The following is a 57462-nucleotide window of genomic DNA, read 5'->3' on the forward strand; positions in this document are numbered from 1 at the left end:
TGAGGGATGAAATCGTTAATGTGTCTTTCTTCCGAAATGAACTGATGCGCTCAAAAAAACCCGGAGCCAAGCCGTCAGGATCATGGAGTACAATCGGGTTATTCCTGACCATTCTAAATAGATTCAGCCCATCTATCGTACCCGCCGGATCGGCACTCAGCCAGCGGCCAGCCCACGGCTGATAGTAGCGGAAACCGTAGTAATACAACCCCGTGGCGTCCCGTTCCTTGCCTGAATAGCCATAGGCTTTATCACTCGCTTCTCGTTGACTGCGCGCCATCCACACGGCAGTACCACCATAGGGGTAATATTCCTCCTGACTGATCAATTGCCCGGTTCCATCCACCTCTAACCCACTGCTGCCAATCAGATTATCGTAACTGTAACGCAGTTCGTCGTTAGCCACTTCAGTAGGTTGCCCAAGCTCCCAGTGCATTGCCTGTACCTGCGCCCGGCCAGCTTCGCCAATTTTCACCACCAGTAACGTTTCAAACAACGTATTACCTTGATGAATTGTTCTTCGTTCCAGACCTGCCAGATAGAGCACTCGCCGAGTTTGGGTATTGTTATTGGACTGCTGAATAGCCATTTTGCTAACGCGCTGACTATTAGCATCATAACGGTATGTTTCACTGTCAGATTCCTGCCCATCGCGCGCAACCGGCGTGACCTTCGCCAGTTCACCGCGAGCATTCCAGCTTAACGTTTGACCAGGCAATAGTTGGTTCTGCCGTCCCGCGGCGTCAAAGAACGCCTCCACTTTATCGACATCGTCGGTTAGTGAGCTTAATACCGCACGATTGCTGTATTTTGAAACAGTTATATTGGTGGTGTAACTATTATTGGCTGCGGCCGATGTATGGCGAATTTGCATCAAATTACCAGCAGAATCATAGTGATAATTGCGGATGTAATTGGTATATGCATTGTTATCAATCGGAGACAGTGTGGGAAGTTGGCTACTCTGTTGCGGAATGTTTGCCATTTCGCGCCCGTTGGCGCTGACTAATTGGTACAAAGTGTCGTAGATGTAGGTATTTTCTGGCACCACTTTCTGATTACGCCAGAAACGAGTCGCTTCCGCGTCATTGGTAATACGCAGCACGTTACCTACGGGATCGTAGGTATAACGCAGATCCTGAAACACTCTGGCTCCCGATAAATGCCCCGCTGGACGCTCGGTTCTGATACCGATTAAACGCTGAGTTTCCGCCTCATAGCTATAAGTGGTGAGCACACCGTTACCGTGCTCTTCTTGCAGCTTTTGTCCGGCGGCCGAATAGGTCAACGATTTGACTATGATCTGCTCTTGCCCGCCCTTTAAACTCAGCCAGCTGCTTTTAAGAAAACCGGCTACATCGTAGGCCAACCGTTGGATATTCCCCATGGCGTCCGTTTGTACCAAGGTTTCCCCATTGGCGTCGGCGCGGTTGTAAGTGGTGAAAATTTCCGGCGTCAATAATTCCAGCCACGCCGATTCATTCGTCCCCTGCCATTCCGGCTCTGCGCTCTCCAGCAGTGGCTGAAAGCACGCCGATATCGGCGTGCCAGTGAGCGCAATACTCAGCGTTTGATTCAGCCCGGCGCTGTTATAATGGCGTAAGCATTGCCCCGCCAGATTGTTCGCTTTTTGCGATGCATCACTGCCAGCCCAGTAAAAGCGCTCAATAATTCGCTCTTCTCGATCTTTCTCCCTTTCACTGCGACTGAGTACCCGCCCCGGCCGATTTTCACCTTCATATTGCCAGGTATGTGACACGCCGGTGGCGGAAATGCTAATGGCAGGACGAGCGGCAATATCATTCAGGGAAAAGATTGTGCCTGCATCAACGCCGTCAGTACGCAAAACTTCGCCGCTAAGGGCCGTAAAGTAAGACAAATTCGGCTTAACCGAACTATCCTGCTTTCGTCTTTCCGCCAGACGCGGATCGATACTTTGAGAAATAAACCCATAACTATCATATTGATGAAAAGCTATACGCTCAGCAATTTCCTGCGGTGTATCTGGATGGCGATAATACCGTAACTCCCGTATAACGTGGCCACGATTATCCAGCACGCTAACCCCCGGCGTGCCCTGATGGAGCGCAGAATCAAACTGGTTCATCTCGGTTATCCTTTTGATAGGGAATGGCTTTCAACACCATATTTCCTCGTTTTCATCCGCCCCACGACAATGTAGGGCGAATTTTCTTATGGGAACTAAATCGCCAGATTTGCTGCCGTATCGTTCTCATCCTGATTCACCACAAACCACGGGGTATACTGGCGTTCACGCCGGTAACCTTTCGCGGTAATGACCTGATATTCGCGCCCTAAAGGATCGTAAATATGCGTGTCGGCAAACAGGTCAGTGCGTGCACTGTCATCGCTGAGATAACGCCAATCATCCAGAAAATAAGGCTGGTAAACGCGTATTCCTTGCCCTTTCCCGTCGTATTCCGTACGTCCGGAAACCGCCCAACGATTATCCGTCACCACTAAGGCTGGTGTGCCGGAAACATTGACCACCAGCGAGGAGTCTTCGCTGCGTTGCCAGCTCTCACCGGCTTCAACACGCTGAGCGCTTTGTAGCAGGCGGCCAAAACCATCACTGAATAGAATACGTTGCCGTAATTGTTGTTGGTCATCGCTATCGTAGCGATCGGTAGTAATAGTAAGGGAATGAGGCGGCGTACGCGGAATCTCGGCCAGTAGCGTCAACATCAGCACCGATAAACCATGGCGCGCCATCCAGCGCCGCCGACCCAGCGCGCAGACATAACCATCTTCGGTGACAAAACGCGCCTGCAGCAATGCGTTCCAAAGAGTACCGTTATCCGCCATTCGTTCGGAAACATCGTGCTGCGTCAGTTTTTGCATCCAGCTTTCAGGTTCAAAAATGGCGCAGTGAGCCACCGGAATTCCGGGGCTTAACGCCAGTGCTGCCTCAATCGTGGCAGGTACCACAAAAGGTTTGGCTTGAGGAGTGCTGTATCCCGCGTCTTTACCCGCTTCCGTTCCCCAAAACCGGCTGGCAATCACCTCCCCAAACGGATTCAAAACCACGTAGTGCTGGTTATCATTGGCATCCGTCAGGCTATATGGGGTAAGGAATCGGTAATCGTAGCGCGCCTGTGTCACCAGTTGAGCCGCATCCTGGGTTTCTATCACTACGCAATAATGCTTATCCCACTTCAACGTAGTTTTCCCTGTTAACAACGTACTACGCTGGCTGAGAGGACGCCAAAATTGCGAATAGTCACCGAATTCGCTGTAACCCTGACGGGCAACCCAAACATCCGGCTCTGACTCAACCCTAAACAAGCGCGGAGCCAACTGATAACCGGCGGAAAACAGCAATTCATCGCGCGTTTTGCTGTCCAGCACGCCGACAAAGGCCTGTAGGGTTTTCTCGTCCAGAATAGCGGTTTCGCCGTAGGCCACCAGCGCCTGCAAAGACGGTTGTTCATCCACACCGCCCTGATAAGCCACCCGACTTTGGCCCAAATAGGTAAACGGCTGATTCGAACCGATCAGGCTATTGGACGCGATGAGCGTTTCTAGCGTAAATCCGTTAGCCGGAGCGCGTTCCTGATCGTACTGATAGCCATCGTTTCGTTGCTCTTTTGGCAGCCCTAACAGCCAGTTATCGTCATTGGTCAAATGAAAATAATTTTGCTGTTGTTTGGTCAGATGCAGTTGCTGCTGCTGCGTGTCGTAGCTGCTATCAAACAGCGTTTCCGGTAAATCATCAGGATAGGGCGACTTTTCCGGTTTTTTACGTCGCGGGTAATTGATTGCCACACTTAATAATGGCGAACCATAGCGATCCGCTTTTATGACTACTTGTTGGCTACATTGAGGATCAGCGGCCACCCGTTGGTATTGATAACTTCGGGTTTCAATGGTGGAACACCATGCCGAAGGTACTGTGGCGTCGGTTGTGGGCAACGCCCGCACCTGATGACGCATTTCTGTGACCGAATAAGGAATCTCGGCTTCGGGAGTGCCATCATCACCATACAGTTCGCTGCGCAAAAGTTGCCCTTTCATCGCGCGATTCAGCCAAAAGGCATCATGCTCTGAAGGTATAAAAGCAACATCGGAACCAGCCTCTGAATCGTTTTCCCAACGAGTAAACCGAGGTGAGAAAGGGCTGAATGCCTGATCATCTCCGCGCCAAAACTCTGCGGATAGCGTAGTGTCAATCTCAGGGATTCCCGTAGCAAACCAGCTAACAGTTCGGGAAGGATGAGTAGGAATGTCGACCGTTCCCTGGGCAAAACCATCCGTATCGCGCTGAATCAACCGGCCAAAGCCACGAAATTCCCGCTCTTGGCCATCCCAGGAACCGTGGGCATATTCTTGTTCTTGAGTGAGACGGTTACCTGTAATCTCATCAAAAATCTCGCTACGCCAGTGTAAATGCATAGGAAATGGCAAATGACATTCAGGTTGCTGCCCCGCCGCCTCAACCAACTGTTTTTCATCCAGCCAGAATTGAGCCGAACTGCGGTAAAACAAGCAGGTTTCCGCCCCCCGATTATTATTCATCACATTCAATAACCAAGGCTTATTCAACGCCAGATCGCAGCGCCAATGAGTCGGTGACATATGCGGCACCGTCATCACCAAACTGGCGATGCCTAATCCTTGAATATCAGCTGCTTGCAGTTGACAGGTGTTATCAAAATTCACACCGTCCGGCAGTAATAAAGAGATTGGTTTACTAAAGCGATTACCGCTTTCGTTTAGGTAGATCTCTAGACATTCCGAATGAGCATAAATAATGTCGTTAGTGCCAGAACCATCAATATCAGCCAGAAACACCCGATCGGGGTTGAAACTGGTCTGCGGCTGACTAAATCCTTCCAAAGTCAAAGGTTGGCCAAAACGGCCGTGTCCCATATTTGGCCAGCATTTCACGCTATCTGCCGTGATCTCGACCAGATGCTGCTGACCCGAACCTAACATATCGGCAAAAGCGACTAATTGACGGGAATCGATTCCAATGACCGGTAAGCTGACGTTTTCTGCCTGCGTGACATCCTGCGCCGGAGCCCAGTTCCCCTGCTGATTGGCATACAACCGCACGCTTTTAGGCCCGATAAGCACCAAATCAGATAATCCCGCGCCAACCAGATCTGCTAATTGTGCCTTCGGGTGAAAATACTCGGTGGGTAAGGTGTTCAATGGTGTAAAATGTGTCCATTCACCTGTCGAATGAATGCTATGAAAACCTCGTACTCCCGCTGAAGTGATCACCCAATCCAAACGACCGTCACCGTTGATATCCATCAGCGTCGCTCCCTCTTGCAAGCGAGGGATTTTGGGCAACGCTTTCATTGCCCCATAGGTCACGGCATTAGAATCGCCCCCAATTTGGCGTTGCGGCGATTTGTACCACCAGGCACCCGGCGTTTCCTGATACAGAATGCCTGGTGTACCTTCACCATACAGATCAATCATTTGGTATGGTTGATAGCCGTTAAAAGCCTCAAGCTGCGGCATTTCCTGCCAGCCGGGAATACTCCCTGTATCAAAACGCTGATAGTCGAATTCTAACGGCGGCTGAGTGATTGGGCTGCCGTCCGTTTCATACGCCACCTGACGGACAGCTACCAAGGTGCTGACGCTGTTATTCAGGTCGTAATCTAGCGTGAGTCGATTCACCAAAACGGGAATTTCGTCAGTCACATCTCGATCATTCAAGGCCTCCAGCCGATGGAACCCCAATACCTGGTGGCATAAGCGGCGATTTCGAATTTCAATTCCAAAGTCGTAGCGGCTAAACATATCTGGCCGGGCTAACCAACCGGTGGCTCCTCCCTCGAAAGTAGGAATTTTATTAATAGAGATATCTCGCTCGCCGTAATCAAACACTAAATGGAATAACCACTGGGTGAGATTAGGTAGTTCTTCATCTAAAACAAATAAACTGGCTTGAGGGGAAATATTACCGTAGTCAATCCGCGCTAAATAACGCTGGGCACTATCCTGTGGATGAAGCGCTATTTCCGCATCAGTACAATTGACTTGATTCTCGCCGCTATATTGATAGTAAATATGCTCGCCGGTAGGCGTAACCGTTTCTTCCAACAGCCAGCTAGCAATCTGCGATGGGTTTTCAGCATTAGCCACCCGACTATGGGAATTTTTCCCCAGAATATGCGTTTGTCCATCGGGAGAATAAATTATCCAGAATGGCGTGCCATCAGTTTGTTTAACGGGTTGCCAATATTCTATTTTGATGAAGTCTTGAATAAGGCGCGGCTGGTAACGAGTGACCTTATAGCTGAAAGGTAATGGGATACCTTGTAGACGGTTAGCCGTTCTCACATCTTCAAAACCACTATCATTTAAAGCGATAGCCATCACTTCCCCGGAAGGGCTAAGAAACTCGTCATCTTCGTTATATTGGGGAACCCCTTTTTGAGTACGACGGCTAATACTCATCGCACTACATTGCCATCCCATACCAAAAGGGCCATTCCCTGCACCGCTGCTATAACTCAACGAAAGCGCCGGGGCTACGCCACGACCTGCGGAGAAGGGTAATGGTATGGAAAAGGTCACCATTCCATCAGGCCCTGCTTGACCCACTGATTCGCCCATCCCATTAATTGCCCCTCCGCCCTTCGGCAATGAAAGGGTCGTGATAGCCATTTCCTGTGAATTTTGCATAAAGACTCCTGTCAGCTATTAATCAATAGCCGAACATTGCCAGACCGTGACAGGTTATAAATAACGCCATTTTAAATAAGCAATAAAACAACCCGCCACGTTCCGCTATCTGATTTTTCAATTAATTTAAATTAATAGGCTAGATAATTAATAGAAATCAATCGCGATTAAATAACAATTGGCGCTGTAAAACGCTTACTTGCTCTTAATTTCAGAAATTGATTTTAAGTAAATCTCTTTGCCTGGATTATACAGCGGCCCCATATCAATCGTTTCCTGATTAGAATCGGCAACGTAACCCAGTCCCTCTCTGGCTGCATTGGCTAATAACCCGCAATCCTGATCGCCAGACCAGGAAAATACGCCGCCTAATTTATTTTTCGCGGCATATTCACCTTTTTGTTTTACCGTTCTAGGGGTATCTAATGAAATAAAGTGGCCTTTAGCCTCGCTAAACAGAAAATCAGCATCGGCATTCGTGTCAGTCATCAGCACAAAACCATTTTTACCCATACTTAAGCTGTGCTCGGCATCCATATAGTTTTTAACGATATCGAAGAATTCCGGAGCACCATTTTCCATCGTGCCTAACGCTGGGCCATCTTTGGTATACTGACGGGTTGTCAGATCCCCCCCTACCGCTGAGCGCCCGTAGTTAGCGTACCCCAAATGAATTTTCTCCATCGGAACACCAAGTTCATTATGCAAATAATCAATCGCTGCTTCGGCCGATAAATCAAATAACTCTTGTTCGCCGGGATCTTTTGGTGAATACAGGTTTGTATGATGACCAATATAATCGGCCCAGATGGTGCCAAAGAAGTCGTAGCTCATCAGATAAATATTATCTAGACCATTAGCAACCAACTGATCAATATTGGATTTCTTTAATTTCGCTTTGACGCCGCTACAAGCGATTGAGATCTCTTTTCTGTTACTGTAACCAAAACGGCTATCCAATGCGCTGCGTAGCTCTTTAATCAGCAATACATAGTTTTCGCCATCTTTATCACTGCTGATATTTCCCTCATCGCCACCGCCACCGGGGTATTCCCAGTCGATATCCACGCAGCTGAACATTGGGAAACGCACAAAGAAATCAACCACGCTGGCAACAAAAACGCGGCGCTCATCCGGGTTCTCCGCTAAAGCGGAGAAATAGCTGGATAAACTCCAACCACCAATACTGAAGGCCAGATCGAGTTTATGGCCCATCGCATGAGCTTTCTTTTGCAGTTCACGCAATCCACCCAATAGGCCAGCAGCACGGTTTTGCTGGTAATAAGGTAAAAATGTGCCAGATTCAATACTGGTATCGGCGCTTTCAAGCGGCAACCCCACGTTACGAGCAGTGCCTAAATCACCATAGGGATCCAACGGAACAATATGCCCTTTACCAATCTGAGGTAAACCTAAACTCGGTGCCTGAGCATTCCATCCGTCCCAGACTTCCTGCACTTTTTTACTTTTACTGCCGATATCACCGCAAATACCGAGGAAACTGAAAATCAGTCGATCATAGGTAGCGGGATTTTGCATCAACGTCGCTAAATCAAAACCACGCCCACGTTCTTCTTCTTTACTACCACCGCCGTCTAGACGAGCATCATATTGGCACCAGTCGGTAATATAAGCCGACAGCTTCGGTTTTGTTTTATCACCAACATAATGATTGTACATCGGGGCGCAAACTCGGGTTGCAGTGTAAGAAAGGTTCCCTTGCGAGCCATCTTCTTTAAAATTTACGTCAGGGCGAGAATACGTTTCCTCGGTATATTTATCTTCGACCAATATCGGTGAAGGAATATTTTCCGTCGGTTTAACATCTGCTGTGGTTGGATTCCCTATTTTATTTATTTCGTCTGCCGTTGCCGCCCGTACAAATTTCCAGGCATTGTGAGGGTTACCATCAGAACTACCAATACCGGGAACCTGCCAGCGTTCAACCCAATAGGTATTGGTATAAACTTTACCATCAAATATAACGTTAAATACCCGCCCACCGACCTGACTATCCCATGCAGCTAAAGGTTCACCAATAACATCACTAATATCAGACATTGCTTTAGATGAGGTGTAAGTATATTTATTGACCATAACCGAACTCCACTATTTTTGTTGGCTCCTTTGATTAAAAAGGAGCCAAGTGAGATAAATATGATTGAAAAAATAAATAGCTGATCAAAAACAGCAGTTATTCATCGTTGTTTATATTGGCCAATATTTTCCTTACGCCCTGACTGAAAGTTGATGAGCCAATCGCGGCTGTATACTTCACATGTAGAATGACATCGTTGAGGCTATCCAAATTCTGTTTCAAATTGGTGAATTGCAAACGCCAGCTTGAATCAACGCCAGAACCTTCAAATGGCAAGAAACGCTCATCATCAAAATTAAGCATAAACAGCCCACTATCATTCACCCCAGTCGATAAAGAAATCTGCTGATTGGGTTGAATACTACGAACCAAGTGCGGCGTATCGGCAAACGTTCTTTTAGTCAGCATATTTTCTACCGTCTTGAGGTCTGCCCGGGTGCTATAACTACTGGAGGTCTGAGTCAACTGCGCACACACGTCTTCATAAGGCCCAACTAACATCGGCAAACTGACCGAAACCGACTTAATTCTGCGCTGATACAGCTCTTGATAGTCCTCAACAAAAATCTGTTCTTCCAGATTAAAGTTAATTGGCGTTTTTTGTTTTAGCTTATTCAGCTCCGCAGGCCAGCTTTCACCGAGCAGTGCTTTCAACGAGATCGTTTTGGTAATTTCCTGACGACGAGAGTTTTGCTCAACATAAACCCGCTCCATTCTCATTAACGCCAATTTCAGTGTTTCACCGGCCATCAATCCTTGATACAGATCGTTCCAACCGCCACCACCGACGAAACTCTGCTCGCCCAAATTCAGCTCATATAGCAAAGAAGCTTCTGCAGATAAACAAAGTGAAAGCACCGCATCGTACGCTTGTAAATATAAACTGGAGAGTTGACTGATCAGCCAGGTATATAAACTTTCGTTTGTAAAGCGTTCGGAGAAATAATCCAGTAGAGCCATTGCCTGCTGTTGTTGAGCTTCAACCTGTTCCAGACGTTTATTAGCTGCTTTAATTTGCATATTCTGCAAATTGATCTGCTGCTCAACAGAATTAACTTCCCATTCAGCCTGTTTATACTGCAACTCCCATTCCTGACGGCGACGACGATAGGATTCAGAAACACTCAAGCTTTCAGATTTACTGCTGTCCGCCTGATACTTAATCATAATAATTTCAGCCGCAGCATTCAGCGGTGCGCCCCAGTGAGAGCCACCAACGGCCAAACCATAGATATTCGGAATCACATCTAAAGCGGCGGCAGCCGTTCTCATTCCCTGAGCCATCAACAACGAATTGGCAGCCTGTGACTGTAACTCAATAACTTTTTGTTCCGTCGAAGAGATATTCTCGTCATACAGTTCTTTAAAGTGATCATAACGATCCTGAGCAGACTGTTTGCTTACCTGTAATGCTTCCAGACTGGCTTTATTAATATCAATATCCTGCTGCTGCAAATCAATCGAGAAGCGATAAAGGTCGCCACTCTGAATCATTTGGTAAGCGTCAAAACTCAAACTATCTTTGCGTTCTAACAGGCTCAATAAAGTACTGCCGAATTGAATAAGAGTCTCAACACCCGATTTTGACCGGTTTAACATCGGCTCAAAACGATAGTTAGGGACTTTGAAGTTCATCTTACTGGCGTTTCTAGCGGTAACGACCCGCTGATAACGTTGCTTCATCAAACCACGTGGAGAAATACTTGAATCATAAAGATCCATATTGATTTCTTTTCCATCCAACGTCAGGTTATGGCGCAAATTGTAAATACGGTTTTCAATCCGATCCCACAACCCCCTCAATTCGTTATTCATTGGATACATAAAGATATCATTATCCACGGCGCTCATGGTTTGGTCATGCACGACAGGCTCAAATGTTAATGGCTGACTTTGCATTTCAATAGCACGAATTTCACTGTCCGTTTTATAGGACGCATCCTCAAGAGTGAGCGGTTGCCAGAAACTAGTCAGCTGCACGTCAGGACGACGCCCTAATAATGAACTGGCCGTTGAATAACTCAGACGCGCCAGCGTTCTGGCCGACGGCTGCAATTTGCGATATTCCATATCGCCTTGATCAATAATATTCTTGGTCAGGAAATTAAAGACCGCTTTACGGTAATGAATAGGATCGCTGGCAGCAATGGCATCGGGATCGCTAGGTTGCGTTAAGCTATAACCCTTAAATGGTTCATCCACTAACGGACGACTATTCCAATACGGCGGTTTGCCTAGCAACAATGCCGGTTCATCTTCACACTCAAACGGATTAAACAAATATTTAACCCAACGGTTCGCATCTTCATACCGCTGTTCCACATTAAAGCGCCAGGACACCATAAATGGCATATGGAAAAATAGCTCCCAGAAATAAATGCCGTTTGCGCCATCTAAATCGATAAGTTCAGCCGCGCCACCTAAAATAGCTTCTTCTAAACGACTATTCTGCGTTTCCCAACTTAAAACCAAATCCAGACTTCGGCTTGCCTTACCTATAAGTTCTTTAGCAAACAGCGTATTTAACCTAATCTGCTTTCCGATATACCAAACGTCAGCACTGGACGCCTCAGGGAACTGCAAATACTGAGTTTGGCTAAATTGTTTAATCTGGAATTTATCCCGGAGTTTTTTACCAACCCGAAGAGTAACTTTTATTTTTCCGCCTGCATCAACACCGCCATTAGGCAAACTGAATCCAGTAATGATATTGACGTCACCTTTGTCACACATTACCAACGTAGCATTAATTTGCGGCTCGTAATCTTCTGGCGTTAAAAGTTTATAGTTAAGCCAGCAGCGATTATTATTTGCATCTTCCTTCCAGATGCCATAAATAATATTTTTACTTTTAGAAAAGTCATATTTATAGGTGGACGAAGATTGCAAATACAGGCTTAATTCATCGCCAGTATAATTAGAATTCAGCGTGAAATCATCGACAGTGCCAAAGTCTCCCTGATGAGTTTTATCCAATTCAATTGGCCAATCCCGGTTAATAATAACCGGATAGAGAATTAACTGCTTGTACTCCGCTTTGCCTCCATTGGCAGTCTCATGTAAATAGAACCAAACCAGATTAGCACCGTAATCATCCAGATCAGACAATCCTTTATCACCGTCTCCTGGTTTTGGCGGATGAGTGGTAGTCGGTAAATTACTGGATTCAATCAGCATACTATCGCAGATATAGCTAAATACGACGTCCCAACTTTCACTCATTTCTTTAAATGCAACCAGTGCTAGACGAGGCTCATCTTCCATGCGATCGACCACCGCGATCATTTCTTCCATCTGGTCAGCCAGCACTTCTTCTCTTAACGTTGTTCCCGAACTCCAAACACCGTCAAATCCTAAGTGAGCCAGACGAATTTTAGTGCGATAACGTCCCGATACAATAATATTGCCGTCGCTATCCGTCTCCTTTTCTTCCGCCACCTCAAACCAACTAATATAAAGGCGGTTATCCATCATAATCGGCCGAACAATCCCGTTAGCAACGTTTTCCAATGGTACGGATATCGCCTTCCATTCACTCCATGCCGTTGGATACAACTCTTGGGAATTAGCATTACGCTGACTGGCATCCAGAGATCGCCAGAAATAACGGTAGGGTTGCATTCGGGTTCGGGCAACGAAATAGGTTTTATCGTTCTCAATATCGATGCCGTCCTGATAACCAGCAATAATTTCCAGATTACTGACTTCTTCAAAATTATTCAGATAACCTAATACGGCTTTTTGCGCGACATCATCGGTTAATTTCCCTTGGTTCAAGGCACTTTCTAATTGAAAGAAGAACTCTGTCTTAGTCAGACGTAAAGTAGGATCAACATAAATCTCCGGGAACATTCTTAGTTGCTGGTTAGCGGCCCAATACCCATAACGGTTGGCAAACTCTTCCCAGTCAGTGGCTTCCTGCTGGTTAATAGACAAACCAGGCTCAAGATTAAGTGCAATTCGATTGATATATTGCTGTACCGACTGCGTCACCAGAGATAAACGTGAAGTAATGACCTTAGCCGACACTTGCGTATCCAGTAACAAATGATCATATAAATCATCAACGTTCTTAATGGTGCTCCTCAGATTGGTGAAATCTTTACTATTAGGAACAATTTGTCCCAGATAATAATCCACCAAGGCATCGCGTAGATCTTCCTGTAGTTTCGCTTCAATAGAATTAGACATTATCGCTATCTCCTTGTGCCTTTAACGCGGCCATAACTGCTTCACCAACGCCTTCCTTCAGAGAAAACTCAGAATTCTCCGTTAAATCGCCCATTTGCCATAAATACTCGGTTGAAATCATCGTTTTCTCGGATAATGTCTGTAGTCGTCTAATCCAATCGATTTCGAAAACATTCGTCGCCTGAGGTGGATTTAATCCAAGTAGAGAGGCCGCTTTTAATATTTCACCGGCATCCCAGGCTAATATTTCCGCCAACAGTTCTGCACATTTTTCACTATTATCAACGAGAGTTTTTTCAGCTTCAGTTTTCTTAATATTTGCAAATTCAAGGTATTCATGAATGCTGTCTTCATTTTTATTTGCATTAACCACCCAGTCCTGATAACAGGTAATGAGATATATTTCAGGTAGGGATAATTGAGTTGATAATTTGGGCTGTGCTAAACCAAGCCAGTTTGGTTGCGTCAGACGCAGGAATATGAATTCTTTATTGAGTTTTAACGAATTTATCAACTGAGTATAAATTAATAAGCTATAAGTCAATTCACTCAACTTCGGATCTATACTAGATATATCAGTAGGCGTATTATTTAATACCTGATTCAAAACGCTATAAACATTACTACCTAACCAACGTAATTGAAGCGGCACCACACTGCGCTCTACTCCATACTCAGCAGAAATGGTTTGCGATAACAGATTCTCTTGAGCGTTTTTGGCTTGAATCAAAATTTGCACGATAATACTCAGCGTATTGTTGTCGTTGCTTACACCAATACTTTGTATTTTTTCCATGAGCATTTCTTCATCCGACTTACCCCAGACTGGATGAATATCAAGCACGAGTCCCCTATCATCAATGACTTGATTCGTTGATAGAAGTGTCCACCAATCAGCTCCTTCTAACTCTTGGCGCTGGAAATCATCCGTTGTCAGGCACACATTCTCTGATAAACCGTTCGCAATACCTTTAAAGAACGTCACCATATTATTGGTCGGCACCACCGCTAATCGGGTAACACCTAAAAGTAATGCCAGGCTGGCCGGCGTTAAGTTGTTCTTTGTTAGCCAAGCACTTAAGGCTTCCATTTTCAAAATGATACTAAGGAAGTCTTTATCCTGCGTTTGTTTATCGTCAAAGGCAGGTTGTTTCGCCAGATATCCCATCTCATCGGTCAGGATATTCATTAAAATTAATCCGTCTTCCGTCGATAAACCGAATGTCTGCGGAATACTGACCAGGCGATAAAGGCTAGACACAACCTCAAAACTGCGAACCAACGTCCCAGCTTCCAACCCTAATGCACTTTGTACCAACGGAGCAATAAACTGGAAAGTGACCGCAGATATATTCAAACCAGCACATAATTGTTTCACCGATTTAGCATCTGAGCCTTTAGCATCCAGATAGGTAAAGCTACCACCATCTAAAATAAAGGGTTGATCAAATAGCTGTTCACGATTAAATATGCGATCAAAGAATGCGATTTCACCGCTAACGGCAAAAGGCGTTAATTGATATAACCAAGACGAAAATATTTCCGGCGTGATTTTATACTGTAAATTTAAGTGCCTGAATAAACCGAGAGACTTTAGCACAGGCTCAGTAATTTCCTGTTGCGAATTATCAGCATCTGCCTGCATTACCGATGTTAATAGCAGGTCAAGTTGATGGGAGGGCAAATCCAGCCAGCGCTGTAAGCGAATGAAACGATTTAACCGCTCCAGTCGGAAGTTAGAGAGTGACTGAATTTCTCTTCCGCCCTCCGCCCTTATAATCGTCATTGCATTTCGTTGATGGGCATTAATATAAACGCCACCGAAGTGGTAAGGAGCCGGGAAAGGCTCATCGTTGAAATAACTGCCAAAAATAGGATTAGCAAAGATGACATTAGGTGAAACAATAGGTAAGTTTTCTCCACAGCTCAATAAACTTTCAATCTCTTCAGCTTTGGAACCGGTTTGATCGCCAAAAGCAACGAGTTTGACTAACTGGCTGCTGTCTTCTGCGCTCAAGCCAAAATTATTGATGAAGAACGCGTCAGCTTCAGGCTGCAATTCCTCCAACGAAGCCCCTGCTTTAGCAATAGCGATACGGTAAGTCATGGTTAGGAAAGGTCGGCTTACCATTGTTTCGCTACTGACATTTTCCCTCACCCATTCGGCGGCATAAATATCCATATTGGCGAAATATGGGCCTTTGTCTAGGTTGCCTAGGGAAGGATTATCTTCAGCAACAAAAGTCAGTTTCAATTGTCGACTAAAAGGGGAAGAATTATCAAAAGGCACCATACGCGCTTTGGTACGCTGATAAGTAATAATATTCTCACCGCGTAATTTAACGGTAATAGTTTCTTTAGCCTGATTGGTACATGTCAACTCAATTACGTCATAAGAGGCGTCACTATGCTCAACTAACTGAGTAGGCCCCTTTATATTGTCCGCAGCTTTTACAATATAGCCGTGGCGAGAAAGATCTTTTTCCGCCAAGATTTCCGTGGTACTGGCGCTTAAATAGCCGGCGGAGAGTTCAGTCTGGGTTAAAAAATTTTGGGTAAACACATCAGGCAAACTCAGCAAAGCAATTTGTTCACTGCTTAATTGGGTATATGCCAATAAAACCTGATTATATTTTTCTTGAGTCGTATTCCAGGAGAACTGAGGGTCAACACGTTGAATTACCGTTCCTAGTTCAATATTACTAGCGCCGAGTCCTTTATTTATCTGTTGGGTGGGCAAGCTATAAGGTAGTGTAAAGGGAAAATGCGTATCCCCTAGGATTTGATTAACCGCTTTATCTGCCTGACCTGACTGGTCAATATATTCCCTGGCGCTGCCTGACAGTACATCATTGACAATTGATAACGCAGTAACTTCTTTATACAGTGCATCATTGTCCAAAGATAACTTAGGAATATCGGCACGACGCGTTTCTAACTTTCTTGCCTGATTTGAACCATCCAACTCTACGCTTTGAATAAACTTATACAGATCCAATAAATAACTTGCTGGGCTATCCAATGCTTCAATAGCGCCCGGGCGACAGAAGTTATCCCAAGGTTCAGGGAATAGTTGATTGTATTCAGGTAGCTTGTTCGTCTGCGATTCGCTAGATGCATCAGTCGATGAAGACGTTTGCGGCACTAATGGGCTATTACTCTTTTCAAGCCGATTCTTGCGATATTTTTGTAAGACCTGATTAGCCATGCTAACGGCCTTATCAAAAATAACGGCCCCATTTCCCAATAAAGACTCATCATGCCGTTTAATAAAGCGCTGTCTGGAAACCTTAGCAATATCAAAAATAGAGCGATAACCTAACCCTAATAAAGTGTCTGCCAAAGACTGGCTATATTGAGAACGGTTACTTTTAGATGCACTTGATAGTACTGTTATTTCTGGTTCAATTTTTGCTGCAGCAGCGAGCAAAGGAGAAATACTCGATTTGTTTTTTATTACATTAGAATAATTATTATATTTATCCATTTCATTATTCCATCTTGTTTTGAATGTAACAGGCCATTACGAATCATTTCATGATTCGTTAATAGTATTAATTATCTGAGGCTATTTATTTGATATTACATGCTTCGCACTGTGGCTCAGCCGGTTCTGTGTAGGTAGGTAATTCTTCATCGGAATCAAGATAAAATGGCGTCATGTCAATCACCTTATTTTTGATTCGTCGCTTCAACCCTTCATGCGCGGCATTGGTCAATATTCCGTTATCCTGATCGCCTGACCATATAAATAATCCGCCCAGACCTTTATCTTTTACATATCTTCCTTTATCTCTAACCGAGCGTGGCGTATCCAGAGAAATAAACACCTTAGTTGCTTCACTGTAGAGATAATCCGCTTTCGCTACTTTATCGTGTACAAGCTTATAGCCGTTGCGTCCTTCCCCTTTTTCAAAGTCCATATAGTGGCAAATAATATCTGTCCACTCGAGGACAGAATACTCAAAGCTGCCTAGCGTTTGGTTAGCATCAGTATAGGTGCCCTTTAAGGCTTCTTCTGACGGTATACTTGTTGTTATCGTGGCATTTTTTGCATTTCGCGTGTAGCCCGCATAGCCAATAAAAATGGCTTTAGGATCAACCTTTTTCTCATCAATTAAATGAGTCACTGCATCATCAATTGAATACTTCGAATAGACGTCACCAGGATCCCGATAAATATTAGTATGATGAGATAATTTACCATCACCTAAAGTGAAGAAATCATAGGTCATCAGGTTAATACCGGTCACACCCGCGTCCATTAGCGCCGGAATATTTGCTGCATCAATTTTTGCCGGATCCGCAGAAGACGCAATGCTAATCCCCTTTAAATTCGAGATTTTTGCGTCAGTAATCTGTTGAATCAAAATAGCAAAATTAGCACCATCATCGGGACTATTTGGGTTACCGGCCCCAATAGAACCTGGATACTCCCAGTCAATATCCAGATGACTGAACATCGGAAATCGTTGAAAGAAATCCTTGATACCTTCAACGAAATTGGTACGTAATATCTCATCCTTGGCAATTTCGCTAAATAAGCCGCTCATTGACCAACCGCCAATACTGAGGGAAAATTCCAGTTCTTTATCCGCTTCATGAAGCAATCTGAAACCACCCAATAGTCCTTTGGCCTTCTCCTGGTTATAACGTTCGTTGGCGTCCCCTGCCTCCCATTTTGTAAATCCACAGTTTATGCTTGCAAGCACTGCACCATCGGGATCGACGGGAATCGTCTTTCCTTTATGGTTGGCGATCGCATCATCGGGATCAGTTGCTACGCCCAGCCTAACTGCAATACTGGCATTTCCATCAGCTGAGTATTTTTTGTCACCGATTAATCCACCAAAGCTATAGATCAGCCGCTTAAAGGGTCGACCATCCGGTGTGTTAAGTCGTAATATATCTGCGCTTCTCCCACCAGTATCACGAATCTCCTTGTTGATTATTCTGGGGTCATATTGTGACCAATCGGTGAAATAACAAAGTACGTTAAAATCGTCATCATCCTCATAAGTATTAAATACGGTTTTCGCCAATCGGGTTGGGGTCCAGGTGAGTTTATCTGCCGATATAGAGGGTTCATAATTGAGTTCTTGATAGGTCTCTTCTGCTGCTCCTTCGCATTCATTTTTATTGTCCCACACATATCCAGGATCTTTATCGTAGATGAGATTGCTTTTTTCTTCTTTTTCCATTTCAGACTCCATTTTTTAAATTAATGGTGGTATCGTTAAAGCGTTATTTCCTTTACTCCTGGCTATAATGCTTAGCACTAGAAATCATCCTGCAATAGAAAGATGCCAATATTTATCGTATATAGCTTAACTGAGAAACCTTAATGTTTTAGTCAGGAACCAAGAAAATTGACACAACAAATAGTATTATTACGCCAACTAAATCTATCTGTTTACTTCTTATCGTCATCTTATTTGCCGGCGCAACTCAGTTGTACAGACATGGATTAATCAATGGATGTTATTTTAAAATCAAACTGCTCACTACTGATACTTAATAGTGAATTTTTATTTAATGTAACTAATATAGTCAACAAGTTAACCATTAAAATTAATCTGTAAGTTATTTATAAGCATATAATAGAAAAGTGACTTATTATTCCACGGTTAAAATTGAATGTGAGTTGAACGTAAGAATACCTCAGGTAACTTACATCATGAAAATCCAGTTGGCTTTGTATTTATTGAAACTTAAACAATATAATCACTTACCTTAGCCTTCCTCCATTGGGCTACAGTTCATAATGACCTGATTTAATGAATGTAAGCCAATACCATTAACCGTATAAGTAAAAAAACATCATAAATAGAAATTATAATGTTAAGCGGTTTGGTTATTTTTTAATAAAAATATGAGGCTAATCAATATAATTAGTTTGAAATTGAAAGTGATCTTACAAAACCATTCTGACTGCGATATATTTGCATGTGACTTTTTTCATTATGGAGCGACGATGATATATTTTGTGGCAATTGACGACAAAGTGGTTTACAGCTGGAAAGGTAGTGTGGAATTGACAAATAAAGAATTTTGTTTATTTATGGTTTTGATAAAAAACGCAATAAACGGTGAAAAAATAGATCGAGACGTCTTACTTTCCTCAATCTGGCCAGAAAAAGAGACAACCATTAGTAACAATAACATCCACCAGCTATTTAGCCGATTAAAAAAGAAAACCGCTATAATAAGCGACGATTTAGAGTTACAATCTTCACGAGGTAAGTTTTACAGAATTAATAATAAAAAGAAAATCTTAGTTCACTATACTAGTCACAATAGCACTACCTACAAACTTCTTAGAACGATTTCCTCCCTCCTCCAGCGCTTATTTAAGCGAAGTACCTTGAATAAAAACATCAGTACATCATAAACGCCTTCGCTGCCCTTAGTTTAACGAGTAATAACTCACAGTTTAAGAGCCAGGCTACCTATGAGGTATCATTGGTAGCCATGCATACACTAATGAAAGTAAATCATCAATGTATGCATGATTTAACCGTTATTAACCAAGATAAGTTCAGGGTTAGTGGGGGCTTTACCCCACCTTGCTCAGGTTATTTAATATTATATCGCATGGAAAATTTTAATAATATTCTCATACGGCTCTGCTACAGGAACACTAAGTCCTTGCTCTGTAAAATAGACTATTGCAGTACCGCTGCTGCTTTTCTCTATATATGAAACATTCCAGTCGTGTAATGCCACTTTTGGCGTTCCATTGTCACTGCGTTTTGTTTCGATAAATTTGGGTAGTTTCTTGCGAACTTCAGCGTATGTTGCGCTAACAACATGGGTGATACTACCAACACAATGTAAGTTGGTGACATTAGCCTCGCGAGTGTTTTCCTCGACATATAGAATAGCCGTTTTACTAATTGTAACTGGCGCTCCTGAATGAACCAGTTTGAAATCCACAAATCCAGACATAATAACCTCCTTATCAAATTTGCCGAATAAACATATCAGATTCAAAAAGCATATTTTATAAACAAATATTAAACAGAGTGATTTCTATAATTATTTCCATCTAAGGGATTAGTTAAATATAAGTGATATAAATATTTAACTAATCCCTTATATTTATTTACCAAACATAAAATATCATCGCGCGCCGATACACATTCTGATTGATTTCAATGCTATTGGCAGTAATCTATTAATAGAAGAAAGATATACGTAAAGTTATCTAACAATCTGCTCCCTTCTACATTGACCCAGAATATTTGTTAGTGTTATATGTATCCAGCTGCACCAATTATGATAGTTGAAATAACGAAATAGCAAAAATCTACCACCAGCTCACCTCGCCCCGAAATCCACCGTTCTTCCCAGCGCTAAAACTCGTGGTCATTCCATGCAATACAGCAATGCGCTGTACGATGGATAAGCCTAATCCACTGCCGGATGTCTCTTGCCCCGGCGGTCGGAAAAAGCGTTCCCCGATGCGTTGTAAAAATTCGGGGCTAACGCCTGAGCCATTGTCTTCGACGCTAAATCCCTGTGCATCTAACGTGATCTTGACCGTGGTGCCACGCGGACTATAGCGAATAGCATTATCTAGCAAATTACGTATCAATAATGCCAATAATAAGGGCTGACCGCGACGCTGTGACGGTGGCTGACGAATATCCAGTATGAGTTCCACGCCATTTGCCTGAGCAGTGTGATAATGATCCATCACGGCAGTTTGCAAGATATCCTGCATGGCAATGTCTTGCACATCATCTAACCCCGATAATGAATCCAGCCTCGATAGTGTAAGTAACTGATCCACTAGGCGTGTGGCGCGATCGATGCCTTTTGTCAGATTGGCTAAAGCGCGATTTCGTATCTCGGTATCATCTTGTGCCAGCTGAACGACCTCAGTTTGTACCTTAAGTGCGGCCAACGGACTACGCAGCTCATGGGCAGCATCCGATGTGAAACGACGTTCGCGCACCAGCATATTACCCGTTCGGGCAAATAGGCTGTTTAGCGCCGTCACCAGCGGTTTGACTTCACTTGGAATCGCAGTCAACGGCAGCGGCGTTTCATCGTCAGGCTGGCGCTGGCTCAGGCGGGTTGCTAATCGGCGCAGCGAAGCGAGCTCACGTGTTACCAACCAGATAAGCAATAAAACCATGATAGGTAGAGCGATAAGCCACGGCACCAACTGCGCTTTGACAATATCCAGCACCATATCACGCCGGTAATCCGATTCCTGACCCACGACGATACGATATTGTCCATCTGGCGTGGTTAGCCATACCAAACGCCATAAATCGTTATCGCCCTCTAATCGACCTTCGGTAAAACCCTCTCTCTGGTAGTGATATTGCAAATGAGGACCATTGTCACCGTCATTAAGCACCATTTTGCCTTCCGTGGTGAAAATGGCGAATGCCAGGGCATCGTCATCTACATTACCACGGTTATGGCGCACCATTTTTTTACTTCGCGGGAGCGGCGGGTTTTCCTCTCGGAGTTCGCTGATATTCAGTGCAGTCAGCCGCTTGGCAAATAGCATTTGCTGAGTATCGAACAACTCATTGACATTATGACGAGTTTGTTTCCAGGCCAGCAGGCTGGCACATCCCCATGTCACTGCGACGAGTAAAATAAACCACACAATCAGACGTAAACGTAAACTTTGATTGAAGAATTTCATTACGCCTCTCCAAGCGTGTAGCCAATGCCATGTACGGTGCGGATAAAGTGGTTGCCGAGTTTACGGCGTAGATGGTGAATATGCACTTCTACGGCGTTACTGGAAATTTCGTCATCCCAGTTATAGATTTTCTCTTCAATTAATGAACGAGGTAACACCCGTCCTTCATTGCGTAATAGCAGTTCTAGTAGGGCAAACTCTTTAGGCTTTATAAATAACGGCTCATCACCTTTAGTTACAGTGAGATTAACCGGATCAAGCCTGACTGAACCGTGACTTAGCGTGGTTTGTACCTGCCCGTGACGGCGGCGAATCAGCGCTTGCAGGCGGGCTGCGACTTCAATCAGCGCAAAAGGTTTGCATAAATAGTCATCTGCACCCTGCTGTAACCCGGACACGCGTTGTTCTAATGCATCGCGTGCCGTGAGGATAAGTACTGGCTCTTCATGGCCGTTCTGTCGCCAGTTGCGTAAAATATCGAGGCCATCCATTCTTGGCAGGCTGAGATCGAGAACCACCGCATCGTAAGATGCGGCACCCAGAGCGACCAGACCTTGTTGGCCGTCGGTAAACCAATCAACGGTAAAGCCCATTTTTATCAAACCAACCTTAATACCGTCACCGATCAGCGTGTCGTCTTCAAGGAGTAGCACTCGCATGGTTATGTCCCATATTGCGTGTCGTATATCTCTATCTTATGAGTAACAAAGGCTTTGTACAGCATCACACCCTGCGGATTAGGCCTCGTTGGCAGTTTTGAAAAAAATAGGCGATTAAAATAGAGCCTTAAGATCTTGTTAAGAATTCTTTGATGTAATGGCTCCTGAAGAGAAATGACAGCACGTATCGATGCTGATATTTGAATGGAGAGACCAAGAATGAAAAAAGTAGCCGCTTTATTAGCCATGATTGCCGTAGGCAGTGCCCCAGCCTTCGCTCAGAACGGCGGTTTTTTGGATCCGAATGCTCCTGTGCAACAGACCGCACCAATGACCGGGGGATTTAACGGCCCAACTGGCATAGCAACCACCGTGGATAAAGCCAAAACCATGCGGGATGACTCTTGGATGACACTGCGCGGGAACATCGAGCAGCGTATTGGCAGCGATCATTACCTGTTCCGCGATGCAACTGGCACCATGACCGTAGATATCGATCATAAGCGTTGGTATGGCCTGACGGTGACCCCGAAAGATACCGTAGAATTGCAAGGGAAAATAGATAAAGACTGGAACTCCGTTGAGTTAGATGTCAAACAAATAACCAAAGTGAAGTAATCTCGTTTTAACTCCCCATCGCCAACCGCCATTTATTCCGATGGCGGTTGGACGAATTGAGATTCAACATGAACCTTCTACGGGCAAAGCCCCATGGGAATGCTCGCGGCCTTCATCGGCATCGTTTAAAAATACCGCCGCCGAAGTGAGCCTTGCGATTTGGAGTGTTAAGCACCACGAGGAATACGAAATTCGCGCTATTTTTTCTGGCCGAACAACCATTCAGTTGTCTGTGTGTCAATGGCGCCACTGTGTTTTCCGTCAATACCGTAATAACGATCTTTACGGCATAATCTTTCTTTCACGTCACAGAATATGCCATTTACAAAGGTAAATTGCGTGCGATCGAAATCCCCCTGAGAGGCTAAACGCTGACTTTTCTTCTTACCTAAATACCGCTCTGTCAGCGGCACTGATATGCCATTTTTGCCATCGGCACAAACGTATGTGTCGCATACAACACCTGGCGTCGGCGATTGCAGCCGATTTTTAGTTGTTGACGCGCCAGCATATGCGGCAACAAAACCCAATGATAAAACCAACGTAGCCAGTGATTTTTTCATCGTTTCCTCAGTTGTATCTAAAATTTGGAGCGGTCAGCGGGAATCGAACCCGCATCATCAGCTTGGAAGGCTGAGGTAATAGCCATTATACGATGACCGCACGGGTGTCCCTTACTGAACAGAAAATGGCAACCAAAGTTTGGTTGCCAACTCACTTACTTGCCTGGCCCGATATTCTCCATCATACAAATCCGACCATCACTCGCAATAAGATTAGTCAATATTACGACTTTTTTATCATAACAGCAGACTCCCCAGTTTGAGGGGTATCGAGGAATCAAACGCTGAACAAAAGCTTACCTTATCCGCAAGATGGCAGGTCCTCGAGAACATAGCTTTAACCTCGGCCAGCCAATTTGAGGGCACGGACAAAACAGCGATGCTATACCGAGCAATACCGCCTACGCTGACCGGATGCTCAGATATTTTATTTGTGACAGGCGCCTTTTCATCCAATCCGATCAATATGGGATAACGTTTTTAGCGCCATACTGAGCATCGATGTCGATGCAATTATCAAAGACTATCGCTGATAGCAACGATCCGTTAAAACTAGCGTGTTATCATCCGCTCACACAATCTATCCGAGTCACCTGATGTCTAAGATTATCGATACCTTTATTGCCCCGCCGTGCCATGACAAGATCGAAAATCTCTATCAGGACGATCACCTCGTGCTTATCAATAAACCCTCCGGACTGCTCAGTCTCTCGGGGAAAAACCCGCAAAATCTCGACTCGGTACACCATCGGCTGGTACAAATATTCCCTGGCTGTACACTGGTTCATCGCCTTGATTTCGGTACTTCCGGGCTGATGGTTATTGCCCGCAATAAGGCTATCAATGCCGCGCTCTGCCAGCAGTTTAGCCGACGTACAGTGACCAAAGTTTATAGCGCGCTGCTTTGCGGGCATCTGGACAACGATGAAGGGGTGATAGACGCGGCGATTGCCAAAGATGCGGCGCTGTTTCCGTTGATGTCGATTTGTTCAATCCGCGGCAAACCTGCTCGTTCCCATTATCGGGTCGTTGAGCGCTTTTATCGCGAGCTGGAAGATGGGAGGTTACTGCCATTGACGCGAGTACGGCTAATACCGGAAACCGGGCGAACTCATCAGCTCCGCATTCACTGTCAGCAGTTGGGCCACCCTATTTTGGGCTGTGACCTGTATGGCGGCCTTCGGTTACCCGGCACCGAACAGACAGCGCGGCTGATGCTGCACGCAAGTGAGTTGCATTTTGTTCATCCCATCAGCCAAGAGTTGATCAAAGCCCGTCATACTAGCCCGTTCTGATAGCGAAAATATCTCTCATGATGCTGCCGCGAAGGCACGGAGTATGGCATTAAAGTGGAAATGAGAGTGATTAATCAGATAGTGTTGACTGTAAACCTGATATCTATCGCGAACAGTGAAAATCATACGCGGCATTGGCGTTTTTCGCTGAACGGATTGGACATGAAAACTTAATGAAAAGCCCGTTAGGACTTTTCATATATCGGGATCGGCAAAGCGTTAATTACCACATCAAATCGTCTGGGACTTTAAAATCAGCATAGGGATCTTCTTCGTCTTGTTCTTCCTGACTAAGCGCGCTATTTAATACAATACTGCTCGCATCTCGCTGCGCAATTTTATCGGCTACGCTCGCAGGAATAATTGCATACTCTCTCTCATCACTGTTATCAGCAGCCAAACGAGCAATAGCCAGGCGACCACTGATCAACTGAGATTGAGTAAGCTTATCCACAGCTATTTTTTTAATTAAATTATTATCTGTGAAGTTAAAATCAATATTACCTTTTGAGATATTGATTCTATTCATTTCAATAAGCTGTTTCACTTGAGCTTTATGTTCTTTAGATAAAGCCGCTTGTTTCTGTTGTTCGCTTAGTTGTTTATCGCGCTCAAGCTGTGCCTTTTTATTTTCTTCCACAGCCTCTCTTGCCTCACGAGCCTGCACCCGAGATTTTTTAGCCATTTTTTGGACTTTGGCCATTTTTTTGCTGGTTACTAATCCAGCTTTGAGCATCTGCTCTTGTAAGGTGAGTTTTGTCATCTTCGTTTCTAAACCAGTTGAATAATTTCTAGGATTATACCTGTAATTCTTAAGGCTGTAACAGATTGCAGGATTCGATCACTGATTGGCTTTAGTTTGGTAGGGTTTATTGGACGGTGACATTAGGCAGATCTTTTACTTATATTCCCAGTATCCATATTGAAAGCGTCAAGCCTGAATCTTCAATAAATACCGCAGCATAATTGATAGCGGTGCATGTCTCGTTTCATCTGCCATGCGCACTAAAACCGCTCCACGCTAAACTGAAGAGCGCGAATCCTATCTTTGTTGATAAAAAGCCCCTTATACCTCACTCAGATAACACACTGACCACTCACCTTATTTCTACCGCTATTCTTTGCCAGATACAGTTGTTTATCAGCCTTGAGCAAAAGACTCGAGGGTGAATCTACACTATGGGTTTCTTTACAACAGACCCCCAAACTAACACTGACAAACGGGTAAACAGTGGAGCCAGAATGTGGGATTTTTTGCTCAAGAATATGCAGTCTGATAGTTTCCGCAACATCCATTGCTCCAACTAACTCGGTGTCGGGGAGCAAACAGATGAATTCTTCGCCGCCATAACGGGCCACCAGATCAGCAGGGCGTCTGAGTGTATCTCGGATAACCTTTGCAACCCTCCGCAAACAATCGTCCCCGGCCTGATGCCCATATAAGTCATTATATTTTTTGAAAAAATCAACATCAATCATAATCATGCCAAGTGGAGTCTGGTTACGATTTGATAGTTTCCACTCCACTTCTAACTGTTTATCAAAGTAACGCCGGTTATGTACTTCGGTTAATCCATCTAAATAGACGAGTTGGCGTAATAAGTCAGATTGAGCTTTAAGCAATAAGTGTGTTTTCACTCTCGCCCGAACGGTGTTTCTGTTAATCGGTTTACTGATAAAATCTACGGCACCTTCACTAAAGCAGCGGGTTTCGGTCTCTTCATCAATATGCGCAGTGACAAAGATAACAGGAATATCCTGCGTGTCTGGCGATGCCTTAAGTCTGGTGCAGACCTCAAAACCATTCATTCCGGGCATTTCGACATCCAGCAGAATCAAGTCTGGATGTTGACTGAGACAGACGTCGAGCGCCTGTTTACCGCTGGTTGCCATACACACATGATAATCCGAACAAAATGCTTGATAGAGCATCTGAATATTTATCGGATGATCGTCAACAATAAGGATCTTGGGTTTCCCAACCCCTGGTAAATTTAAGGCCAAATCTTGAGAAAAAGAATGGATTATAGTCATGTCTTCTTATTTCTCCGAGTAGGAAGGTTAACCATTAGGGTTTGGCATAGCTGGATAGCTTTGGCAAAGTCTAATTGATTGACTGCATCATTAAGGATAGATAATTGTCCATTAAGTTGTTCAGCAAAAGTCGTCATCAATTTATTCATCACCTCTAACGCAGCCATATCAGAGTTTTGTAATAACAAGATCAAACGATTCAATTCCGACTCAATAGGTTGTATATCAAATACCTCTGCCGGGACATTCCTCACATTATCCTGCGATAGCATTTGGATTAATGTCACTATCCCAGATTGTATAGCGGATACTTTATTTCTCATCTCGCTCAGTAATTGATTAATCGTGTCTGCTGTAGGTATTGCATTCTGGCTAAATAACTTTTCTCCCTGCCCTGCGCTCAAAGAGAGTTCAGTGGCCCCCAGTTGCGCGGCAAGTCCCTTGACAGTGTGTAACAGACGAGATGCAGACATATGGTCGCCTGCAGTCAACAATGTCTCCAACTGAGTGGGGAAATTAGCCAAATCCTCACTGAGCAGCGACAGCATTTTTTGGTATAGCGTAATATTGCCTCCTAATCGATTAAGGGCAACATCAACATCAATTCCTGCCGTTGCCGCAACATTTTTTAATTCAGCAGATAACAAGCGAGGGGTCATATAACTAACCGTGGCGGCAACATCAGCTTGCCCACTGTATTTTAGGACGATGTGTATTAGATTATTCAAGTCAAAGGGTTTACCAATATGCTCATTCATGCCCGCAGCAAGGCAGGCATCACGATCAGATACCATCGCATTGGCTGTCATGGCTATAATCGGTAAGTTTTTTAACCCAATACTTTTTCGAATATACTTTGTCGCATTAAAGCCATCCATAACCGGCATTTGTAAATCCATCAAGACCAGATCAAATGAAGACGGATGATGTTCTAATATCTCAATCGCCTCTTTACCATGGTTAGCAATACTGACCACAGCCCCCTCATCCTCAAGTAACTCGCGGGCTATTTGTTGGTTATTCAAGTTATCTTCAACAATTAACAGTCTTATACCAGACAGTCGGTGTAAAGATTCGGCTATTGCCGGTTTCACAACATCAGGTTGTTTGCGTTCACTTAATGCATCGTTCACTGAATCCAACAACATAGATGCCGTGATCGGCTTAACCAGATAACCATCTAGTAATGCCTGATCTTCTTCGCTACGCTGTAATAACATTTCGCGATCATGGGCGGTTATCATGACAATAATAGGGCCGTTATCTACTGGCATCATTTCACGCACACATTTACTGGTCTGCCAGCCATCTAACCCCGGCATTTGCCAGTCAATAAAGAGCGCCCCGTAAGTCATACCCCTTTCATGCTGCTGTCTCATCAGTTGCAGTGCATCACTACCGCTGGTTGCAACATCAACGCTCCACTTTAGCGATTCCCCCATCTGCTTGATCAGGTTACAGGCCGTCGGATTATCATCAACGACCAAGACCCGTAAATGATTCAATGCCTCCGCTCTGCTTGCCAACGTATCTGGTGTTTCATTATTTATAACCAGATTGGTATAAGAAGGCAGCGGCAGCGTGATAGTGAAATGAAATAGACTCCCCTGACCCAGTTGGCTTTCTAAGGTGAGCGTCCCCCCCATCAGTGCAACAAAGCGCTGGCTTATCACTAACCCTAAGCCCGTGCCACCAAACCGGCGCGTTGTCGAGGCTTCAGCTTGCGTAAAACCACTAAAAATACTTTCCTGATTCTCTGGCGCAATGCCAATTCCGGTATCGCGCACCCCAAAATGCAACGTCACTTGATGGCTATCCTGCGCTATAACCTTGATGAAAAGCACCACCTCACCAAGTTCGGTAAACTTCAGCGCATTGCCCCCCAGATTGGTTAATATCTGTTGAAGTCGCATACTATCTCCCTCAACAAACTGAGGTAGTGAAGGGTCAATATCAAATAAGACCTCAACCTTTTTAACCTTCAGATAGCTCGATAAGATAACCGCCAAATCACGCAGCATGATATGAATGTCAAAAGGAATGCATTCCAGTTCCATTTTACCGGATTCGATTTTGGAGAAGTCCAAAATATCGTTCAGCAAGCGCAGTAAAGTACGCGTGGCGGCTTCACTTTTAACGGCATAATCAGCTTGTTTCCTATCAAGTCCCGTTCTACGCAGTAATGTCAGCATGCCGAGGATGGCATTCATCGGGGTCCGTAGTTCATGACTCATATTAGCCAAAAATGCAGACTTGGCCTTATTAGCTTTTTCAGCCGCTTCTCTTGCTGTTTTCAGGATATTTTCGGCCTCACGTTGTTGAGTAATATCCCGATTAATTCCCATCATCAATAAGGCTTTTCCATTTTCATCCTGTTCAACCGTTCCAGTTGATTGAATAAAATGGACTTGATTTTTCACCACAATACGGAAAACCTGACGATAGACACTTTTATTTTCTAATGCAGCTTTTATCGCGCTTTTAACATTGGGAACATCCTCTTGATGCAAGAGGCTATACCAATATGCCAACGGGATAGGAGCATTATGTAATTCCTCAGGGACACCATAGATATCATTCATCCGATCATCGAAAGAAAGCGTGTCTTCTGGAATGTTCCAGGTCCAAATACCTAACTCAGCGACATCTGCCGCTCTGACTAATTGATTTTTAGCAATAATAAGATTGGCTTGTTGATTTTTATTGGCGGTAATATCAACTTGAATGGAAATATAACGCTCAACCTGGCCAGAACTATTATTAAACGGAGCAATCGTAGTATCGACCCAATATAAAGAACCATCTTTAGCTTTATTACAAATTTCGCCACGCCACGAGATTCCATTAGCAATATCATTCCACATCGATTGCCAAAAATCAGTCGAGTGCGTATGAGAATCAACTAAGCGGTAAGTCTGCCCCATAAGTTCTTCGCGGCTGTAACCACTAATAGTACAAAATGCGTCATTAACATCCGTGATTATTCCATCTCGATCTGCGGTAGAAGTAATGCCGTGTAAATTAAGGGTGCTGAGTAAAGCATCATTTTCACGCAAGGCCACTTCAAGACGTTGATAAGTCGCTTTACGTTCACTAATATCCGACTCAATAGCCATAAAGCCGATTGGCTCATTCTTATCGTTATAACGCGGTTGGATCTCCAGCTCAACCCAATATTCTTGCCCTGATTTAGTACAGTTGACGATTTCACCCTTAAATGGCTCTCCGGCATCTAACGCCACCCTCATCTGACTGGCTACACCCCGATCTGTATTTTTGCATTGCAGTAATCTCCCCGGCGACTTGCCGAAGGCTTCGGCTTGGCTGTATCCGGTAATACGTTCAAACCCCTCGTTAACCCAAACGATATTACGTTTTACATCGGTAATAACAACGGCGTTAGAAGTATTTTTGGCAACTAAAGCCAAGCGTTCAAGATCTGCAGTCATATTCCGAGCCAGCATTTCTGCCCGATTACGCCCACTGACTTGCTGGCGAATAAGTAAAGCGAATGCTGAACTGAGCAAAAGTCCAAAAGCAAATAACAGCCAGGGGACATAACGCTCTATCTGCGCTTCGAACGTAGGTGTACTACTGATTCGCAGTGTCATATCACGACCCGGCAACCGTAATACATTGGTGCTATGGAATATTCTCGCGGATAGGACTTTATCACTTTGCAGTTCGGTAGGGGAAAAATCAGCGGATTTGCTACTGTCCGCGTCAAAGATCAAATTTTTATTAGACAAATCGTTAAGACTATCAAATAGTTCAACATCCACTCGCCCATTCATAGACTCAGGAATATCACTTAATAGTTCTGCAATTGCGATGGGGGAATAGAGAACACCCACTAATGACGCCCGCCTTTCAGCTGGAGTGGTAGGATTTGAGCCATAAATATATACAGGAACAAAAAGCAGTACCCCGGGAGCTTTAAAGTTAGACTGGACAAGATGAATAGCCCCTGAAAGGGTCGGTTTACCACTGTCTATTGCCGAGAGTACCGCAGCTCGTCGTACCGGCTCAGAGCCAACATCTAATCCTTCCGCACCTTGGTTTCCTTCTGATGGCTCTATATATCTAATAATATACAAATCATCATGTTGTTTATCTTGCAACTGACGTAGAGCGTAGTTTGGTGCACCGTCAGCTCGGACATCCGCAATAAAGGAATTTAACTGGTTGCGTTGCACCCGCTGAATAAAACCAAATCCCCTCACACCAGGAAACTCCACCGGTAAATTACGTGAGGCAACATAGGCATGAAATTGTTTATGGGTTAGATCACCGTCCGCCGCATAGGTTCCTTTTGCACCATTCATACCATAAATAGGTAGATTGAAACGCCGCTCAACCTCCCCAGAAACTCTGTCAACATTACGTTGAAAATCTATTTTTGCATTGGCTTCAATTTCGTTATAAAGCCACCATGCTCCCACACCTGAAATAACCAGCCCAACAATGAAAATAAACAGCGGCAGCAAAATATTTTGTTGTAACTTAAATGAAAGCCAAGATGAGGGTGATTGCTGGGTATGGGCACTGAATGGAGAAAGATTCATATAATATCTATACTCTTATAATCACTATTGGCTAAAGCATAGGATCACTCTACTATTTAAGATAGTGTCGGCCACAATCTAGACGAACTTAAGTATTCTCTGCTAATAATGAGCAGTATTAGTTAAGGTTGAATGTGAATTTCGAGTTCATTGTGGCCTAATATCTCACCCCGTTCGTTAATAATGTCACTCATTACATTCATTGGCTGAATCCCACGAGGGATAACTTGCAATTCAATCACTTTTTGACCGCTATCCGCCATTAATTTTATTTTCTGCGATCCCTCAGATAAAACCATGCCACTTTGCAATATTTTCCAATGTAATGATGCTTTTTGATAGTTGAGCCAATTATCGTTGATGGCCCATAAATCAATACGCCCTGTCTGTCCCTGACCCCAATTTTCTGTTTTAGGTTCTATAGAAGGTAAAACGGGTTGATAAGCTCGCTGCAAAGCAAAATAACCCGGTTTAGGATGACGGAGATAGTCCACAACGCCCCAGTTAATTGACGGCCAGTTTTCAGTGAACATAAAGTGAAATAATGCAGCGACCGGTTGATAACGTTGGCGTCGATAACTCTCTGCGGCGAGTTGGATCAAACTTGCCTGATACTGTTGGCTGTTATTGATAAACGTATTGATATTTGGCCCACGAATCACTTTAGCTAATTCAAATGTCTCATGAGGTTGAAAATTATGGTATGCCCAGATGCGCCAACCTTCATCTTGTTTATCCGTCGTTTTTGGCCACAGATCAGCGCGCGGAATTATCGTTTTTAACGTTGCCAAATCAGGTAAGGCTTGCGCGCCAAACTCGCTGATTATTGAGGTAGTTGCCGGCTTAAGATGATCATTTTTCTGCCCTGAGTACCACCCTTGCCAATAGTGTTCTGCGGTTGATGAGTAAGCATGAGTGATTCGGCTATGATCCTGACTGAGCACCTGTGCAACGCTCGCGGTTAACGCCCGGTTGGTGTCTGGCCGCCAGTCTGAATAACGATATTGCATCCAGGTAGCATCCCAGGGAGGTTCATTGTGCCCAGACCACAATACAATCGCTGGGTGACTGCCAAATTGCCGTGTCATATCTGCGGCCTGTCTGGCTGCCTCTCTGGCAAAAGAGGCTGAATTATCGTATCCCCATTGCAGCGGAAAGTCTTGCCAGAGTAGTATCCCCATCTCATCAGCCAGATCGTACAACGCCCGCCCAGCCACATGAGCATGTACCCTTATGGCATTGATATTGGCCTGCTGCATCATAACTAAATCACGGTGATAATCGGCTGAGGTCAAGCTTCCCAACCACGGGCTACCAATATAGTTCGTCCCTCTAATGAATAGGCGCTTGCCATTGATTGACCAACTTTGCTCTTGCGGGTCTATCGCAATTTGCCGTAAGCCGGTGCGAACATGTTTTTCATCCATCATGCCAAAACGATCCGAGAAACTGACCTCTAGCCGATAAAGATTTTGTTTCCCATGACCTGACACCCACCACAATGCGGGGTTATCAATAAGAAAATTGGTGGTGAGAGTTTGTGCATTATGCTGACTGGCAACCAGTGAAACACTTTTCTCCAGTTGATAAGATTGGCCGATGAAATTATCAGGTATCAAACGTAGCAACATAACAACAGAACGGTTGCGGTTGGCACGATAATCCAAACTCACTTTTAGAATCGGATGTTCAAGCCCCCGTGACCAGTCAGGCACGGCCAGTACATTATCTATAACGGCACCACGACTGATATGTGACGCCACCGGAGCCCAAATCCCGCCCGAATTGGCATCTTGTCCGCGATCCGACCACGCTCCACCGGGTCGGGTGTCATGATGATTGAACACGCCCTTAATTAGTTGCTTATGAAATGACCAAATTTTCCCCGGAGTTTCGTAAGGGCTATCTACACGCACAGCCAGCACATTATCTATTCGAGCCATATCGGTTATATCGACGCTAAATCGTTGAAAATAACCCTGATGTCGCCCTGCTTGTTGATTGTTGAGCCAAATGTCCGTTTGATAGTCGACGCCATCGAATACCAAAGTCGCCATATCATCGGTATCTAAAACCGGTAATGTAAACCGAGTGCGATACCATAATACGCCTTGATGATCGACGCCCTCACTATACCAATTAGCGGGCACTTTCAAATATTGCCACTGGCTGTCATCCAAGGTGTCACGCCAGGCTTCAGAAGCTGGCGGATTGCCATCCCGTATTCGCCACTGACCGGACAAATCTGACGTGGATGGCAACTGAGCAACCACAACCGACGAGATAAGCTGCAAAAGAAATCCCAAACTTAAAATAGAAGTTCTACACCGATAATTAATGTTCATTTCGATGCGACCTCTCGACGGATGACTCTTTCTTGCGGCAGGCATAATTGCGGACGTGAAAAAGCATCACTCATACGCACGTCCAGATATCCCGCAGTAGGATCGGTATTAATTAAGCTCCCCGCCACTTTATAGAGCAGCGTTTCCAAGACCATAGCATTGGTCGTCAGACTAATTGTCTTGTTATACGCGCCATTATTTTCATAACGCCCTTCATACCACCCGCGTTTTTCATCATGCTGCATTTGAGTCAACTTCATTAATGCATCGGTATAAGGACTATTCCACAAAACCCATAAGCCAAAAACTGCACGGGTGGATACCAATGCCAAATCAGGGTGAAATTGCCCGTCCTCGCTAATAGTATTCCAATGATAACCGTTAGCGAACACCGTATCGTAAACGTGATAGGGCGCAACCGAGGTCAAGTAATCACTACGCGCCGTCAATATATGTTCTTTTTTCCAGCGTATTTCCTGTACTCGATAAATATTATCTATCCGTTTTTTCTGCTGTTTAAATATTGGGGTATTTTTTAATTCCATCGCTGTCAGTAAATAAGGCAAACTGACAACAGTAGTGGGTACATAGGTTATTCGAGCATCTCTGATATCGAAATCGATGGGGATGCCATAAATGAACGTGGTGTTATAAGGAAGATTAGCTGATATTCCTACAGGAAACCCCCACAGCCCAAATGCGCCTGCGGTATATTCGCTGTAACCCAACACGCCTTCTGGCTTGGCGATAAATTGGCCATTAACAGTAGACGATTTCAGTAACTCACCGTTACCATCAATAATCTGACAAAAATTCCATCGTAATAGAACCTTATCCAGATACTCGGCATATTCAGGATAAAAACGTGCAACAACTTTCAAACCAACCATTAAGCGGCCGATATCTTGTGCCGACCACCCCAACGGTTTTGGCTGATGAGCATAATCAATCATCTGCCCGTTGACAGTGTTATAAAGCAAATTTGGCGTTTTCCCCTCAACCAAAGGTAACTGACTGATCGTTGCCAATAAGAGTGAAAGGCGCTGATCAAACTCCTGCCGATTAATGAGGCCTAATTGAGCAGCGGCGGTTAATGCAACAAAGGTGTCACCGATTTGCCAGAAATTAACAACCGGGTAATTATCCAACGAATTAACCAACCCAGTGCCCATTTGCGTATTATTAACAAAGTAACGCCAAGCGACTTTCGCCCATAATTGCTCATTATCTGATAACACACCACTACGGGCTGAATAGGCAACGGAATTGGGAGTAATACTGCTTGCCACAAACATACCGCCCGTAAACGCAGCACCCAGTAGCCCAGCACCAATAACCCAGGCAATAGCGGCAGACGTCACTGTTTTGCGCATGATGTTGCTGCCGGTAATTTAAATAAATTATTATTGCTGCTGCTTTCATCTTGACACTGAGCGCACTGGCAGCTCTTACAATTTGGTGCTTTACGTATCGCGATGCCCGATTGATCACAAAATGCTTTCAGGCTAGGAGTTGCATCAATATATGGCCTATTTCGTTTGCTGTTATTCGTGTCAAACCCGTTAATTAACTGCCGTTCCCACAGCGACGGAATATAGTCGCTGTGGCTGGGATCACCACTGGTGAAGCGAAGTATTTTCCCTTCTTTTTTAAATAACAAGGCTTCTAGCATGATGCCATTATTATTTGCCGTAAATTCATTTATCGGCCCATGTCCATTCTCATAAAGTCCTTCGTTGAAACCCAATCCTTTCACATTGGCATTCTCTATCGCATCAAATAGCCTGTCGGTATAGGGCGAATGCCACAATACCCACATGCCTAACGCAGCTTTTAATGATACTGCCGCATTTTCAGGGACAAAAACACCTTGGTCGGTGATTGTATTCCAGTTATAACCATCGGCGAAAACCGTGTCGTAAACAAAGTAAGGGGCTTTATCCAACTGATGTTCTGAACGCGCCGTCAGTATTCCCGTTTCACGATAACGATTTTCCTGTGCCTGATAGACACGATTAGCAAAGTTCTTCATCCACGGATGACTGTAGCTTCCTGCTTTATTGGCCCGATCATCACTGCGATCCCAACCCATTTCAAAACCATGCAAGATATAGGATTCAGTCACTACATAGTTATGTTGGTTATTAGTGCGTGGGTCCCGTGAATCATAAGGCACTAATACGCAGTAAATTTTTGCCAAATCATAAGGTTCAGGTCGCGATGCCTGACAGGTTGAAAACCCCCAAAGTTGGAAGCCACTGGCGGCGTATTCCTCATAGCCCAATCGCCCTTCCTGTACATACTGAGGCGTATTATTTTTATCTAATATCGCGCCATATAACGTACCGCAATCATCGATGACATGTGAGAAATCCCAATCCAATACCACGTTATCAATACTATTAGCATATTCAGGGTAACGTTCTTTAATAATTTTCAACCAAATTAACATACGCCCAGTATCAATAGCGGAAAATCCTATCTCACCCGGCTTATTAAGATAGTTAACTTTTTCAGCAGTTATTGTGTTGTACGCTTTATTCGGTAATTGCCCCTGAAATAACGATAAGTTATTCAGTGTTTTCAAAAATGGTAACATACGATGATCGAATTCTTCTTTATTAATAATCCCTAATTCGCGAGCTGAAACCAGCGCTGCCAAATAAGATGCACTGTCCCACATGGTGGTCGAAGGATAATTATTAACTGCATTAACAAGCCCTGTTGTAGGCTGTAAATTATGGACAAAATATTGCCAGGCATTAACTGCAACCGCCATCTCTCTGGGCGTTAACTCACCGTGCCGCACAGGGTAGTTTTCAGCAGCTAATTTATCACCCGGTAATTCGGCTAAGGTATTAAAAGACGGCATGAGCGAAAGAATCAACATTAAGCAGCCAGCCTTAAGAATGAGACTTATCTTTATCAAAAATGACTGATTTCCCATCATAAAATCTTCCTACTTTAGTTGTTTATCTGTTGCGCCAACGGATTGCATCACCTGAGTACAGGCAGCACAAAGTAGTCTTCCGCCATTGATAAAAGCCAAACTTTCCAACACCACGCCATTGGTATTGGCATTTAGTGAAGTATTTATTTTATTATTAACTTCATAAATTCCGCTATACCAACCTTTACTCGAATCCATCAAGCTATTTAATTGATTTCGTGTCTGTTCACTATAAGGTGTGCGCCATAGGGCATACCAACTAAATGCCGATTTAGTTGATAATTGTCGCAACTGATTAACGCGCTCGCCTTTATCCGTAATTACAGCCCAATCTTCATCAGCATAATGCAGTGTGCTATAAATAAAGTAAGGTGCTTTATCAACATGGTCCTCACTGACGGAGGTATATATACCGGTACGCTGAAAACGATTCTCCTGAGCTTTAAAAACCCGCCATGCTAATTCGGATGAATAAAGATCAAAACCCAGTTCCAAACCTGTCAAAATATAGGGTTCGCTGACGATAAATGTATTCGCCCCCTCTTTTTGCGAGATACGATCATCATCAGGCACCAGTATTCCTTCAACTTTAATAAATTGTAGATGTGCAGTGTAATCAAGGGCTAAACTAGCATTAATACCAACCAGTTGCAGGGTTCGTGCAGCATATTGCTCATACCCAATACGCCCTTCCTGATGTAAGGAAATGATCTGAGTTTTATCATCAACTACCGATCCTTGTAATTGATCATCGGCCACTAGCGCTTCCAATTGCCAACGCGAAATAACCTTATTGACCTCGACAGCATGCTGGGGATAATTCCAAACTAATATATTTAATGGCACCATCATTCGACTAATATCAATAGCCGACCAACCTATACCTTTGGTACTGGGCTGATTAATATAATTAACCATAGACAGAGTCTGTGTATTATACGCTTTATTAGGCAACTTGCCTTCAAATAGTGGTAATTTAGCCAATGCACCTAATGCATTGCTGATTCGGGTATCAAATTCATCCTGTTGAATAATACCAATTCGTTGTGCTGAAATCATCGCCATAAAATAACTACTGGTATCCCACATTGTAGACGATGGAAATTTATCCACGGAATTAACTAAACCACTCGGCTGAGTATTATTAATAAAATATTGCCATGCAGCCTTAGCCCAAATTATTTCTTCGGAAGTCAGTGGTCGAGGAGTCGGTGCTAATGGTCGGCCAATACTGGAGCTGATATGGACACGGGAATCTTCTATATCTTGAGAGTTTTTCTCGACATACAACACAATAGAGAAAGCGATTAAAATACCGATCACCATCGCTAGATAACTGCGCGCCTTAAGGAGGTTATATTTGAATGACATCAGGAAACCTCCTGCACAGCATACTCAGGTTGCCAAAGCGCGGCTAAAACAATCGGTATCATAGCTGCAATATTTGCAGCCCCCCAAAAGATATTGATAACAAAGCCGGAGGGGTCTTTTATGTTGCCTTCGGCTATCTGAATCGCTCCCCAAATCAACCCCAATAACGTCAGCCCAATAATGGCGAGTTGAGGTTTAACCAAGGATAAAAAATTGCCCTGTTGACGTTCTTTTGGCGTCACATGAAACTTGATTTTCTCTCCTCGGAGCACTGTATCCAATGCTCGTAAATTCATAGAAAATAAAGCAAGAAAAGACGATTTCCCATCCCATGCGGATATCCCCCATGTTCCAAACATAAATGCTAATTCAGAGACAATCATGAAGGGCAAAAAATGCAAATAAAAAGGAGATGAATAAGTCGAAACGGGGGGGATACCCGTGAAAAGATAAATCAATGGGGCAATCAAAAATACCGTATTCCAGATACAGGCAAAATAGGACCAGAAAGTAGTCCCATACATTAATTTTTGTATTGCGCTGAGCTTAATCCTCTTACTGGAGAAAAGTCTGTCATGCAACGCAATATCCATTGAACCAGCTGCATATTTAAATCTCTGGATCATCCAAGTCAATAAATCCTGCGGTGAGAGCATTTTTGATTCTATTTGCGGGTGCAGGACAGATCGCCATTTACGGCCAGGATCACCATGCAAAACGATAGAGGTATAAATATCTTCTGAAACATGAAACTTATATGGCATCAGCTCGGTATCTTGTACCACATGAGGTAACATGGCTTTAGCCAAGTCTGCCTGGGTTTGTTTATCAATTACGTCACTTGTATATTTCTCAATCTCATCTTCTATATTATCTACATAGCGACGTAACGCAGCTTGCATAATAGCCTCACGGCGATGAATTGATGCAGCACCACAGCAAAAAGCCGCATTAGCCCAATTACGTCTGCGTAAAATGACATCGTAGAACATTTGCGGATCATTAAAAAAGGGATCATGCCCCACGGTGAGCGGGCCAACCAACTTCTCAATCCCTTTACCGACAAAATAGCCTGTCGACCCTAGCTTTTGCTTTGCCCATTCAGGTAATCGCTTGCCCTGTGGTAAATCATAAAACCACTGAGGAGTCTGAACCCAAGCAACATCAATATCGCGAAAATATCCTAAAGTATGCGTCAATATTGTGGGGAAAACTCGTGTATCAGCATCACAGATAATAACAAAGTCACCGTCCGTCATATCCAGCCCATGACGAAGATTACCTGCTTTGTATCCAATATTATTTTCCCGACTTAAGTAATTAACTCCCTCTTCTGCTGCGACAGCCTCCATTTCGCTTCGATTACCATCATCTAATACATAAATACGATAATCTAAAGGGAAGGGATAGCTGACGGCGAGTGCATCACGAATCGATAAGCGCACCAATTCGACATTTTCATTATAGGTGGCAATAAACAAATCAACTTTTATCTGGCGATTTTCTTGCTTCTCTTCAGGAGCTATACAGTCATCGATGGTTTCAGGTGCGGGGAGAACAGGAATATCTCTTACTTTCCATAGGTTTATGGTAAATAAAATAGAACCAATATAAGCCAGTGTTTCGGCCATTACTAAGGGGATTGAATACCAAAGCGCATCGTAATTAAGTGAATTCATCCAGCGCCAGCGGATGTAGTTTGCCCCCAAGATAAACGCAGCAACCGCCAGACTTTGCCATAAAAACTCAGTAACCCAATGAGTTTTCAGTGGTAATGGTGGTTTCCTGTTTTCAAACGAAGAGAAATAAAAAGCCATTATCACTACCTCAGTCAATCCAGGAAAATAAGTGAGATAAATCAACCCATTGCCGGGGGGTTAAAGGAGCATCATTTTATGAATAAACATAATTTTCACGTCTTCTCTTCTATTCTTTTTATCAACGATAGATAATTGACTCCCTCTTTTACTGTATAACTGATGTCATCAACAGCATTAAACATCATCATCAACCCCATACCGTTTTCAGGCCACGAATCCGGCGCTAACAACTCAGGCATATGAGATAATCCGCTTTTATTTTGTAAAAATTCTGTGGGTATAGGCTTCCCTTTATCCTGTAAAGTCACGGCTAGTTGATTATTGTCATATTGCATTATAATAGTAATATTTTGAGTGGAATCATAATTAACACCATGCTTTACAATATTGATAAATGCTTCATTCAATGCAAGTTCCATAGCATAACTGCTGGACGAATCAATCTCTAAGGGGTGAATGAATTGTATTAACTTTTCATGTAAAACAAGCAGGCTAGATAATGATGCAGGCAAACATATTTTCATTAACCAACCTTGTGAGTCATAGTGGCGATAACTCATATCAACGTATCTTTATTTAGCAATTCTTCAAATAAAGACTTCTCCGCCATAATAATATCTTTACGCCGTTTATCATCAATAAGCCAGTGTAAACCCGCTTCAGATAAATCAATTGCTGTACCGTCTGGAGAGATAACTTTCCCGGCAAAAATCATCTGTTGATACAAATGTGCAATGCCCCCAACCCGAGTATAATCAGCAATAAAACTTTGTTCGACAACCGCACCTTGCTCTAATAAACACCCCGCGCCAATAATTGTAGGCCCTCTAATTGTCACGCCAGATTGTATTTCTGTGCTACTACCAATATAGACTGGCCCTTCAATATCCAAGGTCGAAAAGTCGGCTTTGACATTAAGCCCACACCATATTTGAGGCGCAATTTTAATTCCCGGCATGGGATAATCAGGTAAATCCTGATTAAGGATCATGCGATTGACATGCCAAAAATCTTGTAGAGATCCAATATCAACCCATTGGAATGGCAAGGCAATACCGTAGAAAGGAACACCTAACTCAGCAAGTTTAGGAAACAGCTGGCTACCTATATCATATTCAACCCCATCAGGAATATAATCGAATATTTCCGGCTCAAAAATATAGATTCCAGTATTGGCATTGTTTGATAATGCATCTTCATTTTTAGGTTTTTCCTGAAACTTACTAACTCTACCCTGCTCATCAGTAACAACAATACCGTATTTGTTTACCTGATCCGCCGAGACTGGGCGCATAACCAAGGTTGCCAAACTTTTTCTAGCTCGATGGAATGCCAATACCTCATCGAAATCCACATCAATTAATGCATCACCACAAACAACTACAAAGGTTTCATCAAAAAAACCTGAGAAATTTTGGATGTGCTTCATTCCACCGGCAGACCCCAAAACATTATCAACAAAAGTATTACACTCCATAATACCTTCGTAAGAGTAACCTATTTCCACTCCCCAGGCATGGCCATCACGGAAATAATTCTCAATGTCCGCAGACAGATAGCTGGTATTCACCATTAACTGATTAAAACCATATTTTCTTAAATGTTCAATAATTGATTCCATAATAGGTTTTCGAATTAATGGGATCATTGGTTTTGGCAATATGGTGGTCAGTGGTCTGGCTCTGGTTCCTTTTCCGGCAGCAAGGATCATGGCTTTCATAAATATTTACTCCCTATAAATCAAGGCGCTACGAAATTCATCTGCTGTATGGTATCGGGTTGATCAGTGCCGATAGTAAATATCCTATCCATCCGGGTTAACTTGAACATTCCGTGGATATTGTTATTCAATGAGCAAATAGCCAACTCACCTTTACCATTTAAGGTTTTCAACAACGAAACCAGTGCACCTAAACAACTACTGTCGATGAAATCTACCCGACTAAAATCCAATAAAATATTATTGGCTCCTCGGGCAATCATTGCTTGTATATCTTCTTTAAATTTCAGCGAAACTGATGCATCGAGTCGCCTAATCAAGGGGGTTATCACTAATACATTTTCAATTGTTTTAGTTTCAAAATTCATTATTTCTTCCTTACAATTCTGTTAGGAGAAGGGAATTGTTATTACGCTCAATTACCAGCAACGAAATATCATCACTAAATGCAGAACGTCCATTATGAATATCGCTCTGATGGTCATTTTTTTGCGCAGGATGCCAGCATTTCAATGCCTGCTGTACTTGCCTAAAAACGGTTTGCACACTGTCGCGCTGACTAGCGGCCAGTAATTTTTGTAACCGTCGTTCTCCAAAAAGCTCTTGCTCAGCATTTTCACACTCAATAATACCGTCGGTGAATAAATAGAGCCGATCACCCGAAGCCAGAGTGAACACCGTGTCCTGATAGTCCATCGAATCAATAAGTCCAACCGGTGCCCCGCCTTCACCAATGGGCGTAATCTGACTTGAGCTACTGACAATAAAAGGTGTCGGATGCCCTGCCTGACAAAGCACGCCGGTCGCGGTTTGAACATCAATAACGCCATAAATAAGAGTGAAATAAGTGGCTATATCATCATTCTCTATACAAAAACGGCGATTAAGTTCGTTGACAACTTTATGTGGCGGGGTAATCAGATAACCAGAGGGGGTATCTGCGGGCGAAATCAGTAAGTTATCCACCGTGCGCCCATTAAGAAATTGGCGCGCAACTGACAGTGAGAGCATCGCTGCCGCCACACCATGCCCTGCAACATCAATACTATAAAAACCAATGTGTTGATTACCCAGTTGGAAAAAACTTAACAAGTCACCCGAAACATAAGCAGATGGTATAAACATCCATTCAGCTTGAAAACCACTCACCATTAGCTTTTCTGCAGGTAAAACACTACGTTGCAATTTTGCCGCAGCCTGCAAGTCATTTTCTATTTGTTCATAGGCTTGGGACAATTTCTGATTACGAGCATCGAGGGTTGCCTCTAGCATTAATATACGTTCACCCGCATGTAATCGGGCGCGTAGCTCACTTTGATTTATCGGTTTTGACAGAAAATCATCGGCACCCGCATCTAATCCCGCGATCAAATCCTCGACGGATTGACGCACGGTTATCAATACTAAATAAATATAGCGATCGGAATATTGTTTTCGGATAGTTGTACAGAGTTTCAACCCATCCATAACCGGCATTTCCCAGTCACTGATCACCATATTGATGGAATTACTATCAAGGATAGCCAAAGCGTCTTGACCATTTTCTGCCTCAAAAACAGTGAATTGCCAATTTCTTAGTAGGTTAACCAGTAAAAAGCGATAACTTGCCGAATCATCAACAACAAGAATGGATGTCACACCTGTAGCGGAAGGATGTGGTTGCATAAGTTACCCAAAAGCTTCATATAAACTTAATTTATCAAGCATCATCTTAAAGAGAGAATGCCCACGTCCATGAACTTTCATACTTGCAAAAGACATTATGCTCAGTTAACTATTAACAACGTAATTAAGCGTAGCACAGATTCTTACGCCTTCAATTTATAGAGGTAATGTCCAACTGAGATTTATTGTCCCACTACGAAAGTTCGCATTGGCATTCTGCCGCCACGGGTAGCGAGTCCCGGTATAGTTATCATAATGAATTGACCAGGAACCGGGGCTATAACCCGACGTATAGCCAATACTGTAGGTATAATCATAATCCCACGGCTGTTGCTGCTTATGGTCAGGGTAGTAAAATGCAGATAAACGTAAGAAATAGTGCTGCAGTAGGGTATAACCGCAACTTCCTAGCAAACTACTTTTATTTTCTTCAATGCTTGATGAAGCGTCAGAGAAATAACGTGGTACATAACTGTAGCCAACCTGACAAACTAGCGCATCACCTTTGTTAATCAATAATGCGGATTCTACCGGCTTAGGTAAGGTAAATTTATAACCCAACGTCCATGAACCTTGTTCAAATCGAGTGCTCTGGGTTCCTGCTGCCGGGAAAAAACTATTATTATCGTTGTAATTGCCATAGACCAGACTGAAAGTTCCTGGGTGCCAATCATCATAACCGAAACTATAAACGTAATCGGTACTGTATTTACTGGCATTTTGCAATGGGACGCGAATTGTCATATTGGCAAAAAAGTAACTTATGGGGGAATACTGCATACTAAAAAGCCCCCGTTGATTTACCTTGTATACCTCTTCTGAAGAATATCTCCCTGTAGGAACATTAATCAGACTTTTTTCCAATGGCGAGCTATAGGTTAATGCCGTCGAAAATGTGTCATCATTACCAGAAAAAAGACGAGACCAAGGGCTGGTAAATAATTTAACAGCGGATGTGTTAGTTGTTTCACTCGCAATCACGGCTGGACTGAAAAGTAGCCAACCAAGTAATAGCATGAGTGGTTTGTAATATTTCACTTAAAATTACCCTCACCCCAAATATCCTTGCTGTACCCGCGAATAGTCCTGTCGCTGGAAAACTCGCCCATACCACTTATAGTATTCAATGCTCTTCTGTGCCAACTGTAAGTATCACTATAGTCGGTCAATACTTGATATTGGGCATGGCAATAACTGTTAAAATCAGCCAAATGGAAATAGTGGTCACCGTGACTCACCAGCATATGGAATATCGGCGAAAACAGGTTTTTATTGGGATGAAAAATACCTGAAATCAGTAAATCAACAGTTTCTTTAATTTCTGGGTGGGATAAATACTCGTCATACGACGATCGCCCTCTAGTTCTTTGCTCAGCAATTTCCTCTGCGGACAAGCCAAAAACATAGAAATTTTCATGTCCAACAGCATCTCTGATTTCAATGTTAGCGCCATCTAACGTTCCGATAGTTAAAGCACCATTCATAGCCAGTTTCATATTACTGGTGCCCGAGGCTTCGGTACCCGCAGTTGATATCTGCTCTGATAAGTCGGCGGCTGGAATAATACTTTCAGCTAGTGAGACTTTATAGTCCTCTAAAAAAACTACTTTAAGTTGTTCATTGACTCTAGGATCACTGTTCACTTTCAGCGCAACTTGATTAATCAACTGGATGATCAATTTAGCCATTGCATAGCCAGGAGCCGCTTTGCCCGAAAAGATATGAACTTTCGGCGAAATAACCTCTTTTCCGTTCAGAATTTTTTGATAAAGGTTTATCACATAGAGGATGTTGAGTAATTGCCGTTTATATTCATGAATTCGTTTAATCTGGCAGTCGAACATAGCTTCTGGATTGATGATAATCCCTTGCTGACGCGTAATTATTTGACTTAACTTTAATTTATTAAATTTCTTTATTTCAGCCAGTTCAGCAATAATGTCACGTTGGTTCGCTAACAATTTAAGTTTACTCAGGAGTGTTAGATCGGTAACCCATTCATTGCCTAAGTGACAATCCAGAAACGCCGATAACCGGGGATTAGCCTGCTGAATCCAGCGACGAGGTGTAACACCATTCGTTTGATTGGTGAACTTTTCAGGCATTAAATAATAAAAATCAGGTACAAGATTAGATTTAATTAATTCAGAATGAAGTTTAGCTACCCCATTCACTTTGTGACTACCGATAATAGCAAGATAGGCCATGCGCACTTTTTTTTCAGGCGTCTCTTCGATCAAAGACATTGATACTAATAAATCCGACCGTTCAGGGCGCCATCTCTGTATTTCCAGTAGGAAACGGCGATTAATTTCATAGATAATTTGTAAATGCCGAGGCAGTAACAGCTCGAATAAATTGACTGACCACTTCTCTAACGCCTCTGGCATTAAGGTATGATTGGTGTAGGCGCAAACCCGTTGTGTCAAATCCCAGGCCATATCCCAATCAACAGTATGTTCATCTACCAATATTCTCATTAGCTCAACAATAGCCAGCGCCGGATGGGTATCATTAAGTTGAATGGCAACAAACTCTGGTAACTGTTTAATATCATTGGAAAGTAAGAAGAAATCATGCATCACATCGCGTAATGTACAAGCCACCAGAAAATACTCTTGTGTCAAACGTAATTCCTTCCCTGCCAACACTTCATCGGAGGGATAAAGCACTTTAGAGATATTTTCAGATGCGATTTTTTGATTAACAGCTTTCAGATAATCACCATGATTAAAAATATGAATATCAAATGAATCTGAAGCGCAAGCACTGTATAACCGCAACGCGTTTACGGTATGATTAATGTACCCAGAGACTAGGTAGTCGTGAGGTACTCCAATAATTATTTTCCAATCCATCCACATTGGATTGTAATTTCCCTGCTGGTCTTCTACTTCAACTATGCGGCCATAAAGCGGAATTATCATGGCCTGACTTTGATGTTCTATTAGCCAAGGTGAGTGTGTCGAGTGCCAATCATCAGGCTTCTCTACTTGTTGTCCATCCTGAATTTGTTGGTGAAACAAGCCATATTCGTATTTGATACCGTGACCAGAACCAGCAATATCCAAGGTTGCCATTGAGTCAATAAAACATGCGGCCAGACGTCCTAATCCTCCATTACCTAATGCTGCATCTTCTTCACTTTTTACAATAACTTCAAAATCTACCCCAAGAGATTCTAACGCTGCGTTGGCTATTTCCATCAACCCTTGATTTATTAGGTTATTTCGCAAAGATTGACCAATTAAAAACTCCATAGAAATATAGTAAATACGTTTTTTTCTTGCCTGATGATGTCGTTCTCGAGTGTTAAAATAATCATCAGTTTGGTTGCGTCGCACAACTAATGCTAACGCACTAAAAATTTCACTGGATGATGCCGTTGACAGTGCCACCCCGAGAGAATATTTCAGTTCATAAAGAATGCAATTACGTAGTTTAGTAATTTGATTCTTATCTAGAGTAGATGGAGTATTTTTCACTGCTGACCTCTTAATAAGATTGAGTCGAAAAAATACAAATCAGTTAGGAATGAATCTTCTGCCAACATCATATTTTGCAAATAGCCATAACAACATTAAAGCGCAGAGATGAACCAGCGTATTTAGCAACCATGCTCGGTGCCATAGGCCAAAATCCACTACCTGACTAACCAATAAAACCACATACACATGGATAATAAAAACATACAAAGAATGTTGGCCTAGTGTTATGAGGAACCAACCGCACATCTTGTTTATTGGTTTCCAAAAGTAACTCAACACCAGATAACACGTTGTTAGTAGAGTGAAATCATTGATAATGCGCAGTGGACCCAGCGCATTCTTTTCAGCAAAGTTCTGATAGAACCAATTGAAGTTTTTCGCACTTATAGTATGGAGCATTGTGTCATAGGGCATAAATGGGTTGGTATGATTCTGCGCAATAAACATCATTACCAGCGTAAATAATATCATAACGGACAAAATCCAAAATCCGGCCTGAGTACGGGCTAAAGAGAGCAACTCTTCTTTGTACCAGCCAATCGTCATCCCTAAGACATAAATAAATTGCCAAGCCAAAAATGGAAAAGCAAACTCAAACTCCGCCGATGTAAGTCGTATCCCGGTAATGTGGTAGGTGATATATAAAGCCAGAGATAACAATAGCAATACACCTACCCAGCCGCGCTGCAATAAATAGATAAAGATAGGGCTTACCAGCAACAGATAGAAATACAGCCCCAAAATTTGACTCTGATGGGGCCCGATCTGTAAGTAGAGCACCATATTAAACCAGGATTCTTTTAGCTGGTCGTAAAGCGGATATAGCGTATAACTTACTTCTGAAAAGCGATCAGTGAAATGGGTTACTTCGAAAGTTTTTATGAAATTGAGTTTAGTTAAGAGAAAAACACTAAGTATAATCACAACATTAACTACATATATTTTTGCTGCTCGTCGATATAATGAATAGCTTATAGTGAGCAGAACGTCTTTCTTTAAGCGCTGGCGATTGATCACACCCAACATAAATCCCGAGAGAATAACAAACCCTTCGGCGCCGGTTGTTAGGCCAAAACGCTCCCAGGTAAAGATATTCAATATCGACATCACTTCAATGTGGGCTGCAACCATCATTACCAGAGCAATGCCCCGCAGCAGATCAACCCTGAGATCACGCTTATCTGATGATATATAGCGAAACGATTTTACCCAAGCAGGTATTGTCCTACATTTATCTTCAAGTACAGAAAATGCATGAATCATCCAATCACCCGCAAAAATTACCTGTCAATAAAAAGGGGTCGCATTCATTTATCAGCCTAACCCACTTCCCTTTCAAAACATTAGCTCCTTTCAACTGTAGAACAATGCGAGCAATCCGACAATTTTGCTTAAAATTAACAATTTTATATAAATAATTTTCATGAATTGCCGCGTATGTCATAAGAATGCAAAACATTACCGTCTGCTCGTTCAGACAGGTATACGAGGTGATGAACGATAGTAGCACCACGTCTCTGCGCGTTGCTCCTGAAACAAAATAGCAGTATCCGCTAATCCCATATGACCTGATAGGCACATTGATGAACTTAGTGCTTTTCTGGCAACATTCTAACCAACGTATTACTCCGCATTAATAGAGTGATAAAATATTGCTGCCGCCGCGTGTAAACCAATAATGAAGTAGCCCGTATTGGCAATAAGTTCATGAATTTCTTTTAAGTTATTCTGCATAATACTATTTTCTCCTCCGCGATCGGTATCGCGGAGGAGAAAATTAACATTCGACATGGCCATAATGCAGAGACAAAACACCAAGTCATGGCAAGCTGTTAAACAAAAGATACAAAATACCATGAACGGTTTTTAAAGCTGCAATTTGCAGTGTGGTGCGGTTGGAGTGATATCAGGATCTTTATTTGTCAATTTTAGTATTGTGCGAATTAGCATTAAAATCAGGACACTGACACCTAGTGTATAATGAATGCTCTTCATGGATTCACGAGGATTACTGCCCTTATGGCAAATCCTTTTAATTTCATTACTGCATAAGTGAGTACAAGCAAAATAAAAATGACCCAATGGAATAAAATTTGGCCAGGTGCAAACTTTCTGTTCATGGCTCGCCCTCTGAATGTTGATACTTTAATTTATCCCTATTAAATTAAGTAAACATTAGAGGATTTAAAATCCCCCTTTTAATCGTCAGATATTCCTTATAAAGCGCTGCACAGTTCTGTTCTCAGCCAATAAAAGAACCAAATAACATACCAACACCCGATGACACACCCATTGCAAGCGCACTCCAGAAGGTAATACGGATAACGCCTGAACGTATTGGTGCTCCACCCGCTTTCGCCGCAATCCCCCCCAAAATAGCCAAAGAAACCAATGCGGATAGCGCAATAGCTGGAATGGCCCAGCTAGCCGAAGAGATTACCGCTACCAGTAATGGCAATATCGCCCCCGCAGAGAAACTCGCTGCAGAAGCCCACGCTGCCTGTAAGGGTCGGGCAGTAGTGATTTCTGATATCCCCAATTCATCACGCGCATGTGCACCTAACGCATCATGATTCATCAATTTTTCAGCCACTTGTCTGGCTAGTGCCACATTAAGGCCCCGATGAATATAAATCGAAGTCAGCTCCCGAAATTCACCTTGAAAATCAGCATCAAGCTCTGCTTGCTCTTCAGCCAAGGCGGCCTTTTCAGTATCTGATTGAGAAGACACTGAGACATACTCTCCCGTTGCCATCGACATAGCGCCAGCAACCAGACCTGCAATACCAGTCAAAAGAATACTTTGATGTGTTGCATTGGCAGACGCAACCCCCAATAACAAACTTGCAGTAGAGACGATCCCATCGTTAGCACCGAGAACTGCAGCCCGGAGCCAGCCTATCTTTTCTATACTATGCCGTTCTCTGTGCATTGCGGCGATCCCTTTACCAAAGTGAAATTTCAGAGTTTATCAACTCGCTTTAGTATGCCCTGATGGCGACCTTAATTTTAGACTGTGATCCACACTACTGGGGCAAAGAGTACACAAGAAGGCATTACGCCGTCCGCCCCCTCGCCGGTAACAACGGCAAAGGGAACCCCCGGAAAGAGGCGGAACGATATTTGTAAGATTTTACTCTCAGCGTTCTTTTAGAACGCTCACCCGGATTCAAGCAATGAGGCAAAAGTTCCCATTGTTATTCCTGCGTATTAATTTGGCCATTCCTCTCACCTTTTCAATTAATTTCCACCACAATTAGAGAGCGTGGGTTAAGTTAAAATAGTGATGGAGTGACGCCACCTGATTGGATAATGAATGGTGGCGTTTAGTCTATTTTAATAAATAATTATCATAAAGAATTCTGATAGTGGAATCCCAGCTTGCTTTTGACAATAGCAGAGGGTTGAGAAATGACACTAGATTTAAGTGTCTTTTTACCTTTTTCTTTCAGATAGCGCGCTAATTCTCTTACCGCCGCCGTTCCTGCCCCTCGAACGCTACCCTCTTCATGCGGTTTTAATACATATTGTGGATGAGTTATAGAAACACTAATGTAGCTATCCTCGCCATTCTCATCATTTCTTGATGCTAATACACTGATTATTTTTCCCTTTAGTTTAACCACTACAAATTGATAATCGGCAGAGTTGTCATGCAAAAGATCAGCTAACATATGGCTGGTAATTTTGGCGGCATAAATGGTTCTATCTCTATCAGTTAAAGGTGATCTTGTTTCATCTGATTCATATTTCATCTGATTATAGAATTTAAACCAATCGTTAATAACCTCGGCCACTTCTTCGGTTAAATTCGTCTCGACATGCTGATCTCCTCCGGGAATCACGGTAATTTCAAAATATAGACCTTCAGGCTGAACCCACTGATTATTGTCTCTAATTAATGGTGTCGGGAGTTCTTGAGGGTGAATATAACTCTCTAAAGGTAAAATATAATCGCCTAGTGGTAGGCTTTGTGCGGCTAGAGGTGAGACTGTAGTCTCTCGACTTTCATTATTTATATTTTCACTGTTGATACCTTCACTGTGCATAAAATAACGTGCGTAATTTAATTGTGCATAATCGAAAGCCCCCTGCAGCATTGCTATTAATGGTTCGATTCCCAGAGTAGAAATTGCCCGTTGAACACCTTCAACTAACCGATTTTCCGTCTCCTGGTCAGATCCGGCATAGCCCGTAGTCCCATATTCATTAATTTGCTGTATAACATGGACCAAATTTGCGGTGGTCCAATCAATAATATTTTCACCAAAAAGCAATGTAAAATCTGCCAGCAGATTCGATAATGTGGAGCCACAGCGAATGCCTGTCTGCCTTGGATAACGGGCAGATAGAATCTCTTCAATGGAAGTTTTACAGGCTTTTGCCACCGCTGGCAGAGTAAGTGCCTGATGATGTAACTGCATATTAAGACTGGCTAATTGCAACATTGATTGACGGGGATTATCTGCTGGTAAGTTGGGGGGCTGCTCTGGCGCAAGTAATGGCGTGACTGAATCGGTCAAAACCCATGTTTTCCCTTCCCCATCTGAGTGAGAAAACTCGTTGATTCCCACCAGTCTATCGAGCTGGTTGCAGCGCCCTTGAACCACATAATTATAAATTGCCAGCAGAGGGTTACCTAAACAGCCAATAATACCTAAAGCGCCTCGTTTATCACGGTGGGGAGGCTTGTTGATGGCGATGATCGCTCTATTCAGTATTAACGGGTTGATGCTCTGAAGAGCAGGATCTTGGCCATCTTCCGGTATGCCATTGCTGATGTATAAGTTTGCTAAGTCATCAGGTGATAATTGGGTATTGATCCAAAATGGGATATTGAGTTGTTTCGTTCCTTTAGCTTCAAGATATTGAAATTGTAAACCATGATCATTAAATTTTAAAAGAAAGGATAGGTTATCTGTATCATCGCTTAACCTCATGTTAATAGGACTCTTACTTCCTTCACCATAAAAAAACAAATCTCTACCCACGATTATAATTTTTGGTTGGTTAACACTCTGTATACCAAAACTGCTTTTTTCATTAACTTCGAGATTTAATAATAAAATTTTATTGACATCTTCTGTTTTTGGATAATACTCTTTTATTATTTTTTTTAATTCTATTTTACTTTCTTCTATAATAACGCAGTTTTTCGTGCAAATAGCCTGCGCTTCAAATACCTTCATCGCGCTAATTTGACCTGCCATACCGATTTTTTCTAGTCGCGCTAAATCAATAGATTCCGTAACATTATAGTAAGGGGCATTAAACTTATCATTTTTATAAATTTCGGCTTGCATTCCTTTAGGTATTTTTATTGAAGATATCTTATCATTCAGATGTTTATTATCAGTATTGTAAAGATCTATCATTTCAGATGTATTTAGGCAGAAATGTTCACCTTGGAAATTATCATTAGTATAAAAACAAATGGGTGTTGACGTTTTTTTTTGAGGTTGTGTTGATGCTTCTATATCCGCCTCATATATAATATCTTGAGGTTTCACATTGCTAGAATATATTGATGTTATAATGAAAAATAATAATAACTTATTATTCATGCTGGCTCCATTATTTTATATTGATGAAATAGTGGTTATCCTTGCAGCTATGTAGTTAAAACAAATTACAAGGATGAATTTTAATAAAACTTGAAGGTCATGATAACAAACCAATAGTGAATCTGTTGGTGAGTAGATCGTTTTTTTATTAATTCATGATCCTATTCTTGATAGGGCCATTTAAGTGATGTTTTAGACTATATCCATTCCCGTGCCTTCCCGTTAATTATTTTATATGATTCTGGTAGTGTATTTCGGTGATATAAAACTTATTGGTTAATCAATTATTGATGAAAGAAATTTTTGGTTATGTATCGCCTGATTTTATTACTATAATAATTTAGCGATATCTAGGATGACCACCTAGATATTATCCAAGAGAAAACTGACGCTAAGTTGGCCATTCCCCTTTCAATACGATATGAGGCGCTGAATATATCCTTGCGTGACATGGTGGCTCGCTGCAGGGATTACGCAATAAACCAGTACTTGGTGCATTACTTCCGAGCGACATCCATGGCAGGACGTGGTGCTCAGGTCACTGGTAATACTTTGACGACAATTTTAGCAAAGCAAGGGATAAAGCCAATATCAGTTGGGGATCAGGAACACCTGCAACATTTCACAAGCCGCGCTCTCTTTTTGAACGGCTGTACAGCGCGCAAGGGATTAATACCCAGTTGCTGTGGGCCACAAATCACAGAAACAGACCGATCGTTACCATGATGACAGAGGCAAAGACGGGATCACTATTGCAGTCTGATGAACGTTGTTTTATGGGGATTTTGATAATGTTTTGATAAAACTTGCAACCTTTACAATAAACAACGGGAGCATCAAGCTCCCGTTCATATTTAGCTGACTGTCAATATCACATGTGTTTAATGATAGCGTTGCCAAACTCTGAGCATTTCAGCAGCTTAGCGCCTTCCATCAAACGTTCGAAGTCATAAGTCACTGTCTTGGCCTGAATCGCGCCTTCAGTGCCTTTAATGATTAAATCAGCGGCTTCAGTCCAGCCCATATGACGCAGCAGTAGACATACCAAAAGTCGGTAACCACATGATTCATAGATGGTTATCGGCTTTTTTTATTCGCTCAACACAATTAAAAGTGGCGCTTATAACCGATTGATTATTAAGTGAAGAAAGATAGTTTTGCAGAAGGACTTTTCAACCGCGATAGAACTCCCCACTGTATATGCAAACAGTCACAGGGCGAAGTGGAAACATGATAGTTGAACTGGTTTACCATAAGCGAAATGTGGAAGAGATACCGGGTGCTAATGGTCTGATCCTGGCTGAACTAACCAAGCGAATACATCGTGTATTCCCTAAGGCAGAAGTTAAGGTTAAGCCAATGCAGGCGAACGGTATCAATACCAATGCCAACAAAGGTGATAAAGCCATCCTTAACCGCCTGCTTGAAGAAATGTTTGATGAAGCCGATCAGTGGCTGGTTTCAGAACTTTGAATTTTTAGTCCGGGCAATTCAGCCCGGATTCGTTATATACATTCTGCCTATTCTGATCCCTCGATTTCACCCACCGGCTGATGTGATCTCCTCCCTGAAAACAGCGCCAGTCTAAATAGCTGTTCCAAATAGTAGATCACTCGAAAGGAATTCAGTCCGATTTAAGCGATCTGATCAATCGCTGAATATCCCAAACCACCAACCGGACTGAGTTATACCGATCATAGCATCGATACCCCGCGACGAAAGACGCCTGATACAGAAAACTATTCATCAAACACGCGACAAAGATCATGCCCGCAGACTGACCGCTATGTTGATGCTTCATCGTGGTGACAAAGTCAGCGACGTTGCAAAAACGCTTTGCTGCGTGCGTTCATCATTGGGGCGCTGGATTAACTGGTTCACGGTTTATGGTATTTGAGGTCTGAAATAATTGCCCTCAGGGCGCGGACGACGCTGGCCGTTTGAGCATATTTGCGCATTGTTGCGTCAGTTGATTAAACACTCGCCGGGAGATTTTGGTTATCAGCGATTTCGCTGGAGTACTGAACTGTTAGCACTAAAAATCAATGAGATAACAGGCTGTCATCTACATGCTTCAACGGTACGCCGCTGGCTTCCCTCTGCCGGGCTGGTCTGGCGGAGAGCGGCACCCACGCTGCGTATTCGCGACCCGCATAAAGAAGAGAAAATGGCCGCCATCGCAGAAGCGCTTGCAGGATGTACGCCGAAAATCCCGTATTTTACGAGGATGAGGTGAATATCCATCTCAACCAAAAATCGGTGCCGACTGGCAACGGCGGGCCAGCAAAAACGCGTTGTCACGCCGGGGCAAAATGAAAAATATTATCTGACCGGTGCGTGGCACGGGAAAAGTCAGCTACATCGGTTGTTGCAGTAAAAAATCGGGTTTATTTATCAGCCTGTTAAAGCATCTTAAAAGTACCTATAGGCGGGCAAAAACTATCACACTGATCGTAGATAACTACATTATCCATAAAAGCCGTGAAACGCTGAGATGGTTGAAGAAGCCAAAATTTATTGTTATTTATCAAACAGTCTACTCGCCGCGGGTCAACCACATAGAGCGATTATGGCAAGCATTACATGACACGATAACCAGAAATCACAGTTGTCGTTCGATGTGGCAATTACTGAACAAAGTGCGCCACTTTATGAAAATGGTAAGCCCATTCCCTGGTGGGAAACATGGTCAGGCAAAAGTGTAGCGGTATTAGGAACAGTTATTCAGGCATGCAAAATGCCGCTTTCACATATGAAAATTTCAATTATTTTTGGAGGGCTTACAATTAAGCTAATGTAACTATATAATGTAATTGAATTTATCTAAAAATAAGTCAAGGATCAGACGATATGGATGCATATGAGGAGTTTGAAGAACGCCACCCGTGGGCTACTGGATATGGTGATAGCGCGCAAAGAGAATCTAACCGGCTAAATAACATCATTGCAAATAAGCAGAATGAGCTTCTTCAGACAATGAACAACGTTGCCAATAAGTATATAAAATGGAGTTTAGCCAAAGATAAATTTATCTCCGAGGTAATAGCATATTCCTCTGATATTATAGCGAAGACTAATACTGGTGAGTTTTCATTACCTGAAGCTGTTTCTGCATTGGATAATGAAATTGCGTCATTAAAAGAACAAGATAGAATATTAACAAGCAACAGAATAAAACAAGCTATAATTTTAAAGAGAGAGGTTATAGAAGAATTCAATAAGAACAAAATAAAAGAAAATAAGAAAATAGTAATCGCTGCTATAGGTTTTGTATCTGGCGGTTTACAAACTGTGGCTGGCCTTGGACTAATTGAAACTGGTCCAGCTGGCGGGTTGATGCTAGCTCATGGTTTTAATAACACTATTGAGAATGGTTATTATCTTCTTTATCGTGAGGATTATGTCGGCCCGGTGAGATTTATGTATCGTGGCCTAGCAAAACAACTCCTCAATATAGATGAATCTGGTGCAGACGTACTTTACTCCACTGTAGATATATCAGTTTCATTAAATAGCCTATTCGGATATAGACTTGAACCAGACCTACAGAGATTATTTAGATATATAGATGCAGACCTTATCACTGGTTTAACTAAGAAAGGGATAAGACTAATGACTGCTGGCGATATTTTTTTAGAGATAGTGGGCGATTACAATACTGCATACGGCCAATATCTATCATACAAGGGTTAAATAAATGGATTTTTTATATATTACCTTATCAACAGCAGTATTGTTTATTTTATATCCAATAATTAAAAAACTTGCCAATTCCAACGATAATTACAGTCAATTTGCAGCTATTGCTGTGGCGTCAATATCGCCATTATTCCACTTTTACGTTTCGAATTTCGATGTTATTCCTATTTTTAAAATAGATATAAGTAACAACGAATTCCTTCAGTACACATCTCTAGTTTTTGGTTATTTAAGTGCTGCACCATATATTATTGCAAGAAGAAAAATCGGCGTTTAATTAGTTACTGGGAAAGTTATCCACTACAAATCATAAATTTCCCAGTCCGCTATTTAGTAAACTCGTTCATCCCAAATACTATAGCCACTTGTCCCTGCAATATGATGGTTCCAGGTTATGCTTTTATAACGTAAAGAAATTGTTTCCTGAGGTTCTGAACCTGTATGAGTCACACTATGTGGATGAAATACAGCTAGATCTGAGATGGTTGCATCAGTAATAGAAATACTGTAGTACAGTTCTTGAGCCCCCGATTGGCTAGTACGATAACAATCAAAAGTCGCAGTTAATAATTCATTATCTGAGATGGCAACCGCAAGTAACGGTGACGATTTATCAATAGGTTTTTTTATTGTGATAGGATGGTGGCTTGCATTTTGTTCCCTTGTCATTGAATGCGAAAGACTGTATATGAATATTTTATCTAGATGGCTTTCCTGTCCCTTATTACCTATCGAATCGACGCTTGAACAACCAGCAGAAATCAGCCCTTGTTTATTACCACTCAAGGTTAAATAAATTGAGTTAGCCATGTATATCCCTAATTTTATAGTTAATATCCTGTCTGAATATTAACTTTTTATATGGCAGGGTTACAAGTATTAAAGCTCTCACCGTATCTCCATGTAAATCCAGATATGCTTCCCGTTTATTTGTAGCGAATGTTGTAAGAGAGAATTAACTGGACTCTGTCGGTACTTGTGAAAGCACACCCATTTTAGTTTCGCACACTTTTTGAGACTTCCAGTTTTTCAGCCATCAACAGGTATTCTTCCGGTGTCTGGTTATTCAGGGATTCATGAGGCAGCTCGTTGTTGTATTCATTCAGCCAGCGCACTGTGATCTCCCGTGCCTCATTCAGTGTTTTGAACAGATAAAAATCCAGTGTCTGTCCGGTACGTCCGGTTAAACCTTTCGATAAACGCATTCTGCGTCGGCTTAATAAATTCCAGCATCACGCCATGGTCTTCAGCACACTGCGCCAGCATCAGTGATATCAGATCCGGGCCGTTATCCATCCGCATTTTCAGTGGATATCCGCGATTTGCCACGATCCTGTTCACCACACGTACGACCCTTAGTACCGGGATATTAAGGTCAATTTCTATGACCAGAGCCTCGCGGGTAAATTCTGGGCAAATGGCGGTGAGTTGGGTGTGAACAGTGATCAATCAGAAAAATCATCATCCCTGCTCCGCTGCAGGA

At 43.0% G+C, this 57462-nt stretch carries 33 protein-coding genes, 1 tRNA gene and 4 pseudogenes (1 of these 38 running past the window's edge); 7 read left to right on the plus strand and 31 right to left on the minus strand.

Translation table 11 applies throughout. From position 1 onward, the window contains the following. The 9 genes from yenC1 to qseB form a co-directional block, all read right to left on the minus strand. Positions 1–2107, minus strand: partial view of an insecticidal toxin complex toxin subunit YenC1 gene (gene yenC1, locus DBA33_RS08580; protein WP_120806227.1) — the 5' portion only. Its footprint begins 818 nt before the window's first position; the window shows 2107 of its 2925 coding nt (coding positions 1–2107); its start codon is at positions 2105–2107; its stop codon lies beyond the left edge, outside the window. Between the two features lie 95 nt (positions 2108–2202). Next, the gene (gene yenB / locus DBA33_RS08585) at positions 2203–6666 is read right to left on the minus strand and encodes an insecticidal toxin complex toxin subunit YenB (protein ID WP_120806229.1); all 4464 of its coding nucleotides are present in this window, start codon (positions 6664–6666) and stop codon (positions 2203–2205) included. 195 nt (positions 6667–6861) lie between these two features. After that, positions 6862–8763, minus strand: a complete 1902-nt coding sequence (gene chi2, locus DBA33_RS08590; protein ID WP_120806231.1) for an insecticidal toxin complex chitinase Chi2 — start codon at positions 8761–8763, stop codon at positions 6862–6864. Between the two features lie 97 nt (positions 8764–8860). Next, entirely contained in the window at positions 8861–12955 is a 4095-nt protein-coding gene (gene yenA2, locus DBA33_RS08595) for an insecticidal toxin complex toxin subunit YenA2 (RefSeq protein ID WP_064513227.1), read from the minus strand. Continuing rightward, on the minus strand, positions 12948–16442 hold the full coding sequence (gene yenA1 / locus DBA33_RS08600; RefSeq protein ID WP_120806232.1) for an insecticidal toxin complex toxin subunit YenA1: 3495 nt from the start codon (positions 16440–16442) through the stop codon (positions 12948–12950). Before yenA1 ends, yenA2 begins: the two co-directional genes overlap by 8 nt. 85 nt (positions 16443–16527) lie before the next feature. After that, positions 16528–18156: an insecticidal toxin complex chitinase Chi1 gene (gene chi1, locus DBA33_RS08605; RefSeq protein ID WP_240442695.1), complete on the minus strand. Its 1629-nt coding sequence runs from the start codon at positions 18154–18156 to the stop codon at positions 16528–16530. 1384 nt (positions 18157–19540) lie between these two features. Further along, positions 19541–19903, minus strand: a complete 363-nt coding sequence (locus DBA33_RS08615; RefSeq protein WP_064513219.1) for a hypothetical protein — start codon at positions 19901–19903, stop codon at positions 19541–19543. A 361-nt stretch (positions 19904–20264) separates the two neighbouring features. Continuing rightward, positions 20265–21623 (minus strand): quorum sensing histidine kinase QseC, encoded by a 1359-nt coding sequence (qseC, locus tag DBA33_RS08620; RefSeq protein WP_120806235.1) that lies wholly within the window; start codon positions 21621–21623, stop codon positions 20265–20267. Then, positions 21623–22282, minus strand: a complete 660-nt coding sequence (gene qseB, locus DBA33_RS08625) for a quorum sensing response regulator transcription factor QseB (protein ID WP_120806237.1) — start codon at positions 22280–22282, stop codon at positions 21623–21625. Before qseB ends, qseC begins: the two co-directional genes overlap by 1 nt. 219 nt (positions 22283–22501) lie before the next feature. On the opposite strand from qseB, the gene DBA33_RS08630 reads away from it, so the two are divergent. Next, positions 22502–22900: a YgiW/YdeI family stress tolerance OB fold protein gene (locus DBA33_RS08630; RefSeq protein ID WP_120806238.1), complete on the plus strand. Its 399-nt coding sequence runs from the start codon at positions 22502–22504 to the stop codon at positions 22898–22900. A gap of 197 nt (positions 22901–23097) precedes the next feature. Here DBA33_RS08630 and DBA33_RS08635 read toward each other — a convergent pair whose 3' ends face one another. Both DBA33_RS08635 and DBA33_RS08640 read right to left on the minus strand, forming a co-directional pair. After that, positions 23098–23463 (minus strand): YcgJ family protein, encoded by a 366-nt coding sequence (locus DBA33_RS08635; protein WP_064513217.1) that lies wholly within the window; start codon positions 23461–23463, stop codon positions 23098–23100. Positions 23464–23488: 25 nt separating this feature from the next. Next, positions 23489–23563, minus strand: a tRNA-Gly gene (locus tag DBA33_RS08640). A gap of 496 nt (positions 23564–24059) precedes the next feature. Here DBA33_RS08640 and DBA33_RS08645 point away from each other — a divergent pair. Beyond that, a complete protein-coding gene (locus tag DBA33_RS08645; RefSeq protein WP_064513215.1) occupies positions 24060–24758 on the plus strand; it encodes an RluA family pseudouridine synthase in 699 nt (232 codons plus the stop codon). A 223-nt stretch (positions 24759–24981) separates the two neighbouring features. On the opposite strand, the gene DBA33_RS08650 is transcribed toward DBA33_RS08645, so the two are convergent. The 17 genes from DBA33_RS08650 to DBA33_RS08735 form a co-directional block, all read right to left on the minus strand. Next, complete coding sequence (locus DBA33_RS08650; RefSeq protein WP_064513213.1) at positions 24982–25521, minus strand: DUF2058 domain-containing protein; 540 nt, start codon at positions 25519–25521, stop codon at positions 24982–24984. A 314-nt stretch (positions 25522–25835) separates the two neighbouring features. Further along, positions 25836–26792 (minus strand): diguanylate cyclase, encoded by a 957-nt coding sequence (locus tag DBA33_RS08655; RefSeq protein WP_064513212.1) that lies wholly within the window; start codon positions 26790–26792, stop codon positions 25836–25838. Continuing rightward, positions 26789–31357, minus strand: a complete 4569-nt coding sequence (locus tag DBA33_RS08660; protein WP_064513210.1) for a CHASE domain-containing protein — start codon at positions 31355–31357, stop codon at positions 26789–26791. Before DBA33_RS08660 ends, DBA33_RS08655 begins: the two co-directional genes overlap by 4 nt. Before the next feature lie 122 nt (positions 31358–31479). Next, positions 31480–33651 carry a glycoside hydrolase family 2 TIM barrel-domain containing protein gene (locus tag DBA33_RS08665; RefSeq protein ID WP_240442696.1) on the minus strand — a complete coding sequence of 724 codons (2172 nt, stop codon included), beginning with the start codon at positions 33649–33651 and terminating at the stop codon, positions 31480–31482. Positions 33652–33698: 47 nt separating this feature from the next. Next, entirely contained in the window at positions 33699–35075 is a 1377-nt protein-coding gene (locus tag DBA33_RS08670; protein WP_120806240.1) for a DUF3131 domain-containing protein, read from the minus strand. Continuing rightward, on the minus strand, positions 35060–36574 hold the full coding sequence (locus tag DBA33_RS08675) for a DUF3131 domain-containing protein (protein ID WP_064518236.1): 1515 nt from the start codon (positions 36572–36574) through the stop codon (positions 35060–35062). The genes DBA33_RS08670 and DBA33_RS08675 overlap by 16 nt, the downstream gene beginning before the upstream one ends. Positions 36575–36661: 87 nt before the next feature. Next, entirely contained in the window at positions 36662–38023 is a 1362-nt protein-coding gene (locus tag DBA33_RS08680; RefSeq protein ID WP_064513204.1) for a DUF3131 domain-containing protein, read from the minus strand. Beyond that, positions 38023–39840, minus strand: coding sequence for a cellulose synthase catalytic subunit (locus DBA33_RS08685; RefSeq protein ID WP_120806241.1), 1818 nt, complete (start codon positions 39838–39840; stop codon positions 38023–38025). Before DBA33_RS08685 ends, DBA33_RS08680 begins: the two co-directional genes overlap by 1 nt. Positions 39841–39935: 95 nt before the next feature. Further along, the gene (locus DBA33_RS08690) at positions 39936–40403 is read right to left on the minus strand and encodes an ATP-binding protein (RefSeq protein WP_240442697.1); all 468 of its coding nucleotides are present in this window, start codon (positions 40401–40403) and stop codon (positions 39936–39938) included. Next, positions 40400–41563 carry an NDP-sugar synthase gene (locus DBA33_RS08695; protein ID WP_064513202.1) on the minus strand — a complete coding sequence of 388 codons (1164 nt, stop codon included), beginning with the start codon at positions 41561–41563 and terminating at the stop codon, positions 40400–40402. Before DBA33_RS08695 ends, DBA33_RS08690 begins: the two co-directional genes overlap by 4 nt. A 20-nt stretch (positions 41564–41583) precedes the next feature. After that, positions 41584–41931, minus strand: a complete 348-nt coding sequence (locus tag DBA33_RS08700) for an STAS domain-containing protein (RefSeq protein WP_064513200.1) — start codon at positions 41929–41931, stop codon at positions 41584–41586. Positions 41932–41941: 10 nt separating this feature from the next. After that, positions 41942–43228, minus strand: coding sequence for a SpoIIE family protein phosphatase (locus DBA33_RS08705; protein ID WP_120806243.1), 1287 nt, complete (start codon positions 43226–43228; stop codon positions 41942–41944). A gap of 156 nt (positions 43229–43384) precedes the next feature. Further along, a complete protein-coding gene (locus tag DBA33_RS08710) occupies positions 43385–44245 on the minus strand; it encodes a hypothetical protein (protein ID WP_120806265.1) in 861 nt (286 codons plus the stop codon). A 17-nt stretch (positions 44246–44262) separates the two neighbouring features. Next, entirely contained in the window at positions 44263–46713 is a 2451-nt protein-coding gene (locus tag DBA33_RS08715) for a glycogen/starch/alpha-glucan phosphorylase (RefSeq protein WP_120806245.1), read from the minus strand. Positions 46714–46752: 39 nt separating this feature from the next. After that, positions 46753–47979: an OpgC domain-containing protein gene (gene opgC / locus DBA33_RS08720; RefSeq protein WP_064513195.1), complete on the minus strand. Its 1227-nt coding sequence runs from the start codon at positions 47977–47979 to the stop codon at positions 46753–46755. A 979-nt stretch (positions 47980–48958) separates the two neighbouring features. Continuing rightward, positions 48959–49648 (minus strand): VIT family protein, encoded by a 690-nt coding sequence (locus DBA33_RS08730; RefSeq protein WP_064513193.1) that lies wholly within the window; start codon positions 49646–49648, stop codon positions 48959–48961. 418 nt (positions 49649–50066) lie between these two features. Next, positions 50067–52280, minus strand: coding sequence for a hypothetical protein (locus DBA33_RS08735; protein ID WP_120806247.1), 2214 nt, complete (start codon positions 52278–52280; stop codon positions 50067–50069). Between the two features lie 339 nt (positions 52281–52619). On the opposite strand from DBA33_RS08735, the pseudogene DBA33_RS20900 reads away from it, so the two are divergent. Beyond that, positions 52620–53043: pseudogene (locus tag DBA33_RS20900) on the plus strand (tyrosine-type recombinase/integrase); the annotation flags it as partial. Positions 53044–53151: 108 nt separating this feature from the next. On the opposite strand, the pseudogene DBA33_RS08745 reads toward DBA33_RS20900, so the two are convergent. Further along, positions 53152–53319 (minus strand): annotated as a pseudogene (locus tag DBA33_RS08745) (NADP-dependent isocitrate dehydrogenase); the annotation flags it as partial. A 191-nt stretch (positions 53320–53510) separates the two neighbouring features. Between DBA33_RS08745 and DBA33_RS08750 the strand changes: the two are divergent. The 4 genes and pseudogenes from DBA33_RS08750 (at position 53511) to DBA33_RS08765 (ending at position 56256) form a co-directional block, all read left to right on the plus strand. Then, positions 53511–53753: a DinI-like family protein gene (locus DBA33_RS08750; protein ID WP_049596384.1), complete on the plus strand. Its 243-nt coding sequence runs from the start codon at positions 53511–53513 to the stop codon at positions 53751–53753. Between the two features lie 214 nt (positions 53754–53967). Beyond that, positions 53968–54985, plus strand: a pseudogene (locus DBA33_RS08755) (IS630 family transposase). A 145-nt stretch (positions 54986–55130) separates the two neighbouring features. Continuing rightward, positions 55131–55973, plus strand: a complete 843-nt coding sequence (locus DBA33_RS08760; protein WP_120806250.1) for a DUF4225 domain-containing protein — start codon at positions 55131–55133, stop codon at positions 55971–55973. Positions 55974–55977: 4 nt separating this feature from the next. Further along, complete coding sequence (locus tag DBA33_RS08765) at positions 55978–56256, plus strand: hypothetical protein (RefSeq protein WP_064513189.1); 279 nt, start codon at positions 55978–55980, stop codon at positions 56254–56256. A gap of 53 nt (positions 56257–56309) precedes the next feature. On the opposite strand, the gene DBA33_RS08770 is transcribed toward DBA33_RS08765, so the two are convergent. Together DBA33_RS08770 and DBA33_RS08775 are read right to left on the minus strand one after the other, a co-directional pair. Further along, the gene (locus tag DBA33_RS08770; protein ID WP_120806251.1) at positions 56310–56789 is read right to left on the minus strand and encodes an Hcp family type VI secretion system effector; all 480 of its coding nucleotides are present in this window, start codon (positions 56787–56789) and stop codon (positions 56310–56312) included. Positions 56790–56974: 185 nt separating this feature from the next. Continuing rightward, positions 56975–57389, minus strand: a pseudogene (locus DBA33_RS08775) (integrase core domain-containing protein); the annotation flags it as partial. Between the last annotated feature and the right edge of the window lie 73 nt (positions 57390–57462).

Origin of the sequence: Yersinia sp. IP36721, assembly GCF_003634395.1 — a bacterium.
GTDB lineage: Bacteria > Pseudomonadota > Gammaproteobacteria > Enterobacterales > Enterobacteriaceae > Yersinia > Yersinia entomophaga.

Excerpts from the sequence above, each read along its gene's own strand:
- DBA33_RS08675 (WP_064518236.1), bottom strand. The coding sequence starts at position 36,574 with ATGCCGTCTTTTAATACCTTAGCCGAATTACCGGGTGATAAATTAGCT.
- chi1 (WP_240442695.1), bottom strand. The coding sequence starts at position 18,156 with ATGGAAAAAGAAGAAAAAAGCAATCTCATCTACGATAAAGATCCTGGA.
- chi2 (WP_120806231.1), bottom strand. The coding sequence starts at position 8,763 with ATGGTCAATAAATATACTTACACCTCATCTAAAGCAATGTCTGATATT.
- DBA33_RS08730 (WP_064513193.1), bottom strand. The coding sequence starts at position 49,648 with ATGCACAGAGAACGGCATAGTATAGAAAAGATAGGCTGGCTCCGGGCT.
- DBA33_RS08700 (WP_064513200.1), bottom strand. The coding sequence starts at position 41,931 with ATGAATTTTGAAACTAAAACAATTGAAAATGTATTAGTGATAACCCCC.
- DBA33_RS08615 (WP_064513219.1), bottom strand. The coding sequence starts at position 19,903 with ATGTCTGGATTTGTGGATTTCAAACTGGTTCATTCAGGAGCGCCAGTT.
- DBA33_RS08735 (WP_120806247.1), bottom strand. The coding sequence starts at position 52,280 with ATGAATAATAAGTTATTATTATTTTTCATTATAACATCAATATATTCT.
- yenA2 (WP_064513227.1), bottom strand. The coding sequence starts at position 12,955 with ATGTCTAATTCTATTGAAGCGAAACTACAGGAAGATCTACGCGATGCC.
- DBA33_RS08760 (WP_120806250.1), top strand. The coding sequence starts at position 55,131 with ATGGATGCATATGAGGAGTTTGAAGAACGCCACCCGTGGGCTACTGGA.
- DBA33_RS08645 (WP_064513215.1), top strand. The coding sequence starts at position 24,060 with ATGTCTAAGATTATCGATACCTTTATTGCCCCGCCGTGCCATGACAAG.
- DBA33_RS08750 (WP_049596384.1), top strand. The coding sequence starts at position 53,511 with ATGATAGTTGAACTGGTTTACCATAAGCGAAATGTGGAAGAGATACCG.
- DBA33_RS08765 (WP_064513189.1), top strand. The coding sequence starts at position 55,978 with ATGGATTTTTTATATATTACCTTATCAACAGCAGTATTGTTTATTTTA.
- DBA33_RS08650 (WP_064513213.1), bottom strand. The coding sequence starts at position 25,521 with ATGACAAAACTCACCTTACAAGAGCAGATGCTCAAAGCTGGATTAGTA.
- DBA33_RS08680 (WP_064513204.1), bottom strand. The coding sequence starts at position 38,023 with ATGTCATTCAAATATAACCTCCTTAAGGCGCGCAGTTATCTAGCGATG.
- qseC (WP_120806235.1), bottom strand. The coding sequence starts at position 21,623 with ATGAAATTCTTCAATCAAAGTTTACGTTTACGTCTGATTGTGTGGTTT.
- DBA33_RS08655 (WP_064513212.1), bottom strand. The coding sequence starts at position 26,792 with ATGACTATAATCCATTCTTTTTCTCAAGATTTGGCCTTAAATTTACCA.
- opgC (WP_064513195.1), bottom strand. The coding sequence starts at position 47,979 with ATGATTCATGCATTTTCTGTACTTGAAGATAAATGTAGGACAATACCT.
- DBA33_RS08690 (WP_240442697.1), bottom strand. The coding sequence starts at position 40,403 with ATGAGTTATCGCCACTATGACTCACAAGGTTGGTTAATGAAAATATGT.
- DBA33_RS08695 (WP_064513202.1), bottom strand. The coding sequence starts at position 41,563 with ATGAAAGCCATGATCCTTGCTGCCGGAAAAGGAACCAGAGCCAGACCA.
- DBA33_RS08630 (WP_120806238.1), top strand. The coding sequence starts at position 22,502 with ATGAAAAAAGTAGCCGCTTTATTAGCCATGATTGCCGTAGGCAGTGCC.
- yenA1 (WP_120806232.1), bottom strand. The coding sequence starts at position 16,442 with ATGGATAAATATAATAATTATTCTAATGTAATAAAAAACAAATCGAGT.
- DBA33_RS08710 (WP_120806265.1), bottom strand. The coding sequence starts at position 44,245 with ATGCTATTACTTGGTTGGCTACTTTTCAGTCCAGCCGTGATTGCGAGT.
- yenB (WP_120806229.1), bottom strand. The coding sequence starts at position 6,666 with ATGCAAAATTCACAGGAAATGGCTATCACGACCCTTTCATTGCCGAAG.
- DBA33_RS08670 (WP_120806240.1), bottom strand. The coding sequence starts at position 35,075 with ATGCGCAAAACAGTGACGTCTGCCGCTATTGCCTGGGTTATTGGTGCT.
- DBA33_RS08705 (WP_120806243.1), bottom strand. The coding sequence starts at position 43,228 with ATGCAACCACATCCTTCCGCTACAGGTGTGACATCCATTCTTGTTGTT.
- DBA33_RS08660 (WP_064513210.1), bottom strand. The coding sequence starts at position 31,357 with ATGAATCTTTCTCCATTCAGTGCCCATACCCAGCAATCACCCTCATCT.
- qseB (WP_120806237.1), bottom strand. The coding sequence starts at position 22,282 with ATGCGAGTGCTACTCCTTGAAGACGACACGCTGATCGGTGACGGTATT.
- DBA33_RS08770 (WP_120806251.1), bottom strand. The coding sequence starts at position 56,789 with ATGGCTAACTCAATTTATTTAACCTTGAGTGGTAATAAACAAGGGCTG.
- DBA33_RS08685 (WP_120806241.1), bottom strand. The coding sequence starts at position 39,840 with ATGGCTTTTTATTTCTCTTCGTTTGAAAACAGGAAACCACCATTACCA.
- DBA33_RS08635 (WP_064513217.1), bottom strand. The coding sequence starts at position 23,463 with ATGAAAAAATCACTGGCTACGTTGGTTTTATCATTGGGTTTTGTTGCC.